This window comes from Vannielia litorea (assembly GCF_018424695.1).
GTDB classification, from domain to species: Bacteria; Pseudomonadota; Alphaproteobacteria; order Rhodobacterales; family Rhodobacteraceae; genus Vannielia; species Vannielia litorea_A.
Genome location: NZ_QTNQ01000022.1, coordinates 1 through 54,508, shown reverse-complemented (window position 1 = coordinate 54,508; position 54,508 = coordinate 1). Strand labels below are relative to the sequence as shown.

The window sequence follows — 54,508 nt, the reverse complement described above, 5'->3', positions numbered from 1 at the left end:
CGTCAGAGGTGTATAAGAGACAGGCATTCTGATCGGGGATACCGAGACAGACAGGGAGACGGCGCGGGCTGCGGGTATCCCTTGCGTGCTGGTCACTTTCGGGCCAGACGGGCGGGGCGTGGCGGCGCTGGAGCCGGATGCGCTTCTGGATCACTTCGACGAATTGCCGGAGCTGGCAGCGCGGCTGTTGGCGGATTGACCGGGGCAGGGCGGCGGCGCAGGGTGCGGGCATGACTGAGGTCTACAGCGAAAAATTCGGGGGCAATTTCACCCAGCAGGAGCCGCTGCCAGAGGCGGCGCTGGAGGCGGCGATGGCCGTGCTGCGCCACGGGCGGCTGCATCGCTACAACCTGACGCCCGGAGAGGCCGGTGAGGTGGCGCTGCTGGAGCAGGAGTTTGCCGCCTTCGTGGGGGCGAAATTCTGCCTTGCGACGTCCAGCGGCGGCTCCGCCATTGGCCTAGCGCTGCGCGCGGTGGGCGTGAAGCCGGGCGACAGGGTGCTGACCAATGCATTCACACTCGCTCCGGTGCCGGGTGCGATTGCCGCCCTGGGCGCGGAGCCGGTCTTCGTGGAAGTGACCGAAGATCTCGTGATCGACCTCGACGATCTGGCGGCCAAGGCGGGGGAGGCAGGCGTTTTGCTGCTCTCACACATGCGCGGGCATATCTGTGACATGGAACGGCTGATGCAGATCTGCGACGCGGCAAATGTGACCGTGGTCGAAGATTGCGCCCACACCATGGGCGCGCGCTGGAACGGCGTGCCGAGCGGGCGGCATGGCGCGGTGGCCTGCTACTCGACCCAGACCTACAAGCACATGAACTCCGGCGAGGGCGGCCTGCTGGTGAGCGACGATGAGGACATCGCGGCCAAGGCGGTGCTGCTCTCCGGCTCCTACATGCTCTATGAACGCCATCTGGCTGCGCCGTCGCCGGAGGTCTTTGCCCGCCACCGGATGGAGACGCCCAACATCTCGGGCCGGATGGACAACCTGCGCGCGGCGATCCTGCGGCCTCAACTTGCCGAACTGCCCCGCCAGATCGAACGGTGGAACGCGAGGTATCGCGTGGTGGAAGAGGAATTGCGGGGCACGCCCGGGCTGACCGTGGTGGAGCGCCCCGAGGCCGAGCACTTCGTGGGCTCATCGATACAATTCTTGCTGAAGGGCTGGAGTGCGGAGGCCGTGCAAGGGGTTATTGCCCGCTGCCTGCGCCGGGGCGTGGAGCTGAAGTGGTTCGGCGGGGCGGATCCGGTGGGCTTCACCTCGCGCTACCAGCATTGGCGCTATGCGAAGACTGCGCCCTTGGCGCGCAGTGACGCCATTCTGGCGGGGTTGATGGACATGCGCCTTCCTCTCACGTTCAGCCTTGAGGATTGCGGCCAGATCGCACGGATCATCCGCGCCGAGGTCGGGGCCGTCTACCAGGCGGGATAGGCTCAAGCTTTGTTACACGGTTGAAACGGGGAGCGGCGATTTTCCGCCCGTTTTCCACACGCTGGAGGCGAATTGCGCAAGCCGTTGGAACGGGCGGCGGCTGGCGGGTGTTGTCGGGCCATACCAGCCGGGCGGCGGCCCCAAGAGCCGTGGAAGACCTGGCATGCGAACGACAAGGAGCAATCCAGATGTTCAAGCGAGCAACCCTTTCCGCCGCGGCCCTCATGGTGGCTGCAACCCCGATCCTGGCCGCCCAGGCGACGGCCACGACCGACCTCAACCTGCGTGCGGGCCCCGGCCCGGAGCATGAGATCATCGGCGTGATCGCCGGGATGGACCAGGCCGAAGTCAACGGCTGCATCGAGGACGGGGCGTGGTGCGAAGTCACCTATGACGGCCAGACCGGCTGGGCGCATCGCGGCTACCTCTCCGGCTCGGCCACCGAGGCGACCGAGGTGACCACCACCCGCACCGTAACCTACATGAAGGAAGGTGGGAACAAGGAAGCCGGGGCCGCCGCAGGTGCCGTGACCGGCGGTGCGATTGCCGGTTCGTTGATCGGCGGGCCTGCCGCCATCGCCGCGGGCGTTGTGCTTGGCGCCAACGCCGGCAGCGAAGCCGTGCCGGAGCCCGAAACCCGCACGGTGACCTATGTGACCGAAAACCCGGTCGAGCCGATCTATCTCGACGGTGAAGTGGTGCTGGGCGCCGGTATCCCCGAGGATGTCGAAGTCTACTCGATCCCGGAGAGCGAGTACTCTTACCTCAACGTCAACGGGCAGGACGTGCTGGTGAAGGAAGACCGCACCATCGTTTACATCTACCGCTGATCCCGACGGCAGACTGACCTTGAGGGCGGCCCGATCTGGGCCGCCCTTTTTGCTCAAAGGCACCTGTTTGTGCGAGCCATTTGCCTGAGGGCTGCAGTGTCGCGTGCGCTGTTCCGTATTTCCGAACCTGTCGTGTGGATGGGCCAGGATAAGGGAACCTGCATGAAACAACCTGGGGCGCATCTGCCGTGTGCCGCTTGTCTGTTGGGCCTCGTTGTAGTGGCGCAAGTGGTGCCGAATGAAACGAAGACCTAGGGCAATCTTGTTCTAGATAGGATGCTGCCTTCGCCCATTCAGCAGGGCGCCTGAGCGACTGTTGCGGAAAGGGCGCGACGCTGGCTGCGCCCTGCAGCGTTGGAACCAACCGCACACCTTGGAGTTGTAGCCGCAAGATGCGCAGGCCGCAATGGTGCTTGCCGCCCCCACGAACGAGTTACGAGGACAAGTCGATGAAAGCCTTTCTGACCGGCGCGGTTGCCGCGCTGAGCCTGACCTGTGTTGCCCCCGCCATCGCCGCCGAGGCCACCGCCATGACCGACCTGAACCTGCGCGCGGGCCCCGGCATGGATTACGCCGTGGTGGGCACGCTGGCCGCCCGGCAGACCGCCGAGGTGGAAGGCTGCCTCGCCAACAGCCCGTGGTGCCGGGTGCGCGCCGGAGACGAGACCGGCTGGGCGGTCAGTCGCCACTTGAGCGGCAGCGCCGAGGTGATGCGCCCGGTCGCCGCGGCCACCATCACCCTGCGTCCGGATGAAGAGACCACCCCCGCCGAACTCGATGCTGCCGTGGTGAACGGGCGCCTGGTGGAGGCCCCCGCCGAAGTCGCCCCGCTGATCGAAATCCCCGAGGACGCCGTGGCGGTGTACATGACCGAGCGTGCAGGCCCTGACACCCCTGCGGACGGCGCTGCCGTGGAGCTTGGCCGCCCCGATGCGGGGGTGACGGTGCACACGGTGCCTGGCGCCAAGGTGACCTACCTGACCATCGATGGCGAAACCCGCATTTTGAAGCCCGACACGAAAACCACGGTTTATATCAACCGGTGATCCGGTGCGCGAACCGCTGAGTCAGTGGAAAACGACAGAGCGGCACATGCCCCGCGCCGCTCTCTGCCGCGCTGGCGCGGGGAATCGTTGACCGGAGCGGTCGGCTCTTCTACTATTTGAACGCTTGTTCAATAAACGGGAGGAGCAGGCGGATGTTTGCTGGACAGTTGAAGTTTGATCTGGGCGAGGATGTCGAGGCGCTGCGCGAGATGGTGCAGCGCTTTGCGCAGGAGCGCATTCTGCCGATCGCGGCTGAGGTTGACGCCACCAACGAATTCCCCGCCGCGCTGTGGCGCGAGCTGGGTGAGTTGGGGTTGCTGGGCGTGACGGTTGAGGAGGAGTATGGCGGGGCGGGCATGGGCTATCTCGCCCATGCCGTCGCGGTGGAGGAGATCGCGCGGGCCTCGGCCTCGGTGTCTCTCAGCTACGGCGCCCATTCCAACCTTTGCGTGAACCAGATCCGCCTGAACGGCACGGAAGAGCAGAAGCGGAAGTATCTGCCTGGGCTGGTCAGCGGGGAGCACGTGGGCGCGCTGGCGATGAGCGAAACGGGCGCGGGCTCGGACGTGGTGGGCATGAAGCTGCGGGCCGAGAAGCGGAACGATCATTACCGGCTGAACGGCACGAAATACTGGATCACCAACGGCCCCGATGCCGATACGCTGGTGGTTTATGCCAAGACCGACCCGGAAGCGGGCAGCAAGGGGATTACCGCGTTTTTGATCGAGAAGACCATGGCGGGGTTCTCGACCTCCAAGCACTTCGACAAGCTGGGGATGCGGGGCTCCAACACCGCTGAGCTGGTGTTCGAAGATGTGGAGGTGCCGTTCGAGAACGTGCTCGGGCAGGAAGGCGGGGGCGTGCGCGTGCTGATGAGCGGCCTCGATTACGAGCGCGTTGTTCTGGCGGCCATCGGGCCGGGGATCATCGCCGCCTGTCTCGATGAGGTGATGCCCTATCTTGCGGAGCGAAAGCAGTTCGGCAAGCCGATTGGCTCGTTCCAGCTGATGCAGGGCAAGGTTGCCGACATGTATGTGGCGCTGAATTCGTCCCGCGCCTACGTTTACGAGGTGGCCAAGGCCTGCGACCGGGGCGAGGTGACGCGGGCGGATGCGGCGGCCTGCTGCCTTTATGCCTCCGAGCAGGCGATGGTGCAGGCGCATCAGGCAGTGCAGGCGATGGGCGGCGCGGGCTTCATGGCGGATGCGCCGGTGGCGCGGCTGTTCCGCGATGCCAAGCTGATGGAGATCGGTGCAGGCACCAGCGAGATCCGGCGGATGCTGGTGGGGCGCGAGTTGATGGGGGCGGTGTGAGCCTTTCCTGCATCCTCTCCGGCACCCGCGTTCCCTGCTTGGGGCCGGGCAGCTTCCGCCGCTCTCAAGGCCGCGCTGGCACGAGCGCCGCGCGGAAGAACGGATCAGTTCGCGGCAGGCTGGAATTTGATTGCAGGTCCAGTCTTGCCGCCCGCGCCTTTGTAGTCGACGTTGGCGAAGTGCAGCGTAACGGAGACCATGACCTTGGCATTCTCGCCGGTCTCAGGCGGGGCGGTCATGTAGCTGCTGATGACCACGTCGCTCATCAGGTAGCTGAATTGCGGCTTCGCCCCGTTCGTGCCGTAGCTGACGAAGGTCATCAGCGGGTGGAGTTTGCCTTTCGCGCAGTCACGTGCAAGCTCGGTGGCAAGGCCTGCGACGACCAAAGAGATCGTGGTGCTGTCGGCTTTTCCGGTGCTTTTGAAGCTGAAGACGTTCGAGTTTGCCGAACCCAAGCTCCAGGACAGAACCTGCCACTTTTCGGCGGGCAGTTTGCCCTCTGCGGCGATATCGGCCTTGCCGTCCACGAGCCACATGCTGTTCTTCATGATCTCCCCCATTCTCCCCGCGCACCGACCCTGCGCAATCTCGCTCCGGGACGACGCAGACCTACTTTATACTGCAAAGGCCGTAGTTCGGGAACTGGCCCAAAAGGCCAGATCGGCGACACTGGACAGGAGCGGATGCAATGAATGCAGGACATGCCATTGGCCCTGCGCTGGCCGTGGCCATGGTGGCCGCGTCTGCCGAGGCGCAGGAGGCGCGCGTAGTGGATTGGCTGCGGGGGTGTGCGGCCTTGCCTGTTGTCGTTCCGGGCGGGGCGATGACAATGGATATCGTTTGCGTGGGCAATGCCTTTGACTACTGCGCCACGGGCCGGACGGAAACAAAGCGACCTGAATGCTACAGCGAATTGTCGGATGCGCTTGCGGGGGATCTGGTGGCCTTGCGGTCTGTGATCAGAGTGCCGGAAGGCGGCAGCCCCTTCAAGCGGCGCAGGGTCGAGCGCTTCATTGAGGGCGGGCGGATCATAGAGCCAATGGACTGTGGCGAGACATTGGAAGGTGTCGCATGCTCTGCCATGCAAGGTTTGTCGGCTTGGGTGGAACTCAGGAGTCTGGTGCGGGCTTCGGGCATCGACCCGGATGCCATTATTTCAGGAGGCGACCAATGAAGACACTCAGAACCGTGGTGAGCGCCGGGGCGGCGATGCTGCTTGTTGCCTTGGTCGATGTCGGCCCTCTTGCCGCACAGGAGTTGTCGTTCCATCCAATGATCACGGAGGAGTGTGAGGAGCAGCGGCCCGAGCTTTCCGAACGCGAGCAGTGCATCGGCTGGGCGGCGAATGCCTGCATGGAAAACACCCAGGGCGGTGGCTCGACCATGGGGATGAACGGGTGCCTCGACGCCGAGTGGCAATATTGGGACACGCGACTGAACCAGCACTACAAGGAGGCCATGGCGCGGGCGAAGGCCTTTGACGTGGATATGGCGACGCGAGAGAACGGGCTGCTTTCGGCGGCGGACAGCCTGCGTGACATGCAGCGCGCCTGGATCGCCTTTCGGGATGCCAAGTGTGACTTCGTTCGGTCGCAGTGGAGCGGCGGCACCGGGCAGGGGCCGGCGATGCTGAGCTGCCTGATGCAGGAGACCGGGCGGCAGGCGCTGTGGCTTCAGGTGCAAGCGGGGAACATGTGAGCGAGAAGGGCGATCTCCCAGACCGTGACCGCCGGTTCGAGGCGGCGCTGGCCGCTGCCCTGCGGGAACAGGAGGCCTACGAGAAGAAGCGCCACAGCCGGTTGGGGCGTGGGGCCGAGAAGGCGACGGCGCCGCTGGGCGGGCTGCTGCGGCGGATCGTGCCACCGGGCATGCTCAGGCAGGCGCTGGTGATGGCCGACCGGGGGGCGGGGCTTACGCTGCCCGCGGCGACCCATGATGCGAACGATCTTGCGGCCTGCGATGCCGCGGCGCTGCGCGTGCAGGGCTGGGCGGCGGGCACCGGCGCGGCCTCGGGCGGCGCGGCAGGCTGGTTCGGCGGGCTGGGGATGACGCTGGATATTCCGGCGACGATTTCGCTGGCGGCGCGCACCGTACGCGGCACCGGGCAGGCCTATGGCTTTGCGGGCGAGGGCGAGGAAGAGCTCGTCTTTCGGCTGATGGTGCTGGAGCTGGCCACGGTGCGCGGGCTGGAGGGGCGCAAGGAGAGCCTTGGCAAGGTGAACCAGCTCGCGAAAGAGTTGCAGGCCCCAGAGGTGCGTTATGTCCTGGAGAAGGGCGCCGATTGGGTGGTCGACAAGGTGATCGACCGGGTGGCGCGGGGCCTTGGCACCGATCTGCTGAAGCGCAAGGCGGCGCAGGTGGTGCCGCTGGCGGGCGCGGCGATTGGCGCGGGCGTGAACGCGAGTTTTCAGACAGATGTGGCGCGTGCGGCGCGTTATGGGTTCAGGCTGCGGTGGCTGATGCACCGGCGGCTGTTGCCCGCGCCTGATGTCGAGGCCGGGGAGAAGAAATGAAGTTGCAGTCAAACATTTCGGTGAAGTCCGACGAGTTTGCGGCCAATCGCGCGGCCTCTGAGGCGGCGCTGGCGCGGGCCCGGGAGGCCGCGGAAGCGGCGGCGCTGGGCGGTGGCGAGAAGGCGCGTTCGCGCCATGAGAGCCGGGGCAAGATGCTGCCGCGTGACCGGGTGGCGGGGTTGCTCGACCCCGGCTCGCCGTTTCTGGAAGTGGGCGCGACGGCGGCGCACGGCATGTATGGCGGCGCGGCCCCTGCGGCGGGGATGATAGCCGGGGTCGGCCGGGTGAAGGGCCGCGAGGTGATGGTGCTGGCCAATGACGCCACGGTGAAGGGCGGCACCTATTATCCGATGAGCGTGAAGAAGCACCTGCGGGCGCAGGAGATCGCAGAGCAATGTCGGCTTCCTTGCGTCTATCTCGTCGACAGCGGCGGGGCGAACCTGCCGAACCAGGATGAGGTCTTCCCCGACCGCGACCATTTTGGCCGGATCTTCTACAACCAGGCGCAGATGAGCGCCAAGGGGATTGCGCAGATCGCAGTAGTGATGGGCAGTTGCACCGCGGGCGGGGCCTATGTGCCTGCGATGTCGGATGTGTCGATCATCGTGAAGGAGCAGGGCACGATCTTTCTGGCGGGCCCGCCTTTGGTGAAGGCGGCGACGGGGGAGGTTGTGAGCGCCGAAGCGCTTGGGGGCGGCGATGTGCACACGCGCCTTTCCGGCGTGGCCGACATGCTGGCGGAGGACGATGCCCATGCGCTGGCGCTGGCGCGGGAGGCGGTTGGCTCTCTGGGCGGCTCGGGTGGTGGGCAGATTGCCCACCCTGTGGGAGAGGCACCGCTTTATGATCCGGAGGAGATTTTGGGGATCGTCCCGGCGGACGCGCGCCAGCCGTGGGACATTCGCGAGGTGATTGCCCGCGTGGTGGACGGCTCGCGGTTTGACGAGTTCAAGCCGCGCTTTGGCGAAACGCTGGTGTGCGGCTTTGCCCATGTGGAGGGAATGGCCTGCGGGATCATTGCCAACAACGGGGTGCTTTTCAGCGAGAGCGCTGTGAAGGGCGCGCATTTCGTGGAGCTTTGCTCGCAGCGGAAGATCCCCCTCGTTTTTCTCCAGAACATCACCGGGTTCATGGTGGGCAAGAAATATGAGAACGAGGGGATAGCGCGGCACGGGGCGAAGATGGTGACGGCGGTGGCGACGACGAGCGTGCCGAAGATTACCTTGCTGGTGGGTGGCTCCTTTGGCGCGGGCAACTATGGCATGGCGGGGCGGGCCTATTCGCCGCGGTTCCTCTGGACATGGCCGACCTCGCGGATTTCCGTCATGGGCGGGGCGCAGGCGGCGGGGGTGCTGGCGACGGTGAAGCGCGATGCCATCGAGCGCGGTGGTGGGGCGTGGAGCGCTGAGGAAGAGGCGGCCTTCAAGCAGCCGGTGCTGGACCAGTTCGAAGAGCAGTCTGACCCGCTCTATGCCAGCGCGCGGCTTTGGGATGACGGGATCATCGACCCGAGGAAGAGCCGCGATGTGCTTGCGCTCAGCCTGCGGGCGGCGTTGAACGCGCCGATTGAGGAGACGCGCTTCGGCGTGTTCCGGATGTAAGGAGCGAGCATGAAGGGAATGCCGGAAGAGGGCGCCTTCACAGAGGGCCGTGTGGACCCGGTGAGCGGGCAGCAGTGGGTGCATGTCACCCGGGCGATGGCGCTGAACCACCCGCAGGGGCGGCTGAACCTGGCGCTTTACGCCACCGTAGTCTTCTTCGTGGCGATGGCGGGCTGGCGGCTGGTGCTTTGGGCCAATGTACTGGGTGGCGCCTGGCCGGTGATCGAGGTGGTGATCTTCGCTTTGGCGGCCTTGGCGCTGTTCCTGCGGGCGGCCCCGGGCGCATGGTTGGGGGTGACGGGCTGCGGCTGCGTGGTCATCGACTTCGCCACCGGGCTGAAGACCGGCTGGAGCCTGCAGATGTTTGCGCTGGCGGAGGTGATCATGGCGGTGGTTGTCGGCTTCTACCTGCTGACGGGCGCGCGGCCCAACCTGATTTACCGCCACAGGTTTCTGCGCGAGCGCGGGGAGGGCTGAAGTGTGTTTGACAAGATCCTGATCGCCAACAGGGGCGAGATTGCCTGCCGGGTGATCGACACCTGCCGCAGGCTCGGGGTGAAGACCGTGGCCGTCTACTCGGAGGCGGACGCGGGTGCGCGCCATGTGGAGATGGCCGATGCGGCCCTGTGCATCGGGCCTCCCGCGCCCTCTGCGAGTTACCTTGATATCGGCAAGGTGGTTGCGGCGGCGGTCGAGACCGGCGCGCAGGCGGTGCATCCGGGCTACGGCTTCTTGAGTGAGAACCCCGAGTTCGTGGCCGCGCTGGACGGGGCCGGAGTGACATTCATCGGGCCAAGCGCGGAGGCGATCCGCGCGATGGGGCTGAAGGATGCGGCGAAGGCCCGGATGGAGGCGGCGGGGGTGCCGGTGGTGCCCGGCTACCATGGCGACGAGCAGGACCCCGGGCGGTTGGAGGCCGAGGCGGGGCTCATCGGCTACCCGGTGCTGATCAAGGCCGTCGCAGGCGGCGGCGGCCGGGGGATGCGGCTGGTGGAGCGCGCGGAAGACTTCGAGGATGCGCTGGAGTCGGCGCGGGTGGAGGCTTTGGGGGCGTTCGGAAATGGCGATGTGCTGATCGAGAAGTTCATCGAGCATCCGCGCCACATCGAGGTGCAGGTGTTTGGCGATGGTGAACGCGCCGTGCATCTCTTCGAGCGGGACTGTTCGCTGCAACGGCGGCATCAGAAGGTGATCGAAGAGGCTCCGGCACCGGGGATGACCGAGGAGGTGCGCGCGGCGATGGGCGAGGCCGCGGTGAAGGCGGCTGAGGCCATTCATTACAAGGGCGCAGGGACGGTGGAGTTCATCGTTGACGGTGCGGGCGGGCTGAGGCCCGACGGCTTCTGGTTCATGGAGATGAACACGCGGCTCCAGGTGGAGCATCCGGTGACCGAGGAGATCACCGGGGTGGACCTGGTGGAGTGGCAGCTGCGGGTGGCCTCGGGGGAGCCGCTGCCTTGCGCGCAGGAGGAACTGCGTATCAGGGGCCACGCGATGGAGGCGCGGCTCTATGCCGAGGATGTGCCGGCGGGCTTTCTGCCCGCGACGGGGAGACTGGAGCGGCTGCGCTTTGGCCCCGGGCGGGTGGATACGGGTGTTCGCGAGGGTGACGCCATCAGCCCACACTACGATCCGATGATTGCCAAGCTCACCTGTCACGGGGCCACCCGCGCGGAGGCCCGGGCGGCCTTGGCGCGCGGGCTTGCGGAGACGGAAGTGGCGGGGGTTGTCACCAACCTCGGTTTTCTTGGGCGGCTGATCGACCACGCGGCGTTTCGTTCGGGCGATGTGGAGACCGGGCTGATCGGGCGGGACCTGGAAGGTCTCGTCGCCCCCGCGGACGCGCCGGAACTGCTGGCGCTCGCAGCTCTGGCCACACTGGGATTGAACGAGGGCGTGCCGGGCGAAGGCTTTGCGCTTTGGGCGCCGCTCGATTGGCCTGTTGTCCTGCTCTCTGGGGAGACCCGGATGGATGGCCGCGTTTCGGCATATGGTGGCGGCGCGTTCAGCGTTGCGATCGGCGGGGCGGTGGTGGACTGCCTGCGCAGGCCCGGCGGCTGGCAAGTGAATGGCAGGATGGCGCAGGCGCGGGCCGAGGTGATCGGTGGGCAGGTGCAGGTTCTTGGCGCGGAGCCGATGGTCTTCACGCTGCCCGACCCGCTGGCCGTGGGCGCCGATGCGGCGGGCGAGGGCGCCATCGTGGCGCCGATGCCCGGCGTGGTCCGCTCGTTGCATGTCCGACAGGGAGAGGCCGTGAAGGCGGGCGACCGGCTTGCGGTGATGGAAGCGATGAAGATGGAACACGTGATGCGCGCGCCGCATGATGGCGTGGTGGCCGAACTCGGCGTGGCTGCGGGGGACCAGCTTGAGGCCGGCGCCCTGATCGTGCGGATCGAGGCGGAGGCATGAGGCCGCCGCTCATCCGCCCTTCGAGGCGTCTTCGCGCTGGGGGGCGGCGATGATCCGGCTGCATCACTGCCACCAGACCCGCTCGATGCGGGTGCTCTGGCTGTTGCATGAGTTGGGGGTGGAGTTCGAGCTTGAGATACACCCGTTCGACAAGTCGCTGCGCGCGGAGGGCTACCTTGCGCTCAACCCGGCGGGGCGGGTGCCCGCGCTTGAGATCGATGGCGAGGTCTGGTGGGAATCCGGCGCGATCATCGAGCTTTTGTGCGACCGGTTCCCGGAAGCCGGGCTGGGGCGGGCTGCGGGCGAAGCGGAGCGGGCCGACTGGCTTATCTGGCTGCATTTCGCGGAGACCATCAGCCAGCATCTGGCGGCGCTGACCCAGCAGCACCTGATGCTCTATGACGATGAGATGCGGAGCCCGGTGCTGATGAAGCTTGAGGCCGCGCGGGTGGGCAAGTGTTTCGCCGCGCTGGAGGCGCGTCTCACGGGGCGGGATTACCTGCTGGACAGCGGCTTCTCTGCCGCTGACGTGGCCGTGGGGCAGGCGGTTTACATGGCGCAGAAATTCGTGCGTCTCGCGCCCTTCCCGGCGCTTTCGGCCTGGTGGGACCGGCTTGCACGGCGGGCGGGCTTTCAGGCGTCACTGCCGCCGGAGGGGGCCGATCTGCTCTACAAGCGGGAGTTTTACGCGCCGTGGTAAACGTCGAGATCTTCGAAGTCGGCCCGCGTGACGGGCTTCAGAACGAAACGGCGGTGATCGGCGTGGCCGAGAAGGTGGCGCTGGTGAACTGCCTGAGCCGCGCCGGGTTTAATCGGATCGAGGCGGCCAGCTTCGTGAGCCCGAAATGGGTGCCGCAAATGGCCTCCTCGGGCGAGGTGATGGCGGGCATCACCCGGGCCGAGCGCGTGGGCTACTGGGCGCTGACGCCGAACATGAAGGGCTATGCGGCAGCGCGGGCGGCGGGCTGCGACGGGGTAGCGGTGTTCGCGGCAGCGAGCGAAGGCTTCAGCCGGGCCAACCTGAATTGCTCGGTGGCCGAGAGTCTCGAGCGCTTCGGCCCCGTCCTTGAGGCCGCAAAGGCAGATGGCGTGCCGGTGCGGGGCTATGTTTCTGTGGTGACCGACTGCCCCTTCGACGGTGCGGTGGCGCCGGGCGATGTGGCGCGGGTCGCCGGGGCCCTGATGGCGATGGGCTGCGTGGAGGTCTCGCTGGGCGAGACGCTGGGGCGCGGCGTGCCCGAGCGTGTGGATGCAATGCTTGCGGCGGTTCTGGCCGAAGTGCCTGCTGCGCGGCTGGCGGGACATTTCCACGATACCTCCGGGCGGGCGCTTGAGAACATCGAGGTGGCGCTGGAGCGCGGCTTGAGGGTGTTCGACGCCGCCGTGGGCGGGCTTGGTGGCTGCCCCTATGCGCCAGGTGCGGCGGGCAACGTGGCGACGGAGGCCGTGGCGGCGCGGCTGGAGGCGCTGGGATATGCGCATGGGCTCAACATGGACGTGATCGCCGAGGCCGCCGGGATGGCGCGGGCGATGCGCGCCGGTGCGGCACGCCCCGGCATGGTGCAGGGCGGTGCGTCGTGAGTGATCTCTTTCGTGGCGCCGAGCGGCTGATGGCGATGGATGATGCCACTTGGCGGCGCCACGCCAACCCGTGGTCGGGCTGGAGCCGGATGTTCACCACGCTGCCGTTGCTGGCGCTGGCGATCTGGAGCCGGGTCTGGCTGGGCTGGGGCGCGCTGGTGCCCGTCGCCCTCGCCCTGGGCTGGATCTGGGCAAATCCACGGGTCTTTCCCGAGCCGGAGCGCTTTGGTGCCTGGATGAGCCGGGGGGTGCTGGGCGAGCGGATCTTTCTTGAGCATCGGGCGGAGATCGCCTCGGAGCATCGGCGGGCAGGGTTGCTGCTGGGCGCACTCAGCCTGCCGGGCGCGGTGGTGATGGCCTGGGGTCTCTGGGCGCTTTGGGCCGACTGGGTGGTGTTCGGCGTGGTGCTCACGGCGCTGCCGAAGGTCTGGTTCGTTGACCGGATGGCCTGGGTGCACGACGATTGGTGCCGCGCCGGGCGGCGGGTGCCGGGCATGGAGAGCGCGAATGGGTGACCTTGTCAGGATAGAGACCGACGAGCGGGGCGTGGCAACGCTCTGGCTGACGCGGGCGGAGAAACACAACGCGCTTTCTGCCGAGCTGATCGACGAGATCCACGCGGGCATCGAGCGGCTCGGGGCTGATGCGGCGGTGCGCGTCGTGGTGCTGGCGGCGGAGGGCCGCAGTTTTTGTGCGGGCGGCGACCTTGGCTGGATGCAGGAGCAGATGGAAGCCGACGCCGAGACGCGTGCGGCGGAGGCCTGGCGGCTTGCGGAGATGCTGGGCGCGGTCAACGTCTGCCCGATGCCTGTGATCGGGCGTATCCATGGCAATGCCTTCGGTGGCGGCGTCGGCATGGCTTGCGTCTGCGATGTGGCGGTGGCGGCGGAGGGCGCGAAGTTTGGCTTCACCGAAACGCGGCTGGGGCTGATCCCGGCCACGATCGGCCCTTATGTGCTGGCCCGAATGGGCGAGGCGATGGCGCGGCGGGTGTTCATGAGCGCGCGGTTGTTTGACGCCGAAGAGGCGGTGCGGCTTGGCGTGGTGGCCGAGGCGGTGCCCGAGGCCGAGCTGGACGCCGCGGTTGAGCGGCAGGTGGCCCCTTATCTGCACTGCGCGCCGGGTGCGGTGGCGGCGGCCAAGGCGCTTGCGCTGCGGCTCGGTGCGGCTCCGTCGGAGGCCGAGTTCGAGGCGAGCGTGCAGGCGCTGGTGAAGACCTGGGAGGGCGACGAGGCCGGAGCGGGAATCGCGGCCTTTTTCGAAAAGCGCAAGGCGCCCTGGATGGGGTGACGCCGGGCCATGGCCCAAAGGCGGCGCGGTGTGCTGGGCAGATTGCCCACCCGACGGCGGTGTGCCGCGCGGTGCCGTTCTTGGCTCTTGGGGCCCGGCGCGCGATGGGGTAGCGTTTGGGGTAACGAAGCAGTCAACAAACGGGGAGACACCCGATGATGCGAGCAGTGATGAACAGGCGCGGATTTCTGGGATCGGTGGCGGCAACGGGGCTTTTGAGCGCCTGTGGCGGGGTGAATGGCTTTGATGCTGTTGCACCGAGCGCGCCCGATCCGGCGATGCGGCCGGTTGCCAATGCGGGGTTTGACGCATGGGTGGCGCGCTTCAAGGGCCGCGCCGTCGGCGCGGGGATATCGCAGGGGGTGATTGACCGGGCCTTCGCGCGTGCCGGGTTCATTCCCGGGGTCATCGAGCGGGACCGGAACCAGGCCGAGTTCAAGCGGTCGTTCGAGGATTACCTCTCGCTGGTGGCCAGCGAGAAGAAGGTGGAGATGGGCCGGGCCGCGTTTTCGCGCCAGCGTGGGCGGCTCAATGCAATTGAAGCGAAATACGGTGTGCCGGCGGAGATCTGCTGTGCCATTTGGGGCGTGGAAAGCACCTATGGCACGCGGCGCGGCGATATTCCGGTGATCTCGGCATGCGCCACGCTGGCCTACGAGGGACGGCGCGGCGCGTTCTTTGAAAAACAGTTGATCGCTGCGCTGCGCATCCTGCAATCGGGCGACACCACGCCGGACCGGATGGTGGGCAGCTGGGCAGGGGCGATGGGGCACACCCAGTTCATCCCGACGAGTTACCAGCTTTTTGCGGTGGATTTCACCGGTGACGGGCGGCGCGATATCTGGAGCGATGACCCGTCCGATGCGCTGGCCTCGACGGCGGCCTATCTGGCAAAGAGCGGCTGGCGGCGCGGCGAGCGCTGGGGCAGCGAGGTGTCCAGTGGCGGGTTGCAGCCCGATCCGGGCGGGCCACGCTTTGCCGTTGGGCACAACTTCAACGTCATCAAGCGCTACAACAACTCCGACAACTATGCGCTCGCCGTGGGCTACCTGAGTGACAGGATCGCCGGGCGCGGGGGGCTTCAGGCGGAGTTCGGGCCGGACCGTTACGGCCTGACCCAGAAGCAGCGGATGCTGTTGCAGGAACGGTTGACCCGGGCGGGCTTCGATGCCGGAACGCCGGATGGGGTGCTGGGCAACAAGACGGCGGCGGCAATCCGGGCCTACCAGGCGGCCAATGGGCTGCCGGTGACCGGCGAGCCATCACAGGCCTTGCTGCAACGGCTCGCCTGAGCGCCTTACCATGCGGAAAGCGTGGGGCGCTCGGCTTCGGAGGCCCGATTGGCCGAGCGGGCCTTGCGCAGGGTCTTGTCAGGGTCGCCCGGGTGCGAGAGCGCGTAGTCGAGGTCAGCACGGGTGATGCCGATGTCGCGCAGCATCCGGTCATCGAGATACTCCAGCCGACCGGCCCGGTAGCGCGCCGCGCGGCGGGCGGCGCGGGCCTGTGCGTTTTGCCGGATGGCTCGCAGGATGGCCGCGAAGGCGCGGCGGGTGCTGCTGAGGAGGGCGCCGTGCAACGGGTTGCTCCGGTCGACGGCGGGCGTGAAGCGGTGGGGGGCGGGAAAGTCGGTCATTGAGTGTGTCCTTGGGTAGCGTTTCGATTGATCCAAGGGTGGCGCTTGACTTCACATCAATCAAACGAATAGATTTGATTGCATCGTTCAATCATATTGAAGGCATGACCCATGCAGGCGCCCCACATGATCGACACTGACCTCGTTCGCACCTTTCTGGCCATTCATGAGACCGGCTCTTTCAGCGCGGCGGCCAAGCGGGTGCTGCGCACGCCGTCCGCCGTGTCGATGCAGATGAAGCGGCTGGAAGAACAACTGGGCCGGGTTCTGTTCGAGAGGTTGCCCCGGGAAGTGCGGCTGACCGGAGATGGCGAGACCTTTCTGACCTATGCCGAAGAGATCATGCGGGTGAGCGAGGCCGCCCTGGCGCGCTTCACCCAGCCGGCGCTGGCCGGGGTGGTGCGCTTCGGGGCACATGAGGACTTCGGGATTCACCGCCTCCCGACGATCCTGGCGCGTTTCGCGGCGAGCCATCCCAACGTGGACGTGCGGGTGACCCTGAAGGAATCGAAGGTGTTGCGGGAGCGGTTCGAGGCGGGCGAGCTGGATGTGGCGCTCCACACCGTCTGCGCCTTCGACGGTGGGGCCGGGCAGCTGATTCATGAGGAGCCCCTGGTCTGGGCCGGAAAGCGCGGTGGCCGGGCGTGGCAGCGCGAGCCCCTGCCTATGGCCCTGGCGGAAGACGGTTGCGCCTGGAGAAAATCGGCCCTGAAAAGCCTTGCCCGCCTCGGTCGAGAAGGGCGGATCGCCTATGTCAGCGAGAACGGCAAGGCAATGCTCGCCGCGATGGAGGCGGATCTGGCGATTACCCCGTTGCCGGTTTCGGCGCTTGGCCCCGACCATGAGCGGCTGGGCAAGCGGCACGGGTTGGAAGACCTCGGCAGCTACCAGTTGCGGCTGATGCAGCGCGAGGATGCGGGCTGCGCCGCCGAGGCGCTGGCGGAGCACGTGGTCGAGAGCTTTGGGCCGCGCATGGCGACGGCGCCTGTCGCCGCGGAATAGAACCACGCGTTACGACATCATGTCTCAATCGGATGCCAGGCCGTTTGCATGACGGTGATGTACCAGACCATTTCCGGCCGAACCGTGGAGGTGCCCGCGCGCCGCGAGCCACCTGAGTTTCCGTGGCCGGACCTCGCCGGGCCGCTTGCAGAGGTTGTCGAGGTGCTGATGCAGTACCGCGATTCCGAGGTCGATCGCCTGGAAAAGCAGCTCGGCGCTGTCAGCGCGGTCCCGGAGGGTCTGCCGGACATCGCGCAGGCCGCGCTCAGGAAGGACCGGGAGCTTGCGCGCGAGATGCTGGAAGAGGGCCGGCAGCGGGTGGCCGCGTCGGTGGCGGAGTATGGCCCATCAGGCCAGGGCTTCGTGCGGGCAATGGGCACCGAACCGGGGCCGGGGCAGTTCTGGGAGACGCTTCAGCGCTTTGCAGCCTTGCGACGTCCGATCCATCGCTACGGCGACGCGGCCTTGCGCGACGTGCAGCGCAGGTTGCTTGAGGCCCTGCCACTCTGCCACCGCCTGCCGATCCTCGCGGAAGTGGTGGCGCCAAGCCTGAAAGCGCGGAAGACCGACCCGTGCGAGGCGATGATGGCCGAATACATGGCCGGCCCCGAGGCCGACTTGAGGGTTTTAGAGCGCGGCATGGCCATCCCTGCAACCGTGGACGCGCTTGAGGTTGATGTGTTGCTGCGCCTGGCCGCGCGCTTTCGGGGGCATCTGGCCGGGCTGGGCGGCTTCAAGCGGTCCGCGAGTGACCTTTCTCAGGACAAGCCGGTCCTCGGCCACGCCGATCTGGTGCCGCGTCCCCTGCCGAAGCTTGAACGTGACGACCTGATAAGGCTGATCCAGAGCCCGACCCCCGCGCCTCGGCATGAAGACGGGCTGGTGCAGTCGGAGCTCAACCTGCTGCGGTTGTCGGCCCTTGGCGCTGCCATGAAGGAGTTGAAGCCCGGCGCGCCGCAGGGAGGCTATCTGAGGGCGAGCCTTGCGACGCAGCCCTACGGCCCGTGGGCCCTAGCCAACCTGATGCAGCTTCCGCAGGCGGCGGTGTGGCCTTATATCGCGGAGAATTTCGACATCCTCGACCGGGCGCTTGGCCTCGCGCCCGCCTCACCACTGGAACCACGCCTTGAACCGCTGAAGGCGCTCGACCACCTTGCACTGCTTCCCGCCACGCCTGCACGTTACCGCGCGCCGCTGGACGCGCTTGCAGCGGGCAAGAATAAGGCACGTGCGGCGCGGGCCAAGGCACTGCTGGCGCGGGGATGAAAACGCCGGAAATTGAAAGGCCTGCAGGTTGACCCTCTCCCGGGGCGGGAGTAAGACCGGACACAGCCACGATGCGCGCGCCCGGGGCCGTCACGGCCCGACCGTGAGGCGCGCGAGAAAGGAGCCGGCTTTGGACGCTTTGCTCAGGGAATACCTGCCCATTGTCATCTTCCTCGCAGTTGCCATCGGCCTCGGCCTGGTGCTGATCCTCGCCGCCGCAGTTCTGGCGGTGCGCAACCCCGATGCGGAGAAGGTGAGCGCCTACGAATGCGGCTTCAACGCCTTCGACGACGCCCGTATGAAGTTTGACGTGCGGTTCTACCTCGTCTCCATCCTTTTCATCATCTTCGACCTCGAAATCGCCTTCCTGTTCCCATGGGCCGTCGCGTTTCAGGACATCAGCATGCTGGGCTTCTGGTCGATGATGGTGTTTCTCGCCGTGCTGACCGTTGGCTTTGCCTATGAATGGAAGAAAGGGGCGCTGGAATGGGAGTGACGGAAAAGACCGACACGCCGCAACTTGCCGACCCGCAGGTGCAGGGCGAGCTGGCCCCCTATGGCCGCACGACGGCGGGCGCCGACAAGGATGTGGCGGTGCAGAGCCTCAACCGTGACCTTCAGGACAAGGGCTTCCTGCTCACCTCCACGGAAGACCTGATCAACTGGGCGCGCACCGGGAGCTTGCACTGGATGACCTTCGGGCTCGCCTGCTGCGCGGTGGAGATGATGCACACCTCGATGCCGCGCTACGATGCCGAGCGCTTCGGGATCGCACCGCGTGCCTCACCGCGACAGTCCGATGTGATGATCGTGGCGGGCACGCTGACCAACAAGATGGCCCCGGCGTTGCGCAAGGTTTACGACCAGATGCCCGAGCCGCGCTACGTGATCTCGATGGGCTCCTGCGCCAATGGCGGGGGCTACTATCACTACAGCTACTCGGTGGTGCGCGGCTGCGACCGGATCGTGCCGGTGGATATCTACGTGCCCGGCTGCCCGCCGACGGCGGAGGCGCTGATGTATGGCCTGCTGCAACTCCAGCGCCGCATTCGCCGCACCGGAACGCTGGTGCGCTGACCCAGGAAGGGACGACAAGATGAGCGATGCTCTGAACGAACTCGGCCAGCATCTGGAGGCGCGCCGCCCCGATTGCGTGGTGGGTTGGGATGTGGCCTTCGGCGAGCTGAACGTGGACGTGGCGCCCTCGAACTTGCGGGGCTTCGTGGAGTTCCTGAAGGTGGACGCCAATTGCCGCTTCTCGACGCTGGTGGACATCACCGCCGTCGACTACCCCGAGCGGGACAAGCGGTTTGACGTGGTTTATCACTTCCTCAGCATGTACCAGAACCAGCGCATCCGCCTGCGGGTGGCCGTGCGCGAGGATGAGATGGTGCCCTCGATCGTGGGCGAGCACCCCAGCGCCAACTGGTTCGAGCGCGAGGTGTTCGACATGTTCGGCATCATGTTCTCGGGCCATCCCGACCTGCGCCGCCTGCTGACCGACTACGGCTTCCGCGGCCATCCGCTGCGCAAGGATTTCCCGACCACGGGTTACACCGAGGTGCGCTATGACGAAGTGGAGAAGCGGGTTGTCTACGAGCCGGTGAAGCTGACGCAGGACTATCGGCAGTTCGACTTCATGAGCCCCTGGGAAGGTGCGGAATACATCCTGCCCGGCGACGAGAAGACGGAAGAGGCCAAGAAGGGCTGACGCCCGCGGAATCAGTGGCGCGGCCGGCGAGGCGGCGCAGCACGGAAAGGGTCCGACAGATGGACGGCAAGGGTTTTGAGGACGCGCTGACAGGCGAGCAGCAGATCCGCAATTTCAACATCAACTTCGGCCCGCAACACCCTGCGGCGCACGGTGTTTTGCGGCTGGTGCTTGAGCTGGACGGAGAGATCGTGGAGCGCTGCGATCCGCATATCGGCCTGCTCCATCGTGGCACCGAAAAGCTGATGGAGAGCCGCACCTACCTGCAAAATCTGCCCTATCTGGACCGGCTCGACTATGTGGCGCCGATGAACCAGGAGCACGCCTGGTGCCTCGCCATCGAGAAGCTCACGGGCACACCGGTGCCGCGCCGCGCCAGCCTGATCCGGGTGCTGTTTTCCGAGATCGGCCGCATCCTGAACCACCTGCTGAACGTGACCACCCAGGCGATGGATGTGGGCGCGCTGACCCCGCCGCTCTGGGGCTTCGAGGAGCGCGAAGACCTGATGATCTTCTACGAGCGGGCCTGCGGCGCGCGGCTCCACGCGGCCTATTTCCGGCCCGGTGGTGTGCATCAGGATCTGCCGCCGGAACTGCTCGACGATATCGAGACCTGGGCCAAGAAGTTCCCGCAACGGCTTGACGACATTGACGGGCTGCTGACCGAGAACCGGATTTTCAAGCAGCGCAACGCCGATATTGGCGTGGTTTCCCAGCAAGAGGCGCTGGATTGGGGCTACTCTGGTGTGATGGTGCGCGGCTCGGGCATGGCCTGGGATCTGCGCCGCGCCCAGCCCTATGAGTGCTACGACGAGTTCAAGTTCGAGATTCCGATCGGCAAGAACGGCGACTGTTACGACCGTTACCTGGTGCGGATGGAGGAGATGCGGCAATCGACTTCCATCATCCTGCAGGCCATCGAGAAGCTGCGGGCGCCGGAGGGGCAGGGCGACGTGATGGCGCGGGGCAAGATCACCCCGCCGAAGCGCGGCGAGATGAAGCGCTCGATGGAAGCGCTGATCCACCACTTCAAGCTTTATACCGAAGGCTTCCACGTGCCCGAGGGCGAGGTCTATGCCGCCGTCGAGGCGCCCAAGGGCGAGTTCGGCGTTTATCTGAAGGCCGATGGCACCAACCGGCCCTACCGCGCCAAGCTGCGCGCGCCGGGGTATCTGCATTTGCAGTCGATGGACCACATTTCGAAGGGCCATCAGCTCGCCGATATCGCCGCGATCATCGGCACGATGGATATCGTGTTTGGCGAGGTGGACCGCTGAGCCGATGACCGCGAGCCTCGTTGCCATCCTGATGCTCATCTCCGCGCTGTCGGTCACGATCTTCGTGGCGCGGCGGGTGCCTTCGGCGCTGGTGGCCTATCCGGTGGCCATCGTGGCGGGCGGGGCGACATTTGTGGCCCTGTTCATGCTGTTCACCTTCACGCTGTCGTTCGCCATTCTGAACGATATGCCGATGTTTCCGCATGCGGAGTGAGGCGGGGCATGCGCTGGCCGGGGGGCAACATGGTGCTGGCGGGCTCGACGCTGGTGGCAGCGATCTTCGTGGCGGTGCAGGCCTTCTATGCGCGCAACTCCTTCGTCGCGGCGCAGGAGTCGCGGCTATTGGAGAAGAAGCTGGAGCTTTGCCTGGAGAACTTCGACGCCGCCGCAGCCCTCGACCGGGCGCTCAGGCAGGCTGCGCCGGGGCCGGGCATCGAGGAGCACTGGCCGCCGAAGCTGATGGTGGAGAGCGAGGCGCGGGTTTCCGCGTTGCAGCGCACCGTCGTGCCGCGGCTTGACGATTTTCAGAGCGGGCTTGCCAAGGCCTCGATCCTCGGCCCGCTCGACAAGTATCGCGCCTATCTGGCGCAAAAGCTGGAGGGCCTTTCAAAGGGCCTTCTCGATATTCCCGCGGGCCAGGCCGGCCAGGGCGGGTTGACGGATGACAATCTCGCGGTCATTGCCGCGTTGAGTGAATTTCTGGGCGCGCAATACACGGTCTTTACCGGGTGCCGTCTGGTTGCCGAAGGAGAGATTTGATGCTGCGCCGCCTCTACCACGATCAGCCCGAGAGCTTTGCCTTCACCGAGGCCAACCAGAAGTGGGCGGAAGGGCAGATCACCAAGTATCCGGAGGGGCGGCAGGCCAGCGCCGTGATTCCGCTGCTGTGGCGGGCGCAGGAGCAGGAGGGCTGGGTGACGCGCCCGGCCATCGAGCACATCGCCAAGATGCTTGGCATGGCCGATATCCGGGTGATGGAGGTGGCCTCGTTCTACTTCATGTTCCAGCTGCAACCTGTTGGGTCTGTTGCGCATATTCAGGTTTGTGGCACCACGAGCTGCATGATCTGCGGCGCGGAAGACCTGATGGCTGTCTGCAAGGAAAAGATTGCCGCCAAGCCGCATGAGATTTCGGAAGACGGCAAGCTGAGCTGGGAAGAGGTCGAGTGCCTCGGCTCCTGCGCCAACGCGCCGATGGCCCAGATCGGCAAGGATTACTACGAGGATCTGACCGCCGAGCGGTTTGGCGAGATCATCGAAGAGCTCCGTGCGGGCAAGGTGCCGGTGCCGGGGCCGCAAAATGGCCGATATGCGGCCGAGCCGCTGAGCGGGCTGACCAGCCTGACCGAGCATGAGAGCGGCAAAACGAAGTATAATGCCAGCGTGCAGCTTGCGACCGACCTGGGCGATACCGTGAAGCGGATCGACGGCACCGAAGTGCCGTTGCTCACCCCCTGGGCGGGCAAGAATGCCACGCCGACCAGTCGCGCCCGGGCTGATGCCGCCGGTTGGGAGAACACCGAGGTTTCGGCCTCACCGGCAAAGAAGAAGGCGGCTGCGAAGGCTGCCGAGGCCGACCACGAGAAGGTGGATGGCGCAGGCGATGCAGAGCGCGCTGCCGACGCGGGCAAGTCTTCGGACGATACGAAAGGGCAGGCCACCGCACCGGCGGGCGCGGCTGGTGCTGATGCAAGCGCGCGCGATGGCGGCAAGGCCTCCGAAGCCAAGGGCGACAAGCCGGGCCCGAAGGCAGGCGGGGACGCTGACACCGCGGGCCGCGCATCGGAACAGCCTGTGGACGCCGACACGGAAGCCGCCAAGGATGGCGCCGCAGGTGCCTCTGGCCCGAAGGGCGCGAAGGATGAAGTGCCGGCCGCCGTTGGCGAGAAGCCCGGCACGCTTGCCTCACCGCGTGGCGGCAAGGCCGACAACCTCAAGGCCATCAAGGGCGTGGGCCCCAAGCTTGAAGAGCTCCTGCATTCCATGGGGTTCTATCATTTTGACCAGATTGCACGCTGGACCGAAGCCGAGGTGGACTGGGTGGATGACAACCTCGAAGGGTTCCGGGGCCGGGTGCGCCGCGACGACTGGGTCGGTCAGGCCAAAACTCTGGCCTCCGGGGGCGAAACCGAGTTTTCTGGCCGGGTAAAGAAGGGCGACGTCTACTGAGGCGGCGCGCGTGAGCCCTGAGGACGAGAAGGCCTTTGCCCGTGCCGGTCGCCGGATTGCGCTTCTGATCGCCGCCGCCGGGCTGCTCGCCATTCTGGCGCCCTGGCTGGTGGTGAAGCTGGGGCTGGCGGCGCGGTTTGAGCTGCTGATTTACCTCGTGGCCATGGCCTGCTTCGTCTTTGCCATGGTCAACCTTGCCGCAATGTGGCGGCGCCGAAAGTAAGACCTGCCCCGGGGGTGCGACGCCACGGGGCAGGGAAATGTAAATCTGCCGGTGCCACAACGCACTGGCAAAGGCGCGGGGGTTCAGCTATCTCCCGTGTTGCGAAGCCGAATTTGGAGCCAGCCCATGTTGCAGGACAGCGACCGCATTTTCACCAACATCTACGGCATGCATGAGCGCACCCTGAAGGGCGCTCAGGCGCGCGGGCATTGGGACAATACGGCAGACCTGATCAAGAAGGGGCGCGACTGGATCATCGAGGAGATGAAGGCCAGCGGGCTCAGGGGCCGGGGTGGCGCGGGCTTTCCGACCGGGTTGAAGTGGAGCTTCATGCCCAAGGAGAGCGACGGGCGGCCTGCCTACCTTGTTGTAAACGCGGACGAATCGGAGCCGGGCACCTGCAAGGACCGCGAGATCATGCGGCACGATCCGCATACGCTGATCGAAGGCTGCCTGATTGCCAGCTTCGCGATGAATGCCCACACCTGCTACATCTACATCCGCGGCGAATACATCCGCGAGCGCGAGGCGCTGCAGGCGGCGATCGACGAGGCCTATGACGCCGGTCTGGTGGGCAAGAATGCCGCCGGCTCGGGCTGGGACTTCGACATTTTCCTCGCCCACGGGGCAGGGGCCTACATCTGCGGCGAGGAAACCGCGCTGCTGGAAAGCCTTGAGGGCAAAAAGGGCATGCCGCGGATGAAGCCGCCATTCCCGGCGGGCGCGGGCCTCTATGGCTGCCCGACCACGGTGAACAACGTGGAATCGATTGCCGTGGTGCCGACGATCCTGCGCCGGGGCGGCTCCTGGTTTGCAAGCTTCGGGCGGCAGAATAACGCAGGCACCAAGCTCTTTGCCGTTTCCGGCCACGTCAACAACCCGTGTGTCGTGGAAGAGGCGATGTCGATCAGCTTCGAGGAGCTGATCGAAAAGCACTGCGGCGGCATCCGTGGCGGCTGGGACAACCTTCTGGCGGTGATCCCCGGCGGCTCTTCCGTGCCCTGCGTGCGCGGGGAGAACATGAAGGACGCCATCATGGACTTCGATTACCTGCGCGGCGAGCTGGGCTCGGGCCTTGGCACGGCGGCGGTCATCGTGATGGACAAGAGCACCGATATCATCAAGGCGATCTGGCGCTTGAGCAAGTTTTACAAGCACGAGTCCTGCGGCCAGTGCACTCCCTGCCGTGAAGGCACGGGCTGGATGATGCGGGTCATGGACCGGCTGGTGAAAGGCGAGGCCTCGGTGGAAGAGATCGATATGCTCTTCGACGTGACCAAGCAGGTCGAGGGCCATACGATCTGTGCGCTTGGCGACGCGGCAGCCTGGCCGATCCAGGGGCTTATCAGAAACTTCCGCGATGTGATCGAAGATCGGATTGCCGGCAAGCGCGGTGCGATCGCGGCAGAATGACCAACGCTGTTGTTGTCTTGGGCCAGGGCATCGGCCTGCTGTCGATGCTGATCATGGCCGGGGCGATTGCACTGATTGCGCTGCGCTCTGGGCGAGGCGTGGGGGAGGCCGTTGCTTATGGCGTCGGCTTCCTGTTTCTGGCGTGGGGCGCGCCCTACATTCTGCAGGTCTTGGGCAGCTCCGCCGGCTTGCCGCACGAGGTCATCTTCATGGCTTATCCGATCTGCTCGCTTCTGGGCGCGCTTCTCGTGCTGAGCCTCGCACTGCGACGCTGGCCGCGCCCGCAGTAGCGGGTTTTCGCCAAACTTCATGAGAATCAAGGACATGTGAGGCCGTGTCAGTGGATGACACGGGCCTTGTTATTGCATAGCCACCGTGGTGGCCCCATCTGGTTCACCGAAGCCGAGGCGCGGATTGCGCCCAAAACGGACAGAGAAGGTGAATGTGATGAAACATGCAGGCAAGGTGCTGACGGGCGCGGTGTTGGCCGTGATGGTTGCGCTTGGATTCTCCGGTGCGGCGGCGGCAAAATCGCTGGCTGACAGCAAGGCGGTGAACGGCGGCCTCATCTCGGTGGGGATCGCGCTGGAAATCTCGGAGAAGTGCCCGGACATTTCGGCGCGCACCATTCGCGGCTACACCTTTCTGAATGCGCTCAAGAAGCAGGCGCGCTCCGAGGGGTTCTCGGATGCCGAGATCGATGCCTATGTGGACGACAAGGCCCAGAAGGCGCGGCTGATCAAGCAGGCAAAGGCCTACATGGCCTCCAAGGGTGTGGACGGCAGCACCGAAAGCTACTGCAAACTGGGGCGCGACGAGATTGCCGCAAACACCCAGGCGGGCAACCTGATGCGCGCACGATAGGCCGCATCGCCGCCGCGCCGCGGCGACGTGGGTAAGGCGCGGCGAGGGTTAAGGATTTTTCGGGGGCGTGAGGGTTGAATCTCACCCCCCGAGACGCCTACAAGAGCGCAGCATCACCCGGATGCGGCGCGGCGGGGCAGGGGCCCATGGCAGGTGCCGGTTCGGGGCAGCCAAGAGGGCCCCGCATGAGCGACCTGCGCAAGATCATCATTGATGGCAAAGAAGTTGAGGTAGAGGGCGCGATGACGCTCATCCAGGCTTGTGAGCAAGCCGGGATCGAGGTGCCGCGTTTCTGCTATCACGAGCGCCTCAGCATTGCCGGCAACTGCCGGATGTGCCTGGTGGAGGTTGTGGGCGGCCCGCCCAAGCCTGCCGCTAGCTGTGCGATGCAGGTGAAAGACCTGCGCCCCGGCAAGGACGGCGAGCCGCCGGTGGTGAAGACGAACTCGCCGATGGTGAAGAAGGCCCGCGAGGGGGTGATGGAGTTTCTTCTCATCAACCACCCGCTGGACTGTCCGATCTGCGACCAGGGTGGCGAGTGCGACCTTCAGGATCAGGCGATGGCCTATGGCGTGGATTTCTCCCGCTACCGCGAACCCAAGCGCGCGGTTGACGACCTGAACCTCGGCCCGCTGGTCGAAACTCACATGACTCGCTGCATCAGCTGCACCCGCTGCGTGCGCTTCACCACCGAGGTGGCCGGGATCACTCAGATGGGCCAGACCGGACGGGGCGAGGATGCCGAGATTACCTCCTATCTGGGAGAGACGCTCGACAGCGAGTTGCAGGGCAACATCATCGACCTGTGTCCGGTCGGCGCGCTTGTCTCCAAGCCCTATGCCTTCACCGCCCGCCCGTGGGAACTGACCAAGACCGAGTCTATCGACGTGATGGATGCGCTTGGCTCCAACATCCGGGTGGATGTGAAAGGCCGCGAAGTGATGCGCATGCTGCCCCGCAACCATGACGGGGTGAACGAAGAGTGGCTTTCCGACAAGTCGCGTTTCGTCTGGGATGGCCTGCGCCGTCAGCGGCTCGACAAGCCTTACATCCGCGAGAACGGCAAGCTGCGCCCCGCAAGCTGGGTCGAGGCGCTGGCCAAGGTGGGCGAGGCGACCAAGGGCAAGAAGATTGCCGGGCTGGTCGGTGACCTGGCGCCGGTGGAAGCCGCCTTTGCGCTGAAGCAGCTGATGGAAAGCCGGGGTGGCCACGTGGAGTGCCGCACCGATGGTGCCAAGCTGCCTGCGGGCAACCGCTCTGCCTATGCGGGCACAGCGCGCATCGAGGATATCGACAGTGCCGAGTCGATTGTGCTGATCGGCACCAACCCGCGCGCCGAGGCACCGGTGCTGAACGCGCGCATCCGCAAGGCATGGCTGCGGGGTGCCGATGTGTCGCTCGTCGGCCCGGCTGCCGACCTGACCTATGACTACACTCACCTCGGCACCGACCGCGGCGCGCTTCCCAAGTTGAAAGAGGGGCGCGAGGATACGGTGGTGGTGATCGGGCAGGGTGCGCTGCGCGAAGCCGATGGCGCCGCTGTTCTGGCTGCCGTGATGAAGGCCGTGGGTGATGGCAAGTTGCTCGTGCTGCATATGGCCGCCGGTCGCGTGGGCGCGATGGATGTGGGTGCCGTGACGGATGGTGGCCTTGAGGCTGCCATTGACGGTGCGGAGGTGATCTGGAACCTCGGTGCAGACGAGGTGGATGTGGCCGAGGGGCCCTTCGTGATCTACCAGGGCAGCCATGGGGACCGGGGTGCGCACCGGGCCGATGTGATCCTGCCCGCCGCGGCATGGACCGAGGAAAACGGGTTGTTCGTGAACACCGAGGGCCGCCCCCAGCTGGCGTTCCGCGCCGGTTTCCCGCCGGGCGAGGCAAAGGAAAACTGGGCGATCCTGCGTGCCGCCTCGGCGCAGATGGAGGGCGAGGCCCAGCCGTGGGACAGCCTTGCGCAGCTGCGGCAGGCGCTGGTGGCGGAGGTGCCGCATCTGTCGGGCGTCGACGCGGTGCCTGAAAACGAGTGGACCCCGCTGGATGAGGGCACGCTCGGGGAGGCCGACTTCGTGACCGCGATCAAGGATCACTACCTGACCAACCCGATTGCACGCGCGAGCCAGGTGATGGCGGAGCTTTCCGCGAATGCCAAGGCCCGGCGCGAAGCGCCGATGGCGGCGGAGTAACCCCGGGTGCGGTTTGGCCCCTCTCTGCTGGCCCTCGGGCTTGTGGCAGGGTGCTCCACCGGGGCACCCGAGGGGCATGGCATTGCCTTCGACAACCCCGAGGGCGATGCGCTGCCCGAGGTGGTGGGCCGTCGTGCGCTGCCCTTCGAGCCGACCTATCAGGGCATCGAAACCCGCCTGCTGGATGGCGATCTGGTGGGCTTCATCGTCGAGATGCAGGGCGCACGCGACGAAGAGGACGTGGAAGACTACGCCCTCTGTGCCGCCGCCCAATACACGCTGATCCGGGGCTACGGATTCGTGCGTCACGTCCGCACGCGGGTGGCCGAAGAGGCTGGCCTTTGGCGGGCGGATGCTGTTTACACCATATCGCCAGCGCTCCCGAGCGGGCCGACCAATATCGACGCGGAAGTGACGGTTGAGGATTGCAAGGCTCGGGGCATACCCACGGTTTGAGGACGTAAGGCAGAATGGCAGATTTCTTCACGAACACCGGATTTGGCATCGTCCTCCTGACCGTCGGGCAGGTGCTTTTGCTGGTGGTCCCGCTGTTGGTGGCCCTGGCCTTCCTGATGTATGCCGACCGCAAGATCTGGGCCGCGGTCCAGATGCGCAAGGGCCCCAACATCGTGGGCGTCTTCGGGCTTCTTCAGTCCTTCGCCGACTTCGGCAAGTACATCGTGAAAGAGATCGTGGTGCCCGCAGGGGCCGACAAGGCGGTGTTCTTCCTTGCACCGATGGTCAGCCTCGTCATGGCGCTGATCGCCTGGGCGGTGATCCCCTTCAATGACGGTTGGGTGCTGGCCGATATCAACGTGGCCATCCTCTACGTCTTTGCCGTCTCCTCGCTTGAGGTCTACGGCGTGATCATGGGCGGCTGGGCCTCGAACTCGAAGTACCCGTTCCTCGGCTCGCTGCGCTCTGCGGCGCAGATGATTTCCTACGAGGTTTCCATTGGCCTCATCATCATCGGCGTGATCCTCTCGACCGGCTCGATGAACTTCGGCGCCATCGTGGCCGCGCAGGATACCGGCTGGGGCCTGCTCGGCTGGTACTGGCTGCCGCACTTCCCGATGGTGTTCCTGTTCTTCATCTCGGCGCTGGCCGAAACCAACCGCCCGCCCTTCGACCTTCCGGAAGCGGAGTCGGAGCTGGTGGCGGGCTACCAGGTTGAATATTCCTCCACCCCCTTCCTGCTCTTCATGATCGGCGAACTGGTGGCGGTGGTGCTGATGTGCGCTCTGGTCACGCTGCTCTTCTTCGGCGGCTGGCTGTCGCCCATCCCCGGCTTGCCTGACGGCATCCTCTGGATGGTGCTGAAGATGGGTTTCTTCTTCTTCATCTTCTCGATGATCAAGGCGATCACCCCGCGCTACCGCTATGACCAGCTGATGCGGATCGGCTGGAAGGTGTTTCTGCCGTTCTCGCTGGCCTGGGTGGTGCTTGTCGCTTTCCTCGCCAAGTTCGAAGTCTTCGGTGCCTTCTGGGCGCGGTTTGCGATGGGAGGGTAAACCATGAGCGAAGAAGAACAGACCCCGGCCGAGGCTGTGGCGACCTGGATGGAAGAGGCGCCGCACCAGACGATCTACAAGGAAGCCGGCGAGTTTCGTTCGGTGATGCTCTCGAGCTTCGGGGCCGACAAACCCAAGTGGGACCAGATCAATCCGGAAAGCACCGCGATGGTGGTGAACAACTGGCTCGCGCAAGACCGGCTCGGCTACGACCTGCCGCAGCTTGAAGGCGAGCAACTGGCCAAGACGGGGCAGGTGGTGAACGAATGGTTCGCCGGGCTGGCCCAGAAGGTGAAGACGCCCGCGCTGGTGACGGTGGATGACTTCACCGGCGTGCTGCACGCGCTCCATTGCTCGCTGAGGGGCATCGACCCCTTTGCCGAGATGAAGGAGCAGGAAGAAAAGATGAAGAACGCGCCCAACATGCGCAGCGATTTCAACCTCCGGGGATGACGAGAACCTGATGACCCAGATCGACTGGAACCGCGCCACCAAGTATTTCCTGCTGTCCGACTGGATTGCAGGCTTCCGGCTTGGGCTGAAATACTTCTTCGCGCCCAAGGCGACGGTAAACTACCCGCACGAGAAGGGGCCGCTCAGCCCGCGCTTCCGGGGCGAGCACGCGCTGCGGCGCTACCCGAACGGCGAGGAACGCTGCATCGCTTGCAAACTCTGCGAAGCGATCTGCCCGGCGCAGGCGATCACGATTGATGCCGAGCCGCGCGAAGATGGCTCGCGCCGGACCACGCGCTACGACATCGACATGACGAAGTGCATCTACTGCGGCTTCTGCCAGGAAGCCTGCCCGGTGGATGCCATCGTGGAAGGCCCGAACTTCGAGTTCGCCACCGAGACCCGCGAGGAGCTGTTCTACGACAAGGCCAAGCTGCTGGCGAACGGCGAGCGCTGGGAGGCAGAGATTGCCCGCAACCTCGAGCTGGACGCGCCTTACAGATGACCAACGACTTCACCAAGCTTTTCCAGCAGCTCATGGAGCAGGGCCAGGAGATGGCCAAATCGGTCAACCCTGATCTGGCGTCGTTCAAGATGCCGGGCATGGGAGATTTCATGCCCACTATGCCCAAGGACATGATGGAAATGTGGATGGGCAAGACGTTCAACCCTGAGGGGCTGGACGCACGCACCCGCCTGCTGGTGACGCTCGCGGCGCTCACGGTGCTGGGCGCGCAGGCAGAAGACCAGATCACCCTGACGGTGCGCCACGCGCTGGAGGCCGGGGCCACCCCGCAGGAGGTGGCCGAGGTGATCGCCATGATGAGCATGTTCGGCGGCGTGCCGGCCATGACCAAGGCGATGGAGCTGGCGCAGGCCGAAATTCAGAAAACCAAGGGAGAGGGCGCATGACGGTCGCCGACTTCGCCTTTTACGTGGCCGCGTTCATCGTGGTGGTGGCGGGCTTCTTCGTGGTGGTCAGCCGCAACCCGGTGCATTCGGTGCTCTGGCTGATCCTGAGCTTCCTCAGTGCCGCAGGTCTCTTCGTGCTGCTTGGGGCCGAGTTCGTGGCGATGCTGCTGGTGATCGTCTACGTGGGCGCGGTGGCGGTGCTGTTCCTCTTCGTCGTCATGATGCTCGACGTGGATTTCGCCGAGCTGCGGGGTGAGATGGCGCGCTACGTGCCGCTGGCCGCCCTGATTGGCGTGGTGCTGCTGATGGAACTGGGCATGATCTACGGGGCCTGGGCCTCGGCCGATGGCGTGGCGGTGGCCGGGAGCCTAGGCGAGATCACCCCGGTGAACAGCCCCAACACCGGGCTTCTGGGCATGGTGATCTACGATCAGTATTTCCTGCTCTTCCAGGTTGCCGGGCTGATCCTGCTGGTCGCCATGATCGGCGCCATCGTGCTGACCCTGCGCCACCGGACCGACATCAAGCGGCAAGACGTGCTGGCCCAGATGTACCGTGACCCGGCCAAGGCGATGGAAGTTGTGGACGTGAAACCGGGGCAGGGGCTTTGACCGCCAATCTGCTTCGGACCCGGGCGGCCTGACCGCACCGGACTTGTGAACGAGAAGAAACGAGGGACCAGATGGTCGGACTGGAACATTACCTGACGGTGGCCGCCGCGCTCTTCGTCATCGGCATCTTCGGGATCTTCCTGAACCGGAAGAACGTCATCATCATCCTGATGTCGATCGAGCTGATGCTGCTGGCGGTGAACATCAACCTCGTCGCCTTCTCCGCCTTTCTGGGCGATCTCACGGGGCAGGTCTTCACCCTCTTCGTGCTGACCGTCGCCGCCGCAGAGGCCGCCATCGGCCTCGCCATTCTCGTCTGCTTCTTCCGCAACCGTGGCACGATCGCGGTGGAAGACGTCAACAACATGAAGGGGTAAGGGGCCATGGAAACCATCATCCTCTTCGCGCCACTCGTCGGCGCCATCATCTGCGGCTTCGGCTGGCGGATCGTGGGCGAGAAGGCGGGCATGGTCATTGCCACGGGGCTCTTGTTCCTGTCGGCGATCCTGAGCTGGATCGTCTTCTTCAGCTTCGACGGGCAGACCGAGCAGATCACCATCATGCGCTGGATCGAGAGCGGCAGCCTGAGCACCGACTGGGCGATCCGGCTGGATCGGCTGACGGCGATCATGCTAATCGTGGTCACCACCGTTTCCAGCCTCGTGCACCTCTACAGCTTCGGCTACATGGCCCATGACGAGCACTTCCGCGAGGGCGAGAGCTACCGGCCGCGCTTCTTTGCCTACCTGTCGTTCTTCACCTTCGCGATGCTCAGCCTCGTCACCGCCGACAACCTGGTGCAGATGTTCTTTGGCTGGGAAGGCGTGGGCGTGGCCTCCTACCTGCTGATCGGCTTCTACATCCGCAAACCCTCCGCGGGCGCGGCGGCGATCAAGGCCTTCGTGGTCAACCGGGTCGGCGACTTCGGCTTCGCGCTCGGCATCTTCGGCCTGTTCTTTCTGACCGACAGCATCAACTTCGACGTGATCTTCGCCTCGGCCCCGGAGCTGGCGCAGACCAATATCCGCTTCCTGTGGACCGACTGGAACGCGGCCAACCTGCTGGGCTTCCTGCTGTTCGTCGGCGCGATGGGCAAGTCGGCGCAGCTCTTCCTGCACACCTGGCTGCCGGACGCGATGGAGGGCCCGACCCCGGTGTCGGCGCTGATCCACGCCGCGACCATGGTGACGGCGGGGGTGTTCCTGGTCTGCCGGATGTCGCCGCTCTACGAGTTTGCGCCCGATGCGGCCACCTTCATCGTTTACATCGGCGCCTTCACCGCATTCTTCGCAGCGACGGTGGGGCTGGTGCAGAACGACATCAAGCGCGTGATCGCCTATTCGACCTGCTCGCAGCTCGGCTACATGTTCGTGGCGGCAGGCGTGGGCATGTATTCGGCGGCGATGTTCCACCTCTTCACCCACGCCTTCTTCAAGGCGATGCTCTTCCTCGGTGCTGGCTCGGTGATCCACGGGATGCACCACGAGCAGGACATGCGGAACTATGGCGGTCTGAAAGACAAGCTGCCGGTCACCTTCTGGGCGATGATGATCGGCACGCTGGCCATTACCGGCGTGGGCATCCCGCTCACCTACATCGGCTTTGCCGGGTTCCTCTCCAAGGACGCGATCATCGAGAGCGCCTTTGCGGCGGGCACGCCCGCGGGCCAGCTCGGCTTCTGGCTGCTGGTGATCGCCGCCGCCATGACGAGCTTCTACTCGTGGCGGCTCATGTTCATGACCTTCTTCGGCAAGCCGCGTGGCGACAAGCACACCCACGAGCATGCCCATGAGAGCCCGATGACCATGCTGGTGCCGCTTGGCGTGCTGGCGCTTGGGGCGATTTTCGCGGGCATGATCTGGATGAGCAGCTTCTTCGGGCACACCGACCAGGTTGCGAAGTTCTACGGCATTCCGCTGGCCGGCGAGGCCCATGCGACGGAAGAGGGCCACGGCGCGGCCGATGAGCACAGCGAAGTGGCTGCCGCTGCCGAGGAGCATAGCGACGAGGCCACCGAGATGGCCACCAGCCCGGAAGATGTGGAAGTCGTCGTCACCGATGACCATGGCGCGGACGCCGAGCATCACGCGGCCTTCGGCGGCAACCCGGGCGATGGCGCGCTTTATTTCGGGCCGGAAAACACCGTGCTGGACGATGCGCATAATGTGCCCAAATGGGTGAAGCTGTCGCCCTTCCTCGCCATGCTCTTTGGCCTGGTGCTGGCCTGGGTGTTCTACATCCGCCGACCCGAGACGCCCAAGCAACTGGCCGAGAACCAGCCGATCCTTTACCAGTTCCTGCTGAACAAATGGTACTTCGACGAGATCTATGACGTGGTCTTCGTGCGGCCCGCCAAGAGCCTTGGCAACTTCCTCTGGAAGAAGGGCGACACGGGCACCATCGACGGTGGGATCAACGGGCTTGCCATGGGGATCATCCCCTTCTTCACCCGGCTCGCGGGCCGGGCGCAATCGGGCTACATCTTCGCCTATGCGGCGGCGATGGTGCTCGGGATCGTGGTGCTTGTCACCTGGATGTCGATCACCGGAGGGGCGAACTGATGGACAACCTGCTCTCTATCATCACATTCATCCCCGCCATCGCGGCGGTGATCCTCGCGCTGTTTCTGCGCGGGGAGGATGCGGCGGCCCAGAAGAACGCCAAGTGGCTGGCGCTCATCGCCACCGGCGCGACCTTCGTGGTGTCGCTCTTCCTGATTGCCCAGTTCGACCCGGCTGACACCGGCTTCCAGTTCGTGGAAGAGCGCGAATGGCTGATGGGGCTGAAGTACAAGATGGGCGTCGATGGCATTTCGGTGCTCTTCGTCATGCTCACCACCTTCCTCATGCCGCTCACCATCTGGTCGGCCTGGAACGTGAAGACCCGCGTTAAGGAATACATGATCGCCTTCCTGCTGCTGGAAACGCTGATGCTCGGCGTCTTCTGTGCGCTGGATCTGGTGCTCTTCTACCTGTTCTTCGAGGCCGGACTCATCCCGATGTTCCTGATCATCGGCATCTGGGGCGGGGCGAACCGGATTTACGCGGCGTTCAAGTTCTTCCTCTACACCTTCCTCGGCTCGGTGCTGATGCTGGTGGCGATGATCGCGATGTATGTCGATGCGGGCACCACCGATATCGCTGCGCTGCTCCAGCACAACTTCTCCACCGGCACCGTCAGCCTCTTCGGCTTCCAGGTTATCGGGGGCTTGCAGACGCTTCTCTTCCTTGCCTTCTTCGCCAGCTTCGCGGTGAAAATGCCGATGTGGCCGGTGCATACCTGGCTGCCGGACGCGCACGTGCAGGCACCCACGGCGGGGTCGGTGGTGCTGGCGGCGATCCTGCTGAAAATGGGGGGCTACGGCTTCCTGCGGTTCAGCCTGCCGATGTTCCCCGTGGGCTCGGAGGTGCTGGCGCCGCTGGTCTTCTGGATGAGCGCGATCGCCATCGTCTACACCAGCCTCGTCGCACTGGCGCAGGAGGACATGAAGAAGCTGATCGCCTATTCGTCGGTGGCGCATATGGGCTATGTGACCATGGGCATCTTCGCGGCCAACCAGCAGGGGATCGACGGCGCGATCTTCCAGATGATCAGCCACGGCTTCATCTCGGGCGCGCTCTTCCTCATCGTCGGTGTGATCTACGACCGGATGCACACCCGCGAGATCGACGCCTACGGCGGCCTCATCAACCGGATGCCGGCCTATGCGCTGATCTTCTGCTTCTTCACCATGGCCAACGTGGGCCTGCCGGGCACCTCGGGCTTCATCGGCGAATTCCTCGTGCTCATGGGCATCTTCCAGGTCAACACATGGGTCGCGCTCTTTGCGACCTCGGGCGTGATCCTCAGCGCGGCCTATGCGCTCTGGCTCTACCGCCGGGTGGTGCTGGGCGACCTGATCAAGGAAAGCCTAAAGACCATCACCGACATGTCCCGCCGCGAGCGCGCGATTTTTGCGCCGCTGGTTGTCATGACCCTGCTGCTCGGCGTCTACCCGGCGCTGGTAACAGATATCATCGGCCCTTCGGTGGAAGCGCTGGTGGGTAAATACGAGACGGCCGTGGCGGACTTCAGCCCCACGACCCAAGTGGCGGAAACGGGAGACCACTGATGATTTCGACCGATCTTGCCATCCTCCTGCCGGAGATCTTCCTGTCGCTCTTCGCGATGGTGGCGCTGATTGCCGCCGTCTACACTGAGAAGGACGGCATGGCCGGCACGCTCACATGGGCCGCAAGCGCGGTGATGATTGCCGTGGCCGTCTGGGTGCTGATGTCGGGCGGGAATGACCGCACGGCCTTCGGCGGCCTTTTCATCGACGATGGCTTTGCCCGCTATGCCAAGGTGGTGATCCTCATCAGCGCGGCCTGCGTGCTGATGATGAGCCAGGAATTCATGGCGCGTCGCGGGTTGCTCAAGTTCGAATACCCGGTGCTGGTGGTACTCGCGGTCGTCGGCATGATGCTGATGGTCTCGGCGGGCGACCTGATGGCGCTTTACATGGGGCTGGAGCTGCAATCGCTGGCGCTCTACGTGGTGGCCGCGATCCGGCGGGACGGGGTGAAATCGACCGAGGCGGGCCTGAAGTACTTCGTCCTGGGCGCGCTCTCGTCGGGCCTGCTGCTCTACGGTGCCTCGCTGACCTACGGCTATGCGGGCACCACGCAGTTTGCCGGGATCATCGGTGCGGCGGGCGAGGGTGAGATGCCGCTTGGCCTGCTCATTGGCCTTGTCTTCATCATCTCGGGCCTGGCCTTCAAGATCAGCGCCGTGCCGTTCCACATGTGGACGCCGGATGTCTATGAAGGCGCGCCGACGCCGATCACCGCCTTCTTCGCCACCGCGCCCAAGATCGCGGCGATGGGCCTGTTTGCACGGGTGCTGCACGATGCCTTCGGCAATGCCACTGGCGATTGGGGCCAGATCCTGGCTCTGCTGGCCGTGCTCTCGATGTTCCTTGGCGGGATCGCGGCCATCGGGCAGCGCGACATCAAGCGGCTGATGGCCTATTCCTCGATCGCGCATATGGGCTACGCCCTTGTCGGTCTTGCCTCGGGCACCGAGCAGGGCGTGACGGCGATGCTGATCTACATGGCGATCTATGTGACCATGAACATCGGCACCTTTGCCTTCATCCTCTCGATGGAACGGGACGGGCGGCATATCACCACCATCGACAGCATGCGCCAGCTCGGCAGCCGCGAGCCGGTGAAAGCCTTGGCGCTTCTAGTGTTGATGTTCTCCCTCGCCGGCGTGCCGCCGCTTCTGGGCTTCTTCGGCAAGTTCGCCGTGCTGATGGCGGCGGTGGACGCGGGGATGACATGGCTCGCCGTGCTGGGGGCCATCGCCTCGGTGATCGGCGCCTTCTACTACTTGCGGATCGTCTACTACATGTACTTCGGCGACGAGAGCCTGGAGCCGGTGGAGGGCCATATGAGCCCGCTGACCTTCGGCTTCCTGGTGGCGAGTGCGGCAATCATGATCCTCGGTATCGTCAACCTCTTCGGGGTCGACGGCTATGCGGCGGCAGCGGCGGCGACACTTGTCAACTGACGCGGGCCGGATCGTTCTTCCGAGCTGTCCTTCGACGATGACGGTGGCCCGCGATGGTTTTGCGGGCTACGCCGGGCCGACATGGGTGCTGGCGCTGCGCCAGACCGGCGGTCACGGGCGGCGCGGGCGGCCCTGGGCCAACCCGGCGGGGGCCTTCACGGCCACGCTGGCGTTGCCGAACCCCGGCACGGCGCAGGCGGCGGCGCAGAGGAGCTTCGTGGCCGCCCTGGCGTTGTTTGATGCCTTCGTCGCTGTCACCGGGCGGCCCGAGGGGCTTTCGCTGAAATGGCCGAACGACGTGCTGCTGAACGGTGGCAAGGTGGCGGGCATTCTGCTGGAGAGCCTCGGGCCACGGCCTGATGGCACGCTGGACGGGCTGTTGATTGGCATTGGTGTCAATTTGATAGAACCGCCCGATGTGGGCGAGGTCGAGCCCGCTGCGGTGCGCCCGGTGGCATTGGCTCAGGAAGCGGGGGTGCGGGTGGCTCCGGAGGAGTTCCTCGATGTGCTTGCGCCCGCCTACGCCCGCCATGAGGCCAGCTTTGCTACCCATGGTTTTGGCCCCATCCGCCGGGCGTGGCTCGACCGGGCGGCGCGCTTGGGCGAGGTCATCACTGCGCGGCTGCCCGGAGAGGCGCTGACCGGCACCTTCAAAACCATCGACGAGATGGGCTACCTTCAGCTTCAAACCAAGACCGGCCTGCGCGGGATTGCGGCGGGCGAGGTCTTTTTCTGAGAGGGGCGGGCATGCTGCTTTGCATCGACTGCGGCAACACCAACACGGTGTTTTCGATCTGGGACGGAACGCGTTTTGTGGCCACGCTACGCACTTCGACCGAGCACCAGCGCACAGCGGACCAATATTGGGTCTGGTTCAGCCAGCTGATGGAGCACCGCTGCGTCGATGTAGACATCGACTCGGTCATAATCTCCTCCACTGTGCCGCGCGTGGTGTTCAACCTGCGGGTCTTCTCCGACCGTTACTTCAGCTGCCGCCCGATGGTGGTGGGCAAGCCGGAGTGCGCGCTGCCGGTCGCCCCGCGCGTTGACGCGGGTGTTGCGGTGGGGCCGGACAGGCTGGTGAACACGGCGGGGGCCTTCGACCGGCACGGGGGCGACCTGATCGTGGTGGATTTCGGCACCGCCACCACGTTTGACGTGGTTGCCGAAGACGGGGCCTATGTGGGCGGGGTGATTGCGCCGGGCGTCAACCTCTCCCTCGAAGCGCTGCACATGGCCGCCGCCGCCTTGCCTCATGTGGATGTGACCAAGCCTGAAAAGGTGATTGGCACCAACACGGTCGCCTGCATGCAATCGGGCGTGTTCTGGGGCTACGTCGGCCTCGTGAACGGCATTTGCGACCAGATCAAAGGGGAATACGGGCGCGAGATGCGGGTGATCGCCACCGGCGGACTTGCGCCGCTGTTCCAGATGGGCCATGCCCGCTTTGACGCGTTTGAAGACGATCTGACAATGCATGGGCTGACGGTGATCCATGCGCATAACCAGAGGCTTACTGAATGAGCAAAGAACGGCTGATCTATCTCCCCCTCGGCGGGGCCGGGGAAGTGGGGATGAACGCCTATGTCTATGGCTACGGGGCGCCGGGCAAGGAACGGCTGATCCTTGTCGATCTCGGCGTGACCTTCCCCGACATGGACGGCACACCGGGTGTGGACCTGATCTTTCCCGACATGACCTGGCTGAAGGAAAACCGCGACCGGCTTGACGCGATCTTCATCACCCACGGCCATGAAGATCACGTGGGCGGCATCGGCCATTTCTGGGCCGATCTGCGCGCGCCGGTCTATTGCCGCCGCTTCACCGCCGCCCTTGCCGTGCGCAAGATGGATGAGCAGGGCCAGGACGTGGAGCATGTGAATGCCGTCGGCCCTTACCCGGAGACGGTGGAGGCGGGGCCGTTCAAGGTGTCTTTCCTGCCGGTCAGCCATTCGATCCCCGAAAGCTCGGGGCTGGTGATTGACAGCCCGGCGGGGCGGGTGGTGCACACCGGTGATTTCAAGCTCGACGGAAACCCTTTGGTGGGCGAGCCCTTCGACCCCGAGCTCTGGAACGAGGTGGCCAAACCGGGGGTGCAGGCGCTGACCTGCGACAGCACCAACATCATGAGCCCGCACCCGGGCCGCTCGGAGGCCACGCTGCCGCCGGCGATTACCGAGCTTGTGAAAAACTCCACAGGCATGGTGGTGTGCACCACCTTCGCCTCCAATGTGGCGCGGGTGAAGACGCTGGCTGATGCCGGCGCGAAGGCAGGCCGTTCGGTCTGCCTGCTGGGCCGGGCGATGAAGCGGATGGTGGCTGTGGCGATCGACACCGGCGTGTTGGAGAAGTTTCCGCACACCGTAACGCCGGAAGAGGCTGCCGACATTCCGCGCGAGAACCTGATGCTGATCGTGACCGGCTCTCAGGGCGAGCGGCGGGCGGCGTCGGCGCAGCTGAGCCGCGGCAAGTTTCTGGGTCTGACGATGAAGGAGGGCGACACGTTCCTCTTCTCGTCCAAGACCATCCCGGGCAACGAGCGTGGCGTGCTTCGGATCGTGAACGCCTTCTCGGAGATGGGCGTGGATGTGATCGATGACCGGAGTGACCTTTACCACGTGTCCGGCCATGCAAACCGGCCGGACCTCGAAGCGATGCATGATCTCATGCACCCCAAGATGCTTATCCCCATGCATGGCGAGCACCGGATGCTGCGGGAGCATGCCAAGGTGGGTGAGGCCAAGGGCATCCCTTCGGTTGTGGCGGTGAACGGCTCGATGGTGGATCTTTCCGGGGCAAAGCCCGAGATCGTGGAATACGTCGAAACCGGACGCACCTACCTTGACGGTTCGGTAAAGATCGGCGCGCTTGACGGTGTGGTGCGTGACCGCATTCGGGTGGCCCTGAATGGCCAGGTCTTCCTGACGCTCATCATGGATGAAAACGACGAGCCTTTGGGCGAGCCCTGGGCCGAGCTGGTCGGCCTGCCGGAAACCGGACGTTCGCGCGCTCCGCTGGTCGAGCTGATCGAGGCGGCGGCGGACGGGTTCATGGGGCGGGCCGACGACAAGGTGCTGATCGACGATGACAAGATCGAGGAAGGGCTGCGCCGGGTGGTGCGGCAGACCGCCGTCGAAGAGATCGGCAAGAAGCCCGAGGTCGTGGTGGTGATCAGCCGGTTGAGCTGAGCCGGTCGCGGGGCCGGTCTCCCGCCACCCACCCCGACCGCCCCCGCGCCCGTGGCGGTGCAGGTTGCGCGGCGCTCGGCGGTTCGGCATGTCGAGAGCGCGCGCCAGAAGCGTTTTGGGCCTCCGGCGGGGATTTTCGAGGAGCAATGAGAGAGGGGCGGGGCCGCTGGGCGCCGCCCGTGATCGTTTGCGTCAGCCGGGATCGGGCGTTTCGGCGCGGTCTTCGAAGCTGCGGGCGATGAAATCGGGCAGGTGATCGCCGAGGCCCTGCGGGGTCTTGCTGCCGCGATCGGAGGATCGGTCACTGCGCCCGCGGCCCCCGCGCGAGCGGCGGCGGGGCTCGCTGTCATCGGGTTGCTCAGATTCCTGCACAGGCGCGGCCTCGCTCACAGCCTCGGCGGCGGGGCTTTCCTCTGCCGCGTCGTCCTGCTTGCGGCGGGAGCGACTGCGGCTGCGCTTGGGCTTCTCTTCGGCCTCCGCGTCATCGGCTTTCGGTGCCGGTGTGCCTTCGGGCGCATCGAGGCGCGGGATCTCGTTTTGCACGAGGCGCTCGATGTCGGCGAGGTTCTTCTCGTCGATCGGTGCGCAGATCATCAGCGCGGCCCCGGACCGCCCGGCACGACCGGTGCGGCCGATGCGGTGCACGTAGTCTTCGGCGTGGCTAGGAACGTCGTAGTTGAAGACATGGGACACGGCCGGAATATCGAGCCCGCGCGCCGCCACGTCGGAGGCGACGAGAAACTGGAGCGTGCCCGTGCGGAACTCTTCCAGCGTCTTCATGCGCTGGGACTGGTCGAGATCCCCGTGAATGGGGGCCGCGTTGTAGCCGTTTTTCTTCAGCGATTTCGCGACGATATCGACGTCGACCTTGCGATTGCAGAAAATGATCGCGTTGGTGCAGGCCTCGCCTTCGCCGTCGATCAGCTTGCGCAGCATGCTGCGCTTCTCGGTGGCCGCGCGATCGCGTCGGGAGGGTTTGAACATCAGGACGCCCTGCTTGATGTTCTCGCCGGTGGTTGCGGCGCGGGCGACCTCGATTTTCTCGGGGTTGCTGAGGAAGGTATTGGTGATCCGCTCGATCTCCGGCGCCATGGTGGCGGAGAAGAACAGCGTTTGACGGGTGAAGGGGGTAAGCTGGAAGATACGCTCGATGTCGGGAATGAACCCCATGTCGAGCATCCGGTCGGCCTCGTCGACCACCATGATCTGCACGCCGGTCAGCAGCAGCTTGCCGCGCTCGAAATGGTCGAGCAGGCGGCCAGGTGTGGCGATGAGCACGTCCACGCCGCGGTCGATCAGCTTGTCCTGTTCGCCGAAGCTGACACCGCCGATCAGCAGCGCCTTGGTGAGCTTCGTGTGCTGGGCGTAGGTGTCGAAGTTCTCGGCCACCTGGGCGGCGAGTTCGCGCGTGGGGGCCAGCACGAGGCTGCGCGGCATCCGGGCGCGGGCGCGGCCACGCTTGAGCAGCGAGATCATCGGCAGCGTGAAGCTGGCGGTCTTGCCGGTGCCTGTCTGGGCGATGCCCAGAACGTCACGGCCTTCGAGCGCTGGCGGAATGGCGCCGGCCTGGATCGGGGTGGGGGTTTCGTAGCCGGCGTCTTCAACGGCTTTGAGGACCTTCGGGTCCAGCTTCAGATCGGAAAATTTGGTCATGTACGTCCGTGTCTTGCGGGGACGGCCCCCGCGGGATTGGGACGCAACGATCAGGCGCCCCGCGTGCGCCCGCACGCGCGTCGTGCAGGCTCCGGCGGCGTAACGCAGATTTGCGCAGAGGTCAATCAGCCGACCCCATGGCGGGACAGGAAGGCATCGACCGCTTCGGTGTAGTGGCCTTTCATCCCCAGTGTCGAATTGATGGCTGCGTGAGAGTGGTCAAGCTCGAGCACCTCCGCTTCGACCTGCCGGGCCTTGGCGGCCCGGGCGAAGTTGCGCGCCGCCGAGAGTGCCGCGCGGCGTTTGCTTGAGGCCACGAGGAGGAAGGGCGTGGCGCCCGGCCCGAGGCGGGCATAGGGCGATGCGTCTTCCCAGAAGGCGCGGCTGGTGCCGAAGGCGCGTTTGTGGATGCGGCTGGGTCTGCGGGCCATGTAGCGCTCGGTGTCATAGACCGCTGAGTCCAAAGCCACCGTGGCGCGCCAGTTCTGCGCGCCCCAGCGACGGGCAAGGCCCGGATCGGCCCCAAGCAGCGCCACGAGATGCGCGCCCGCGGAGTGGCCCATGAGTGCGAGCCGGTTCGGGTCGCCTCCCCAGCGCGGTGCATTCTGCTGGACGTGGGCCAGCGCGCGGGAGAGGTCGGCGGCCTGTTGCATCGGGTCGGCCTCGGGCAGGAGTCGGGTGTTGACCGAGATGAAGCCCAGGCCGCGTCCGTTCCAATGGGCGGCCTTGGCCTTCCAGACGGTGTCATTTGCCTTGTCGCCGAAGGCCCAGCCGCCGCCGTGCAGGAACACGACGAGCGGCGCGGCGCTGGCGCCTTCGGGCATGTAGGCATCGTAGCGTTGCAGCGCGTGGGGGCCGTAGGCGACCTCGCGCACGGCCCGGGTGGACGCACGCAGGGGCAGGGCAGGCAGGCTGGCCCATGCGGCGAAGCCGAGGAGTGTTTTGCGGCGGTTGAGCAATGTCATCTGTCTGTCTCCTCCCTGCATTCTACCCAGGACGCGGGCCATGCATACGCGCTCACGGAAAGGTTTCTTGGCCTGCGGCTTCCGCGCCGCAAATCTGGGTGCATGATTACACGTCGCACCCTGCTCGCCGTCCCCGCCCTCCTGCTCATTGCCCGTCCGAATGCTGCCCGCGCGCTGGAAGGGGCGGTGGAACGGGCCCGCGGTTTCGAACAGTTGCACAGCCTTATCGTGCAGCGCCGCGGCGCGCGGGTGGTGGAAGAGGTGGTGGCGGGGCCGGGCGTGGCGCGGCCCGCAAATGTGAAATCGGTATCGAAGACGCTGGTGGCCACCCTGCTGGGCTGCGCGGTGGACCGGGGGGAGGTGCCGGGCGTGGGGGCGACGCTGAGAGAGGTTGCGCCCGGCTTGATTCCCTCGGGCGCTGAGGAGGGCGTTGGCGCGATCACGTTGGAAGATCTGGTCACGCTTCGCGCGGGCCTTGAGCGCACATCGGGGGCCAATTACGGCGCCTGGGTTTCGAGCCGCAACTGGGTGGCCGATGCGCTGGGGCGCGAGATGGTGGCGGAGCCGGGTGGGCGGATGCTCTACTCCACGGGCACCACCCACGTGCTGGGCGCGGTATTGGCAGAGGTGGCGGGCAAGAGCCTGCTGGCGCTGATGCGCGAAAGGCTGGGGGCCGTGCTGGGCGAGGTGCCCGCCTGGACGCGCGATCCGCAGGGGCGATACCTGGGCGGCAACGAGATGGCCGTTAGCCCTGATGGTCTTACGCGCTTTGGCGAGATGATCCGGGCGGGCGGAGTATGGGAGGGCGAACGGCTCGTCAGTTCCGAATGGATCGAGGCCAGTTTCTTGCCGCGCACCCGCTCGCCCTGGTCAGGGCTGGGCTACGGCTATGGTTGGTTTCTGGGCGAGACCGAGGGGATGCGCTACGGGCTGGCGCGGGGCTACGGCGGGCAGGTGCTCGCCGTTTGCCCCGAGGCGGCGGTGGTGGTGACGATTACCTCCGACCCTTCACAGCCCGCCCGCAGCGGCGGCTATTTCGGCGAGCTCCAGGCACTGGTGGAACAGGTGATCGCTTCGGGCTAGCCCGGTGGCACAAGGACCACCGGGCCTTGCGCGTTACTTGACCACGTTCATTACAGACCACGTGCCGTATTGCGCGAAGAGACTGATCTCCAGTCCCGGCGTCACGGGGATGCCAACGCTCATGAGCGACGGCTTGTTGCCCTTGGCGGGCATGTTATTGGCGATCTCGCGCGCCTTCTTGGCCACTTCCGCGTAATCGCCCGGGTCCATCTTGGAGGCCTGCTTGATTGCGCCTGCTGTCAGCCCCTTGCTGTCGGCCAGCTTCTTGATGACCTTTGCCATCTTCTGGGACTTGCCAAGCGCCTTCACGATGCCGCCCCACTTGGCGCCGATGGCGAGGTTGAAATCCCACCCCGAGGTCGAGTGGCCATGCAGCGTCCACGGGTCGGGGACGTTGCTGATCACGTAGAAATCGAGGCCGATCCCGCCGCCGAGGCCCGGGCCCCAGCGGTTGCGGATGCTTTCGATCTCAAAGTGGGATGTGTAGCTGTCGAGCGAGTAGAAGGTGCCATACATGGCATTGCGCCCGTATATCAGTGCGTGGCCACCAAAGCTGCCGGCAAGGCCGAACCAGATTCCTGAACTCATGGGAATGTCCTTTCATTTCAAATCACTTGCGGGCCCATAAACCGAAAAAGCGGAGAACGGGCGCCTGAGTGGAACCGGGATGGGCAAATACGGGGCTATGGCAGCCGTAATGCCGCCGTGGCCCCCGCCAGTCCGGACCTCGCGATGTCACATGACATCGCGTCAACAAACTAAGCAAAATCGGCTACGGATCAACCCGTCAGACCATCATTTCCTTGGTCGCGGTGAGCGCCACGTCCGGATAATCGCGCTCAACGCGGTCGATATCCCACTGAAGGCGGGTGAGGTAGACGAGGTCGCCATCGTTGTCTTCGCCCATGTGCTGCTTGTTGGCGGCGGCGAATTTTTCTACCGCCTCCTTCGGGCCGGAGACCCAGCGGGCGGAGGTGAATTGCGAGGGCTCGAAGCGCACCGGCAGGCCGTATTCCATCTCGATCCGGCTCGCCAGAACCTCGAATTGAAGCTGGCCGACGACGCCGACGATGAAGCCCGAGCCGAAGGTGGGTTTGAACACCTTGGCCGCGCCTTCCTCGGCGAATTGCATCAGCGCCTTGTCGAGGTGCTTGGCCTTGAGCGGGTCGCCCGCGCGGCAGTTTTGCAGGAGCTCGGGCGCGAAGGAGGGGATGCCGGTGACCTTCAGCGCCTCGCCTTCGGTCAGCGTGTCGCCGATGCGCAACTGGCCGTGGTTGGGGATGCCGATGATATCGCCGGCCCAGGCCTCTTCGGCCAGCTCGCGGTCGGAGGCGAGGAACAGCACCGGGCTGCTCACGGCCATCGGCTTCTTGGTGCGCACATGGGTCAGCTTCATGCCGCGCTGGAAGTGGCCGGAGGCGAGGCGGAGAAAGGCCACCCGGTCGCGGTGCTTTGGGTCCATGTTGGCCTGGACCTTGAAGACGAAGCCGGAAACCTTTGTTTCCTCGGGCGAAATCTGGCGCGGTTCGGCGCTTTGTGGCTGCGGCTCGGGGCCGTATTCGGCGATGCCGTCCATCAGCTCTTTCACGCCGAAGGAGTTGATCGCGGAGCCGAACCAGATGGGGGTGAGCGTGCCCTCGGCCAGCGCCTGCGGGTCGAGCTTGGGGAGCAGTTCAGAGGCCATCTCGACCTCTTCGAGCAGCTTTTCCAGCAAGTCGGCAGGGATGTGCTCGGCCAGCTTGGGGTCATCCAGCCCTTCGATTTTGATGCTCTCGGCCACCTTGTTGCGGTCGGCCCTGTCCATCAGTTCCAGCCGGTTGTGGATCATGTCGTAGCAGCCGAGAAACTCGCGGCCAACGCCGATGGGCCAGGAGGCGGGCGTGACGTCAATCGCCAGCATCTCCTGGATTTCGTCGATGATCTCGAAGGTGTCGCGGCTCTCGCGGTCCATCTTGTTACAGAAGGTCAGGATCGGCAGGTCGCGCAACCGGCAGACTTCGAAGAGCTTTTGCGTCTGGCTCTCAACGCCCTTGGCGCCGTCGATCACCATGATCGCAGCATCCACCGCCGTCAGGGTGCGGTAGGTGTCTTCGGAGAAGTCGCTGTGGCCGGGCGTGTCGACAAGGTTGAAGCGGAACTTGCCGTAATCAAACGACATGGCGGAGGCGGAGACCGAGATGCCCCGATCCTTCTCCATCTGCATGAAGTCCGATCGCGTGCGCCGCGCTTCCCCCTTGGCCCGGACCTGGCCTGCCATCTGGATCGCGCCGCCATAAAGCAGGAACTTCTCGGTCAGGGTCGTCTTGCCGGCGTCGGGGTGCGAGATGATCGCAAAGGTCCGGCGGCGGGCGATTTCAGGGGGCAGGGTTGGGCGATTGTCGAGCATGGGCGCTCTCTACCACGCCCGGCGGGAACGGCAAGCGGGGCGTGCGGGTTGGGCCTGCAAAGGAGAGACGACATGGCAAAGAGAGAAGACCCAGGCCCGAGCGTGAAGGACCATGACACCTACGAGGCGCTGCGCGACAAGGGCTACTCCAAGGAGAAGTCGGCCCGCATTGCCAACGCGCAGGCCAATGACGACATGGCGCCCAGCAAGAAAGGCGGCGAGTCCCCGCCCTATGAGGAGTGGACGGCGGATGACCTTTACGAACGGGCGCAGGAGCTTGACGTGGCCGGCCGGAGCGAGATGACCAAGGACGAGTTGATCGAAGCGCTGCGGGGGTAGGGCACCCGCGCCCTTCTACATCGCCTGAATGAAGGCGTCTGCCGGGCGTTTCGTTTCCTTGCAGGCGGCGTAGAGCGCGGCGTATTTCGTGCCGAAATCCCAGACCTTGTTGGAGTAATCGTAGGTGGTGTGGGCCACCTTCGCATATTTGTAGGCCTCGGTTCCGGTGGAGGTGACGGCGCCGATGACCTTGTCGAAGCCGAACATGAGCATCGCGTCCTGGACTCCAATGGTGGCCTCGAGCGCCTGCTTGGTCATCTCCGGGATCATCAATCCGCGCAGGTTGTTTTGCACGTTGATACGGATGTCTTCCCAGGCCTGCCCGGCGGCAGGTTTTACATTGGGGTAGTGCCCGGCGACGCCCGAGGACTGGCGGGCCGAGTAGAGGTGGAGCGTGCCGGCCATGTAATCCAGAATTGATCCGATCCGCGCGACAAGCAGCGCGTTGAGGGAGCCGCACTTGGTGGCCAGCTCCCCTTTGAAAGACTTGTGGGTTTGATCGAGAATACAGAATGTCGTGATCAGGACGGGCAGAGGAGCGTGATAAGACATGGAGCGGGCCTTTGTTTCTGTGGCGGGCCGAGATGGCGCGGGCGCGCGAAGGGGAGGTGGGCGGGAATTGCCCGTCGGGAAGAATTCGCGGCGCCGCGCCCGGCTTCAATCAATGCCGTGAGGGCAGCAAAGCAGGGGGATGCTGTCAATCGTGGGGCGCCCTCATTTTCTGATCGAAAGGCCGGGCAAAGGCGTGGTCGTCAAGCGCTACTAGGGCCTTCGGGAAAACGGCAGGCCAAGATTTTCGCAATGCAAATCAACCCTTCGTTGTATGGCTCCAGATTTTCGGCCCCGACCCTGTGGCGCTGCGCAGATACGACTCGATCAGCCGATCGATTGCGCGGCGCGTCACCTGGCCGTGGCCGCCCGAAAACCCCAATGAGGCGACCATCTTCCAATGGCCGTACATCATGCAGATGAAGAGGTAAGCCAGTTCCTGCGCCCCCTGCGTTCCGATGCCCGGATACTCCAGTTCCAATTCGTGGCTCAACACCTGGCCCAGCAGCGAGTATTGGCTGCGCAGGTTGGTCCGGATACGCGGGCTGCCGGCGGAGAGTGACATCAGCGCGTCATACACCTGATCGTCGCGCGGCTTGAGGTTGCCCTCGATCATGTCGAAGTAGAAATCGAAGAAACAGCGCAGGCGCGCGGCGCCTTCCAGCTTCATCACCTCCGAGATCAGTGCGTCGCGGTAAAGCCCTGCGAGGTGATCGCAGAGGTCTATCATCAGGTCTTCGGGGTCCGGGTAGTGATAGCGGATGAGCTGGCGGGACAGTGCGCCGCGGCGGGCGATCACATCATAGGAGAGCATTGGAAGCCCGGTGTCCATCAGCGCCTCGAATGCCGCCGAAACGATCTCGTCCTTGCGGGCGGTGGGCCCCTTGTTCATCGCGTCTCCCTTCCCCAAGGTGTTCGCAAGGGCAAGGATAACAACGAGTTGGGTCTTTCTCAAAGCTGTTTAAAAGGTTAACGCCCCGCGCTGCCCTTGAAGATGCGGCGGCGCTTTTCCGGGTCTATCACCTCATCGGCCAGCTCGGTGCCGAAGGCGGGGGTATGGGCGAGGTCGCCGAACTCGGCCTCGATCCCGGCGGCAATCTCGCCCGGCAGGCTTTGCCGGGTATCGGGCGACAGCTCCAGCGACTCCACAGGGATGCATTCGGCGTAGATCACCTCGTGATGATCGAAGACGAGGGTGAAGTAATCAATGAACCCGCCCTTGCGGATGAAAACCGCATCATCGTCCACCAGCAGCGCGGCCTTCACCAGCATTTCGGCGGTCTCAGTCACCCTGTCGACCCCGCGCTGGTAGACGAAAAGCCGCTGGTGCTGGCTCAGGATCAGGTCGGCGGCGTTACCCAGCGTGCCTTCGGTGATGACCACGGGGGCATAGGCACCGACGGCGCGCACCGTCTGGGTGCCGATCCAGCGCACGGGCTGGGCGCCGTGATCGCGCGTCAGCACCCGCTCGCCGGGCACGAGATCTTCCACCGGCTTCTGCGCGCCGGAGGCCAGCGTGATGGCGGTGCCGCGCACGAAGGCGAAAGACGTGAGGTCGGAGAGCTGCACTTCGCCCGGATCTTCCGAAATCCCGATGAGCGTGTACTCCACGCGCGGCTCCATTGGCTGGAGCGGCAAAACATGGCGCGTGGGGCCGCCCTCGGCTGGGATCTCGATCACCAAGAGGTCCATCCCGCCGCCGTCGCCGCCCATGAAGGTGAGCCGCCCCGCCAGGGTCACGGCATCGCCCGGTACGCCCAGTTCGGAGCCGTTGGCGACCCGGTGCTGCCCGGCTTCGGTGACAATGGCCAGCTTTGAAACCCCGGCGTCCTCGCCCAGAGCATAGACATCGCCCTCGCAAAGCTCGTCCAAGTCACCCAGCTCGTCGCCCAGGTTGGCCCCGGAGGTCACCCGAAGATCCGCGCCTGCGAACAGGCGGCAATCATAATGCGCCCGGCCGGAGGCGCGCGCGGGCGCGCCTTTTGCCTCGTCTGCCTGGTCTGGGGTCGGCGTGGTCATCTTGTTTCGAAACCTGTTCGTCACACGGAAAACGGCTCCGCAACCGATCATGCCACCACCTGCCGAATTTCTTAACGTCGGGGTGCCCTGCGGGTCAACCGGAACACTGGCAGGTCGGCGGGATGTGGCAATTGTGCAGGCGCGCAATTAACAAGGAGACAACGTCGCGACCAAGGCTCCCCGGGCCACGCTGGCGAATCGGCGGATGCCGGGCGAGGGTGCGACGAAACGATATCAGGGAGAACTGTGATGGATCTTGGAATTTCAGGCAAGCGGGCGCTGGTTTCGGCCTCCTCCAAGGGGCTCGGCCTCGGCTGCGCACGGGCGTTGGCCGAAGCCGGATGTCGCCTTGTCATGAACGCGCGCGGTGAAGAGGCACTGGAAGCCTCGGCAGAGGCGATCCGCAAGGACTTCGGCGTAGAGGTCGACACCGTGGCCTGCGACGTGACCACCGAAGAGGGGCGGGCCAGGCTGCTTGAGGCCGCCGGAAAGGTGGAAATCCTGGTGACAAATGCAGGCGGTCCGCCGCCGGGCATGTGGCAGGACTGGGACCGGGACGACTTCATCGCCGCACTCGATGCCAACATGCTCACCCCCATCGCCCTGATGCAGGCCGCCCTTCCGGGCATGATCGAGCGGCGCTGGGGCAAGGTGGTGAACATCACCAGCCAGTCGGTGAAGAGCCCGATTGCGGTGCTCGGCCTCAGCAACTCCGCCCGCGCGGGGCTGACGGGCTTTGTCGCCGGGACGGCGCGGCAGGTGGCGGAATATGGAGTCAATATCAACAACCTGCTTCCCGGCATTCACGCGACCGACCGGGCGGATTCGCTCGACAAGGGCGTGTGCGAGAAGGAGGGGATCACGATGGAGGAGGCGCGGGCCAGGCGCGCCTCGACGATTCCGGCCAACCGCTACGGCACGCCCGAGGAGTTTGGCCAGACCTGCGCCTTCCTCTGCTCGCAGCATGCGGGCTATCTGGTCGGCCAGAACATTCTGCTCGACGGCGGCTCGCTGAATTACACGCTGGCCTGAGGCAGACCCGGCTTGCCGGGCGGTGGGGCGGCTGCTACCACCGCCCGAAACCCGATGCTTTCGCTCGGGAACGGGAAGGCCAGAGCTTGAGCGTGAGCTACCGGATCGAGGTTGAGCACCTGACGCGCCGTCTGGGCGGGCGTGAGGTGGTGCGCGACCTCTCGTTGCAGCTGGCACCGGGGCAGGTGACCTGCCTTCTGGGGCCGTCCGGTTGCGGCAAATCCACCACCCTGCGGATGATCGCGGGCGTCGACCGGCCCGACGCCGGGCGCGTTCTGGCGGACGGCGTGGTGCTTTCGGATGACAGCGGCTTCATGCCGCCGGAAGAGCGCAACATCGGGTTGATGTTTCAGGATTTCGCGCTGTTTCCACATCTGACCGTGGCAAAGAACGTGGCCTTCGGCCTCAAGGGATCGGGCGCGGCGGCACGGGTGGCCGAGATGTTGGAGCGGGTCGGGCTGAGTGGCCATGCGGCGGCCTATCCGCACGAGCTTTCGGGCGGCGAGCAGCAGCGGGTGGCCTTGGCCCGTGCGCTGGCCCCGCGCCCCCGGGTGATGCTGATGGATGAGCCTTTCTCGGGCCTCGACATGCGGCTGCGCGACGACATCCGCGACCAGACACTGAGCGTGTTGAAGGAGGAGGGCACGGCGGTGCTGCTCGTCACCCATGAGCCGGATGAGGCGATGCGGATGGCCGACGAGATCCTGCTGATGCGCGACGGCGGGATTGTGCAGAGGGGCGCGCCCTATACCGTGTATAACAACCCGGCAGACCGGAAAGCGGCGGCGTTTTTCAGCGATATCAACATTCTGCGCGGCGAAGTTCATGGCGCGCTGACGGAGACGCCCTTTGGCTCTTTTCTCGCGCCGGGCGTGCCGGACGGGCAGGAGGTGGAAATCGTCTTCCGGCCCCAGCACCTGACCATCGACTTCGACAGGGCGGGGCGCGGGCCGAACCCGACGGAAAGCCACGGCATGCCGGCCCGGGGCGTGGTGGAGCGTGCGCGCTTCATGGGGCGGGAAAGCCTGGTCGAGCTGAAGATGGACCATGACGGGCAGGTGCTGCGGGCGACGATTCCTTCTGTGTTTCTGCCCAAGCCGGGCACTGTGCTCTGGCTCACCATTCGGCGCGACAGGTGCTTTCTGTTTCCCGCACGCACCGAATGAGGGGCTGCTGCGGCTATGTGACCGCAGGTTTTGCCCAATCGTGATGTAAAGGCCCCTTTCGCCCGGGGCCGAAACTCCATAAATAGGGACGACTTCCCGGGGAGCCCAAGGTGGCCCCGTGGCAAGGCTTCAGGGACCAAAGGACGGGCAAATCATGCAAGCGATGTTCATCACCAATATCCCCCCGGTCGGCTGGCTTCTCATTGCCGTCGTGGTGCTGGTGCTCTTTGGGCGCGGCAAGATCTCTTCGCTGATGGGCGAAGTTGGCAAGGGGATCACCTCTTTCAAGAAAGGCATCTCGGACGGCAACAAGGAGCTGGACGAGGCCGATGCAGCCGCCGCGCGTGACGTGACGCCGGAAGAAGAAAAAGACAAGGCGTAATAGGCGCTTAGGGGCATTCCGAATGGGCTGGAGCGAGCTTCTGCTGATCGGCGTGGTGGCGCTGATCGTGGTGGGTCCGAAGGATCTGCCGGTGATGTTCCAGTCGCTCGGCAAGATGACGGCCAAGGTGAAGCGGATGGCGCGGGAGTTTTCGCGCGCGATGGAAGACGCCGCCGACAGCACCGGCATGAAGGATGTGGCCGGCGACCTCAACAAGGCGATGAACCCCAAGTCGATGGGTATCGACAAGCTGCGGGACGCGGCCGACCGGTTTGACAAGTGGGAGCCCAACAAGCCTGAGAAGAAGAAGGCCGCGGCAGGGTCTGAAACCCAGAAGCTCTCGGAAGAGCGGGAAGAGGCCAAGCAGAAGATCCAGGAGGCCAGCGCAAAGGCCGCCGAGGAGCGCAAGGCGCGCGAGGCGGCTGCGGCAGCCTCGGAAGCGGCAGAGCTTTCGGACGAGCCGGACCTTGATGAAGGAATGGTAAACGGGGCGGACACCCCACCCGCGCCGACGGCCCCGGACGAAAAGAGTGCATCTGAAAATAATGAAGAAAAATCAAAGACAAAGCCGGAAGCTGCCGGCGGTGCGGGCGTGAGCTGACCCTATGAGCCAGGCCGAAGAGAACCTCGACGACACCTCCGCGCCGCTCATCGAGCACCTGGCGGAGCTGCGCACCCGGCTCATCCGCTCGGCGATTGCCTTCATCATTGCGGTGTTCATCTGCTTCTATTTCGCAGGCCAGATCTTCGATTTCCTTAAGCAGCCGGTCTGCGAGGCGATGGCGGAGCGGATGCAGGCCTGTAACTTGCAGATGATCCGCCTGCAGGACGGGTTCTTCGTGCAGATCCGCATTGCCATGCTGGCCGGTTTCGCGCTGGCTTTTCCGGTGATCGGCTTCCAGCTCTGGCGGTTCGTGGCCCCCGGGCTCTATCGGAACGAGCGCTCCGCCTTCCTGCCGTTCATGATTGCCTCGCCTGCCATGTTCCTGCTGGGCGCGGCCTTTTGCTATTACATCGTGATCCCGCTGGCTTACGACTTTTTCCTTGGGTTCCAGGACTTTGGCGGAGCCGCCCCGACAGGTGTCGAAACCGCGGATGAGGGGCAGGTTGTGGCCGGGTCCGGATCGGTGGTGTTCCAAGGCTCGATCTCGGAATACCTGAGCCTCACCATCACCTTTGTCATGGCCTTTGGCGTCTGCTTTCAGCTGCCGGTGCTGCTGACCCTGCTGGGCAAGGCCGGGCTTGTCAGCGCGGCCGGGCTGGCGGCGGTGCGCAAATACGCGGTTGTGGCGATCCTGGTGCTGGCCGGCATCGTGACGCCACCGGATATCTTCACTCAAGTCATTCTTTTTGTTGCGGTTTACGGGCTCTATGAGGTGTCGATCTTCCTCGTGGCGCGGGTGGAGCGCAAGCGGACGGCGCGGCTGCGGGCCGAGGGCATTCTGGACGAGGACGAAGAGTTTTGAGCGTGGACGACCCGATGGACCGGATTGCCGCCGCGCTGGAGCGGATGGCGCCGCCGCCGCTGGAAAACCCCGACTTCACAAGCGCTTCCGCCTTCCTGTGGCATGCCGACCCGGATGCGCTGGAGCCGGTGGACCAGGTGAACAGGGTCGACATCGGCCTGCTGGTGGGCATTGACCGGTCGCGCAACACGCTGGTCGAGAACACCCGCCAGTTTGCCGCCGGGCTGCCTGCAAACAACGCGCTGCTCTGGGGTGCCCGGGGCATGGGAAAATCCAGCCTTGTCAAAGCGGTGCATGCCGCAGTTCAGGCGGACTTCCCCGAGTTGAAGTTGATTGAAGTGCAGCGCGAAGACCTGCCCTCCATCGGGCGATTGCTGGGGCATTTGCGCAAGTCTGAGGCGCGATTCCTGCTGTTTTGCGATGACCTCTCGTTCAGCCATGACGACGAGCATTACAAATCGCTTAAGGCCGTGCTCGATGGGGGAATTGCCGGGCGGCCTGAAAACGTGGTGTTTTACGCCACTTCGAACCGCCGCCACCTGATGCCGCGTGACATGATCGAGAATGAGCGCAGCACGGCAATCAGCCCGAGCGAGGCGACGGAAGAGAAGGTCTCTCTTTCCGACCGTTTTGGCCTTTGGCTGGGCTTCCACCCGTGCAGCCAGGATGAATATCTGGCCATGATTTCAGGCTATTGCGCCGAGCACGGGGTGGAGGTGGACCCCGAAACCCTGCGCGCCGAAGCCATCGAATGGCAGGCGACGCGCGGCGGGCGCTCGGGGCGGGTGGCCTGGCAGTTCTTCACCGACTTGGCGGGGCGCAAGGGCGTGAAGCTCTGAGGTTTGGAAGGTGGGCAGATTGCCCACCCTGCGGTTAACCTTTGGCGGCGTTAACCGCAAAAACACCACAGCCACAACTGATGCACATCCCATGCACAATCCATGCAGACGAAGAACATGCCGGCATGGTTAAGTTAACCGCCCGTGCGCCCCCACTCAGGGCAGGTAGGGGGCCGGGTCGATGGCTTGTGTGCCCTTCAGGACGATGAAGTTGAGGAAGGCCGGGTTGCCGGGGCTGACCTTGGCGATGGACTGGCCCTTGGAGACCTTGTCGCCCTTCTTCACCGTCACCCCGTCGACATTGGCGTAAACCGAGGTGAGCCCGCCGTCATGCTTGATGCCGACGTAGGTGACCTGATCGTCGGTCTTGGTAACGACGAAGACGGTGCCCGCGTCGGCGGCCTTCACCGGGCTCCCGGCAGAGGCGGAGAAGTTGACCGACTTGTTGCGCGACGAGAACACCCGGCTGATGCTGCCGTTCACCGGCGACACGAAACGGGCCGAGCTGGCCGAGGCCTGAGTGGCCTGCTTGCCGAGATCGGGGCTTTCGGGCGTGCCCGGGGCGGGCTTGGCCTCGGTCGTCTTGGTCTGGGCGGCGGCGGGCTCGTCCTTGGGCAGGGGCTTGGCCGCCGAGGGCGGGGT

At 65.2% G+C, this 54,508-nt stretch carries 60 protein-coding genes and 1 pseudogene; 51 read left to right on the top strand and 10 right to left on the bottom strand.

Annotated elements, in window-relative coordinates; genetic code table 11:
- Positions 1–25 precede the first annotated feature (25 nt).
- The 5 genes and pseudogenes from DYI42_RS10045 to DYI42_RS10025 all read left to right on the top strand — a co-directional run.
- Positions 26–199, top strand: a pseudogene (locus tag DYI42_RS10045) (HAD hydrolase-like protein); the annotation flags it as partial.
- 31 nt (positions 200–230) lie between these two features.
- A complete protein-coding gene (locus tag DYI42_RS10040) occupies positions 231–1,436 on the top strand; it encodes a DegT/DnrJ/EryC1/StrS family aminotransferase (RefSeq protein WP_213545796.1) in 1,206 nt (401 codons plus the stop codon).
- Positions 1,437–1,624: 188 nt separating this feature from the next.
- Positions 1,625–2,266, top strand: a complete 642-nt coding sequence (locus tag DYI42_RS10035; protein WP_213545795.1) for an SH3 domain-containing protein — start codon at positions 1,625–1,627, stop codon at positions 2,264–2,266.
- A 449-nt stretch (positions 2,267–2,715) separates the two neighbouring features.
- Complete coding sequence (locus DYI42_RS10030; RefSeq protein WP_213545794.1) at positions 2,716–3,312, top strand: SH3 domain-containing protein; 597 nt, start codon at positions 2,716–2,718, stop codon at positions 3,310–3,312.
- 152 nt (positions 3,313–3,464) lie between these two features.
- Positions 3,465–4,625, top strand: coding sequence for an isovaleryl-CoA dehydrogenase (locus tag DYI42_RS10025; RefSeq protein WP_213545793.1), 1,161 nt, complete (start codon positions 3,465–3,467; stop codon positions 4,623–4,625).
- 104 nt (positions 4,626–4,729) lie between these two features.
- Here DYI42_RS10025 and DYI42_RS10020 read toward each other — a convergent pair whose 3' ends face one another.
- Positions 4,730–5,185, bottom strand: a complete 456-nt coding sequence (locus tag DYI42_RS10020) for a hypothetical protein (protein WP_213545792.1) — start codon at positions 5,183–5,185, stop codon at positions 4,730–4,732.
- A gap of 128 nt (positions 5,186–5,313) precedes the next feature.
- On the opposite strand from DYI42_RS10020, the gene DYI42_RS10015 reads away from it, so the two are divergent.
- The 11 genes from DYI42_RS10015 to DYI42_RS09965 all read left to right on the top strand — a co-directional run bounded on the left by DYI42_RS10015 (position 5,314) and on the right by DYI42_RS09965 (position 15,311).
- Positions 5,314–5,799: a hypothetical protein gene (locus DYI42_RS10015; protein ID WP_213545791.1), complete on the top strand. Its 486-nt coding sequence runs from the start codon at positions 5,314–5,316 to the stop codon at positions 5,797–5,799.
- Positions 5,796–6,323, top strand: a complete 528-nt coding sequence (locus DYI42_RS10010) for a lysozyme inhibitor LprI family protein (protein ID WP_244867795.1) — start codon at positions 5,796–5,798, stop codon at positions 6,321–6,323. The genes DYI42_RS10015 and DYI42_RS10010 overlap by 4 nt, the downstream gene beginning before the upstream one ends.
- On the top strand, positions 6,320–7,138 hold the full coding sequence (locus tag DYI42_RS10005; protein WP_213545790.1) for an EcsC family protein: 819 nt from the start codon (positions 6,320–6,322) through the stop codon (positions 7,136–7,138). The genes DYI42_RS10010 and DYI42_RS10005 overlap by 4 nt, the downstream gene beginning before the upstream one ends.
- A complete protein-coding gene (locus tag DYI42_RS10000; protein ID WP_213545789.1) occupies positions 7,135–8,739 on the top strand; it encodes a carboxyl transferase domain-containing protein in 1,605 nt (534 codons plus the stop codon). The genes DYI42_RS10005 and DYI42_RS10000 overlap by 4 nt, the downstream gene beginning before the upstream one ends.
- 9 nt (positions 8,740–8,748) lie before the next feature.
- A complete protein-coding gene (locus DYI42_RS09995) occupies positions 8,749–9,216 on the top strand; it encodes a hypothetical protein (protein WP_213545788.1) in 468 nt (155 codons plus the stop codon).
- 3 nt (positions 9,217–9,219) lie between these two features.
- Positions 9,220–11,148, top strand: coding sequence for an acetyl-CoA carboxylase biotin carboxylase subunit (locus DYI42_RS09990; protein ID WP_213545787.1), 1,929 nt, complete (start codon positions 9,220–9,222; stop codon positions 11,146–11,148).
- Between the two features lie 49 nt (positions 11,149–11,197).
- Entirely contained in the window at positions 11,198–11,848 is a 651-nt protein-coding gene (locus DYI42_RS09985; RefSeq protein ID WP_213545786.1) for a glutathione S-transferase family protein, read from the top strand.
- Positions 11,842–12,729 (top strand): hydroxymethylglutaryl-CoA lyase, encoded by an 888-nt coding sequence (locus tag DYI42_RS09980; protein ID WP_213545785.1) that lies wholly within the window; start codon positions 11,842–11,844, stop codon positions 12,727–12,729. Before DYI42_RS09985 ends, DYI42_RS09980 begins: the two co-directional genes overlap by 7 nt.
- A complete protein-coding gene (locus tag DYI42_RS09975) occupies positions 12,726–13,244 on the top strand; it encodes a DUF6653 family protein (RefSeq protein WP_342344636.1) in 519 nt (172 codons plus the stop codon). The genes DYI42_RS09980 and DYI42_RS09975 overlap by 4 nt, the downstream gene beginning before the upstream one ends.
- A complete protein-coding gene (locus tag DYI42_RS09970) occupies positions 13,237–14,019 on the top strand; it encodes a crotonase/enoyl-CoA hydratase family protein (protein WP_213545784.1) in 783 nt (260 codons plus the stop codon). Before DYI42_RS09975 ends, DYI42_RS09970 begins: the two co-directional genes overlap by 8 nt.
- Before the next feature lie 155 nt (positions 14,020–14,174).
- The gene (locus DYI42_RS09965) at positions 14,175–15,311 is read left to right on the top strand and encodes a lytic murein transglycosylase (RefSeq protein WP_440870637.1); all 1,137 of its coding nucleotides are present in this window, start codon (positions 14,175–14,177) and stop codon (positions 15,309–15,311) included.
- Positions 15,312–15,316: 5 nt separating this feature from the next.
- On the opposite strand, the gene DYI42_RS09960 is transcribed toward DYI42_RS09965, so the two are convergent.
- Positions 15,317–15,652, bottom strand: a complete 336-nt coding sequence (locus tag DYI42_RS09960) for a hypothetical protein (RefSeq protein ID WP_213545783.1) — start codon at positions 15,650–15,652, stop codon at positions 15,317–15,319.
- Positions 15,653–15,778: 126 nt separating this feature from the next.
- Here DYI42_RS09960 and DYI42_RS09955 point away from each other — a divergent pair, with 126 nt between their 5' ends.
- The 27 genes from DYI42_RS09955 (at position 15,779) to DYI42_RS09825 (ending at position 39,987) form a co-directional block, all read left to right on the top strand.
- Complete coding sequence (locus tag DYI42_RS09955; protein ID WP_244867794.1) at positions 15,779–16,654, top strand: LysR substrate-binding domain-containing protein; 876 nt, start codon at positions 15,779–15,781, stop codon at positions 16,652–16,654.
- A 48-nt stretch (positions 16,655–16,702) separates the two neighbouring features.
- Complete coding sequence (locus DYI42_RS09950) at positions 16,703–17,920, top strand: hypothetical protein (protein WP_213545781.1); 1,218 nt, start codon at positions 16,703–16,705, stop codon at positions 17,918–17,920.
- A 130-nt stretch (positions 17,921–18,050) separates the two neighbouring features.
- Entirely contained in the window at positions 18,051–18,416 is a 366-nt protein-coding gene (locus DYI42_RS09945) for an NADH-quinone oxidoreductase subunit A (protein WP_213545780.1), read from the top strand.
- Entirely contained in the window at positions 18,407–18,997 is a 591-nt protein-coding gene (locus DYI42_RS09940) for a NuoB/complex I 20 kDa subunit family protein (protein WP_244867793.1), read from the top strand. The genes DYI42_RS09945 and DYI42_RS09940 overlap by 10 nt, the downstream gene beginning before the upstream one ends.
- A 19-nt stretch (positions 18,998–19,016) precedes the next feature.
- Positions 19,017–19,631 (top strand): NADH-quinone oxidoreductase subunit C, encoded by a 615-nt coding sequence (locus DYI42_RS09935; RefSeq protein ID WP_213545779.1) that lies wholly within the window; start codon positions 19,017–19,019, stop codon positions 19,629–19,631.
- Positions 19,632–19,690: 59 nt separating this feature from the next.
- Positions 19,691–20,908, top strand: coding sequence for an NADH-quinone oxidoreductase subunit D (locus DYI42_RS09930; protein WP_213545778.1), 1,218 nt, complete (start codon positions 19,691–19,693; stop codon positions 20,906–20,908).
- 4 nt (positions 20,909–20,912) lie between these two features.
- A complete protein-coding gene (locus DYI42_RS09925) occupies positions 20,913–21,122 on the top strand; it encodes a hypothetical protein (protein WP_213545777.1) in 210 nt (69 codons plus the stop codon).
- An 8-nt stretch (positions 21,123–21,130) separates the two neighbouring features.
- On the top strand, positions 21,131–21,667 hold the full coding sequence (locus tag DYI42_RS09920; protein ID WP_213545776.1) for a hypothetical protein: 537 nt from the start codon (positions 21,131–21,133) through the stop codon (positions 21,665–21,667).
- Positions 21,667–23,076: an NADH-quinone oxidoreductase subunit E gene (locus DYI42_RS09915; protein WP_213545775.1), complete on the top strand. Its 1,410-nt coding sequence runs from the start codon at positions 21,667–21,669 to the stop codon at positions 23,074–23,076. Before DYI42_RS09920 ends, DYI42_RS09915 begins: the two co-directional genes overlap by 1 nt.
- Before the next feature lie 10 nt (positions 23,077–23,086).
- On the top strand, positions 23,087–23,299 hold the full coding sequence (locus DYI42_RS09910; protein ID WP_213545774.1) for a DUF5337 family protein: 213 nt from the start codon (positions 23,087–23,089) through the stop codon (positions 23,297–23,299).
- Between the two features lie 126 nt (positions 23,300–23,425).
- Positions 23,426–24,712, top strand: a complete 1,287-nt coding sequence (gene nuoF / locus DYI42_RS09905; RefSeq protein WP_213545773.1) for an NADH-quinone oxidoreductase subunit NuoF — start codon at positions 23,426–23,428, stop codon at positions 24,710–24,712.
- A complete protein-coding gene (locus DYI42_RS09900) occupies positions 24,709–25,002 on the top strand; it encodes a hypothetical protein (RefSeq protein WP_213545772.1) in 294 nt (97 codons plus the stop codon). The genes nuoF and DYI42_RS09900 overlap by 4 nt, the downstream gene beginning before the upstream one ends.
- Positions 25,003–25,159: 157 nt before the next feature.
- The gene (locus DYI42_RS09895; RefSeq protein ID WP_213545771.1) at positions 25,160–25,576 is read left to right on the top strand and encodes a DUF5333 domain-containing protein; all 417 of its coding nucleotides are present in this window, start codon (positions 25,160–25,162) and stop codon (positions 25,574–25,576) included.
- A 185-nt stretch (positions 25,577–25,761) separates the two neighbouring features.
- The gene (gene nuoG, locus DYI42_RS09890; protein WP_213545770.1) at positions 25,762–27,759 is read left to right on the top strand and encodes an NADH-quinone oxidoreductase subunit NuoG; all 1,998 of its coding nucleotides are present in this window, start codon (positions 25,762–25,764) and stop codon (positions 27,757–27,759) included.
- A gap of 111 nt (positions 27,760–27,870) precedes the next feature.
- Positions 27,871–28,215: a hypothetical protein gene (locus DYI42_RS09885; RefSeq protein ID WP_213545800.1), complete on the top strand. Its 345-nt coding sequence runs from the start codon at positions 27,871–27,873 to the stop codon at positions 28,213–28,215.
- 14 nt (positions 28,216–28,229) lie between these two features.
- Entirely contained in the window at positions 28,230–29,270 is a 1,041-nt protein-coding gene (gene nuoH, locus DYI42_RS09880; RefSeq protein ID WP_213545769.1) for an NADH-quinone oxidoreductase subunit NuoH, read from the top strand.
- A 3-nt stretch (positions 29,271–29,273) separates the two neighbouring features.
- Positions 29,274–29,723, top strand: a complete 450-nt coding sequence (locus DYI42_RS09875) for a hypothetical protein (RefSeq protein ID WP_213545768.1) — start codon at positions 29,274–29,276, stop codon at positions 29,721–29,723.
- Positions 29,724–29,733: 10 nt separating this feature from the next.
- Positions 29,734–30,228, top strand: a complete 495-nt coding sequence (gene nuoI, locus DYI42_RS09870; protein WP_213545767.1) for an NADH-quinone oxidoreductase subunit NuoI — start codon at positions 29,734–29,736, stop codon at positions 30,226–30,228.
- Positions 30,225–30,635 carry a carboxymuconolactone decarboxylase family protein gene (locus tag DYI42_RS09865; RefSeq protein WP_213545766.1) on the top strand — a complete coding sequence of 137 codons (411 nt, stop codon included), beginning with the start codon at positions 30,225–30,227 and terminating at the stop codon, positions 30,633–30,635. The genes nuoI and DYI42_RS09865 overlap by 4 nt, the downstream gene beginning before the upstream one ends.
- Complete coding sequence (locus DYI42_RS09860) at positions 30,632–31,246, top strand: NADH-quinone oxidoreductase subunit J (RefSeq protein WP_213545765.1); 615 nt, start codon at positions 30,632–30,634, stop codon at positions 31,244–31,246. The genes DYI42_RS09865 and DYI42_RS09860 overlap by 4 nt, the downstream gene beginning before the upstream one ends.
- A 71-nt stretch (positions 31,247–31,317) precedes the next feature.
- Positions 31,318–31,623 carry an NADH-quinone oxidoreductase subunit NuoK gene (nuoK, locus tag DYI42_RS09855; RefSeq protein WP_074255352.1) on the top strand — a complete coding sequence of 102 codons (306 nt, stop codon included), beginning with the start codon at positions 31,318–31,320 and terminating at the stop codon, positions 31,621–31,623.
- Positions 31,624–31,629: 6 nt separating this feature from the next.
- Entirely contained in the window at positions 31,630–33,807 is a 2,178-nt protein-coding gene (nuoL, locus tag DYI42_RS09850) for an NADH-quinone oxidoreductase subunit L (protein ID WP_213545764.1), read from the top strand.
- Positions 33,807–35,357, top strand: coding sequence for an NADH-quinone oxidoreductase subunit M (locus DYI42_RS09845; protein ID WP_213545763.1), 1,551 nt, complete (start codon positions 33,807–33,809; stop codon positions 35,355–35,357). Before nuoL ends, DYI42_RS09845 begins: the two co-directional genes overlap by 1 nt.
- Complete coding sequence (gene nuoN / locus DYI42_RS09840) at positions 35,357–36,799, top strand: NADH-quinone oxidoreductase subunit NuoN (protein ID WP_213545762.1); 1,443 nt, start codon at positions 35,357–35,359, stop codon at positions 36,797–36,799. The genes DYI42_RS09845 and nuoN overlap by 1 nt, the downstream gene beginning before the upstream one ends.
- Entirely contained in the window at positions 36,765–37,535 is a 771-nt protein-coding gene (locus DYI42_RS09835) for a biotin--[acetyl-CoA-carboxylase] ligase (protein WP_213545761.1), read from the top strand. Before nuoN ends, DYI42_RS09835 begins: the two co-directional genes overlap by 35 nt.
- A gap of 11 nt (positions 37,536–37,546) precedes the next feature.
- Entirely contained in the window at positions 37,547–38,323 is a 777-nt protein-coding gene (locus DYI42_RS09830) for a type III pantothenate kinase (RefSeq protein ID WP_213545760.1), read from the top strand.
- Positions 38,320–39,987 (top strand): ribonuclease J, encoded by a 1,668-nt coding sequence (locus tag DYI42_RS09825; protein ID WP_213545759.1) that lies wholly within the window; start codon positions 38,320–38,322, stop codon positions 39,985–39,987. The genes DYI42_RS09830 and DYI42_RS09825 overlap by 4 nt, the downstream gene beginning before the upstream one ends.
- Before the next feature lie 192 nt (positions 39,988–40,179).
- Here DYI42_RS09825 and DYI42_RS09820 read toward each other — a convergent pair whose 3' ends face one another.
- Both DYI42_RS09820 and DYI42_RS09815 read right to left on the bottom strand, forming a co-directional pair.
- On the bottom strand, positions 40,180–41,640 hold the full coding sequence (locus tag DYI42_RS09820) for a DEAD/DEAH box helicase (RefSeq protein WP_213545758.1): 1,461 nt from the start codon (positions 41,638–41,640) through the stop codon (positions 40,180–40,182).
- Positions 41,641–41,765: 125 nt separating this feature from the next.
- Positions 41,766–42,605, bottom strand: coding sequence for an alpha/beta hydrolase (locus DYI42_RS09815; RefSeq protein ID WP_213545757.1), 840 nt, complete (start codon positions 42,603–42,605; stop codon positions 41,766–41,768).
- Between the two features lie 102 nt (positions 42,606–42,707).
- On the opposite strand from DYI42_RS09815, the gene DYI42_RS09810 reads away from it, so the two are divergent.
- Positions 42,708–43,688, top strand: a complete 981-nt coding sequence (locus DYI42_RS09810) for a serine hydrolase domain-containing protein (protein WP_213545756.1) — start codon at positions 42,708–42,710, stop codon at positions 43,686–43,688.
- A 33-nt stretch (positions 43,689–43,721) separates the two neighbouring features.
- Here DYI42_RS09810 and DYI42_RS09805 read toward each other — a convergent pair whose 3' ends face one another.
- Positions 43,722–44,276, bottom strand: a complete 555-nt coding sequence (locus tag DYI42_RS09805; protein WP_213545755.1) for a hypothetical protein — start codon at positions 44,274–44,276, stop codon at positions 43,722–43,724.
- A gap of 199 nt (positions 44,277–44,475) precedes the next feature.
- Positions 44,476–46,074 carry a peptide chain release factor 3 gene (locus tag DYI42_RS09800; RefSeq protein WP_213545754.1) on the bottom strand — a complete coding sequence of 533 codons (1,599 nt, stop codon included), beginning with the start codon at positions 46,072–46,074 and terminating at the stop codon, positions 44,476–44,478.
- 72 nt (positions 46,075–46,146) lie between these two features.
- On the opposite strand from DYI42_RS09800, the gene DYI42_RS09795 reads away from it, so the two are divergent.
- Entirely contained in the window at positions 46,147–46,413 is a 267-nt protein-coding gene (locus DYI42_RS09795; RefSeq protein ID WP_213545753.1) for a DUF7218 family protein, read from the top strand.
- Between the two features lie 15 nt (positions 46,414–46,428).
- Here DYI42_RS09795 and DYI42_RS09790 read toward each other — a convergent pair whose 3' ends face one another.
- The 3 genes from DYI42_RS09790 to DYI42_RS09780 form a co-directional block, all read right to left on the bottom strand.
- On the bottom strand, positions 46,429–46,965 hold the full coding sequence (locus tag DYI42_RS09790; RefSeq protein WP_213545752.1) for a hypothetical protein: 537 nt from the start codon (positions 46,963–46,965) through the stop codon (positions 46,429–46,431).
- Between the two features lie 256 nt (positions 46,966–47,221).
- A complete protein-coding gene (locus DYI42_RS09785; RefSeq protein WP_213545751.1) occupies positions 47,222–47,854 on the bottom strand; it encodes a TetR/AcrR family transcriptional regulator in 633 nt (210 codons plus the stop codon).
- 77 nt (positions 47,855–47,931) lie between these two features.
- Positions 47,932–48,981: a Hint domain-containing protein gene (locus tag DYI42_RS09780; RefSeq protein ID WP_213545750.1), complete on the bottom strand. Its 1,050-nt coding sequence runs from the start codon at positions 48,979–48,981 to the stop codon at positions 47,932–47,934.
- Positions 48,982–49,230: 249 nt separating this feature from the next.
- Here DYI42_RS09780 and DYI42_RS09775 point away from each other — a divergent pair, with 249 nt between their 5' ends.
- The 6 genes from DYI42_RS09775 (at position 49,231) to DYI42_RS09750 (ending at position 53,866) form a co-directional block, all read left to right on the top strand.
- Complete coding sequence (locus DYI42_RS09775; protein ID WP_213545749.1) at positions 49,231–50,013, top strand: SDR family oxidoreductase; 783 nt, start codon at positions 49,231–49,233, stop codon at positions 50,011–50,013.
- A gap of 86 nt (positions 50,014–50,099) precedes the next feature.
- Positions 50,100–51,179, top strand: coding sequence for an ABC transporter ATP-binding protein (locus tag DYI42_RS09770; RefSeq protein WP_244867789.1), 1,080 nt, complete (start codon positions 50,100–50,102; stop codon positions 51,177–51,179).
- 154 nt (positions 51,180–51,333) lie between these two features.
- Positions 51,334–51,561, top strand: a complete 228-nt coding sequence (locus tag DYI42_RS09765) for a twin-arginine translocase TatA/TatE family subunit (protein ID WP_440870636.1) — start codon at positions 51,334–51,336, stop codon at positions 51,559–51,561.
- Positions 51,562–51,583: 22 nt separating this feature from the next.
- Positions 51,584–52,162, top strand: a complete 579-nt coding sequence (tatB, locus tag DYI42_RS09760; RefSeq protein ID WP_213545748.1) for a Sec-independent protein translocase protein TatB — start codon at positions 51,584–51,586, stop codon at positions 52,160–52,162.
- 4 nt (positions 52,163–52,166) lie between these two features.
- Positions 52,167–53,027, top strand: coding sequence for a twin-arginine translocase subunit TatC (tatC, locus tag DYI42_RS09755; RefSeq protein ID WP_213545747.1), 861 nt, complete (start codon positions 52,167–52,169; stop codon positions 53,025–53,027).
- 14 nt (positions 53,028–53,041) lie between these two features.
- A complete protein-coding gene (locus tag DYI42_RS09750; protein WP_213545797.1) occupies positions 53,042–53,866 on the top strand; it encodes an ATP-binding protein in 825 nt (274 codons plus the stop codon).
- A 156-nt stretch (positions 53,867–54,022) separates the two neighbouring features.
- On the opposite strand, the gene DYI42_RS09745 is transcribed toward DYI42_RS09750, so the two are convergent.
- Positions 54,023–54,508 (bottom strand): peptidoglycan DD-metalloendopeptidase family protein (locus DYI42_RS09745; RefSeq protein WP_213545746.1); only part of this gene is annotated, 486 nt, incomplete at its 5' end.

What these genes read in the sequence shown, in the direction of transcription:
- DYI42_RS09985 (WP_213545786.1), top strand. Translation starts at nt 11,198, where the DNA reads ATGATCCGGCTGCATCACTGCCACCAGACCCGCTCGATGCGGGTGCTC.
- DYI42_RS09800 (WP_213545754.1), bottom strand. Translation starts at nt 46,074, where the DNA reads ATGCTCGACAATCGCCCAACCCTGCCCCCTGAAATCGCCCGCCGCCGG.
- nuoF (WP_213545773.1), top strand. Translation starts at nt 23,426, where the DNA reads ATGTTGCAGGACAGCGACCGCATTTTCACCAACATCTACGGCATGCAT.
- nuoG (WP_213545770.1), top strand. Translation starts at nt 25,762, where the DNA reads ATGAGCGACCTGCGCAAGATCATCATTGATGGCAAAGAAGTTGAGGTA.
- nuoL (WP_213545764.1), top strand. Translation starts at nt 31,630, where the DNA reads ATGGAAACCATCATCCTCTTCGCGCCACTCGTCGGCGCCATCATCTGC.
- nuoH (WP_213545769.1), top strand. Translation starts at nt 28,230, where the DNA reads ATGGCAGATTTCTTCACGAACACCGGATTTGGCATCGTCCTCCTGACC.
- DYI42_RS09780 (WP_213545750.1), bottom strand. Translation starts at nt 48,981, where the DNA reads ATGACCACGCCGACCCCAGACCAGGCAGACGAGGCAAAAGGCGCGCCC.
- DYI42_RS09775 (WP_213545749.1), top strand. Translation starts at nt 49,231, where the DNA reads ATGGATCTTGGAATTTCAGGCAAGCGGGCGCTGGTTTCGGCCTCCTCC.
- DYI42_RS09960 (WP_213545783.1), bottom strand. Translation starts at nt 15,652, where the DNA reads ATGACCGACTTTCCCGCCCCCCACCGCTTCACGCCCGCCGTCGACCGG.
- DYI42_RS09820 (WP_213545758.1), bottom strand. Translation starts at nt 41,640, where the DNA reads ATGACCAAATTTTCCGATCTGAAGCTGGACCCGAAGGTCCTCAAAGCC.
- DYI42_RS09920 (WP_213545776.1), top strand. Translation starts at nt 21,131, where the DNA reads ATGCGCTGGCCGGGGGGCAACATGGTGCTGGCGGGCTCGACGCTGGTG.
- DYI42_RS09925 (WP_213545777.1), top strand. Translation starts at nt 20,913, where the DNA reads ATGACCGCGAGCCTCGTTGCCATCCTGATGCTCATCTCCGCGCTGTCG.
- DYI42_RS09810 (WP_213545756.1), top strand. Translation starts at nt 42,708, where the DNA reads ATGATTACACGTCGCACCCTGCTCGCCGTCCCCGCCCTCCTGCTCATT.
- DYI42_RS09970 (WP_213545784.1), top strand. Translation starts at nt 13,237, where the DNA reads ATGGGTGACCTTGTCAGGATAGAGACCGACGAGCGGGGCGTGGCAACG.
- DYI42_RS09935 (WP_213545779.1), top strand. Translation starts at nt 19,017, where the DNA reads ATGAGCGATGCTCTGAACGAACTCGGCCAGCATCTGGAGGCGCGCCGC.
- DYI42_RS09785 (WP_213545751.1), bottom strand. Translation starts at nt 47,854, where the DNA reads ATGAACAAGGGGCCCACCGCCCGCAAGGACGAGATCGTTTCGGCGGCA.
- nuoN (WP_213545762.1), top strand. Translation starts at nt 35,357, where the DNA reads ATGATTTCGACCGATCTTGCCATCCTCCTGCCGGAGATCTTCCTGTCG.
- DYI42_RS09895 (WP_213545771.1), top strand. Translation starts at nt 25,160, where the DNA reads ATGAAACATGCAGGCAAGGTGCTGACGGGCGCGGTGTTGGCCGTGATG.
- tatB (WP_213545748.1), top strand. Translation starts at nt 51,584, where the DNA reads ATGGGCTGGAGCGAGCTTCTGCTGATCGGCGTGGTGGCGCTGATCGTG.
- DYI42_RS09955 (WP_244867794.1), top strand. Translation starts at nt 15,779, where the DNA reads ATGATCGACACTGACCTCGTTCGCACCTTTCTGGCCATTCATGAGACC.
- DYI42_RS09860 (WP_213545765.1), top strand. Translation starts at nt 30,632, where the DNA reads ATGACGGTCGCCGACTTCGCCTTTTACGTGGCCGCGTTCATCGTGGTG.
- DYI42_RS09915 (WP_213545775.1), top strand. Translation starts at nt 21,667, where the DNA reads ATGCTGCGCCGCCTCTACCACGATCAGCCCGAGAGCTTTGCCTTCACC.
- nuoI (WP_213545767.1), top strand. Translation starts at nt 29,734, where the DNA reads ATGACCCAGATCGACTGGAACCGCGCCACCAAGTATTTCCTGCTGTCC.
- DYI42_RS09965 (WP_440870637.1), top strand. Translation starts at nt 14,175, where the DNA reads ATGATGCGAGCAGTGATGAACAGGCGCGGATTTCTGGGATCGGTGGCG.
- DYI42_RS10035 (WP_213545795.1), top strand. Translation starts at nt 1,625, where the DNA reads ATGTTCAAGCGAGCAACCCTTTCCGCCGCGGCCCTCATGGTGGCTGCA.
- DYI42_RS09750 (WP_213545797.1), top strand. Translation starts at nt 53,042, where the DNA reads ATGGACCGGATTGCCGCCGCGCTGGAGCGGATGGCGCCGCCGCCGCTG.
- DYI42_RS10000 (WP_213545789.1), top strand. Translation starts at nt 7,135, where the DNA reads ATGAAGTTGCAGTCAAACATTTCGGTGAAGTCCGACGAGTTTGCGGCC.
- DYI42_RS10040 (WP_213545796.1), top strand. Translation starts at nt 231, where the DNA reads ATGACTGAGGTCTACAGCGAAAAATTCGGGGGCAATTTCACCCAGCAG.
- DYI42_RS09875 (WP_213545768.1), top strand. Translation starts at nt 29,274, where the DNA reads ATGAGCGAAGAAGAACAGACCCCGGCCGAGGCTGTGGCGACCTGGATG.
- DYI42_RS10030 (WP_213545794.1), top strand. Translation starts at nt 2,716, where the DNA reads ATGAAAGCCTTTCTGACCGGCGCGGTTGCCGCGCTGAGCCTGACCTGT.
- DYI42_RS09765 (WP_440870636.1), top strand. Translation starts at nt 51,334, where the DNA reads ATGCAAGCGATGTTCATCACCAATATCCCCCCGGTCGGCTGGCTTCTC.
- tatC (WP_213545747.1), top strand. Translation starts at nt 52,167, where the DNA reads ATGAGCCAGGCCGAAGAGAACCTCGACGACACCTCCGCGCCGCTCATC.
- DYI42_RS09795 (WP_213545753.1), top strand. Translation starts at nt 46,147, where the DNA reads ATGGCAAAGAGAGAAGACCCAGGCCCGAGCGTGAAGGACCATGACACC.
- DYI42_RS10020 (WP_213545792.1), bottom strand. Translation starts at nt 5,185, where the DNA reads ATGGGGGAGATCATGAAGAACAGCATGTGGCTCGTGGACGGCAAGGCC.
- DYI42_RS09815 (WP_213545757.1), bottom strand. Translation starts at nt 42,605, where the DNA reads ATGACATTGCTCAACCGCCGCAAAACACTCCTCGGCTTCGCCGCATGG.
- DYI42_RS10015 (WP_213545791.1), top strand. Translation starts at nt 5,314, where the DNA reads ATGAATGCAGGACATGCCATTGGCCCTGCGCTGGCCGTGGCCATGGTG.
- DYI42_RS09805 (WP_213545755.1), bottom strand. Translation starts at nt 44,276, where the DNA reads ATGAGTTCAGGAATCTGGTTCGGCCTTGCCGGCAGCTTTGGTGGCCAC.
- DYI42_RS09845 (WP_213545763.1), top strand. Translation starts at nt 33,807, where the DNA reads ATGGACAACCTGCTCTCTATCATCACATTCATCCCCGCCATCGCGGCG.
- DYI42_RS09940 (WP_244867793.1), top strand. Translation starts at nt 18,407, where the DNA reads ATGGGAGTGACGGAAAAGACCGACACGCCGCAACTTGCCGACCCGCAG.
- DYI42_RS09930 (WP_213545778.1), top strand. Translation starts at nt 19,691, where the DNA reads ATGGACGGCAAGGGTTTTGAGGACGCGCTGACAGGCGAGCAGCAGATC.
- DYI42_RS10010 (WP_244867795.1), top strand. Translation starts at nt 5,796, where the DNA reads ATGAAGACACTCAGAACCGTGGTGAGCGCCGGGGCGGCGATGCTGCTT.
- DYI42_RS09790 (WP_213545752.1), bottom strand. Translation starts at nt 46,965, where the DNA reads ATGTCTTATCACGCTCCTCTGCCCGTCCTGATCACGACATTCTGTATT.
- DYI42_RS09835 (WP_213545761.1), top strand. Translation starts at nt 36,765, where the DNA reads ATGCGGCGGCAGCGGCGGCGACACTTGTCAACTGACGCGGGCCGGATC.
- DYI42_RS09830 (WP_213545760.1), top strand. Translation starts at nt 37,547, where the DNA reads ATGCTGCTTTGCATCGACTGCGGCAACACCAACACGGTGTTTTCGATC.
- DYI42_RS09995 (WP_213545788.1), top strand. Translation starts at nt 8,749, where the DNA reads ATGAAGGGAATGCCGGAAGAGGGCGCCTTCACAGAGGGCCGTGTGGAC.
- DYI42_RS09950 (WP_213545781.1), top strand. Translation starts at nt 16,703, where the DNA reads ATGACGGTGATGTACCAGACCATTTCCGGCCGAACCGTGGAGGTGCCC.
- nuoK (WP_074255352.1), top strand. Translation starts at nt 31,318, where the DNA reads ATGGTCGGACTGGAACATTACCTGACGGTGGCCGCCGCGCTCTTCGTC.
- DYI42_RS09825 (WP_213545759.1), top strand. Translation starts at nt 38,320, where the DNA reads ATGAGCAAAGAACGGCTGATCTATCTCCCCCTCGGCGGGGCCGGGGAA.
- DYI42_RS10025 (WP_213545793.1), top strand. Translation starts at nt 3,465, where the DNA reads ATGTTTGCTGGACAGTTGAAGTTTGATCTGGGCGAGGATGTCGAGGCG.
- DYI42_RS09865 (WP_213545766.1), top strand. Translation starts at nt 30,225, where the DNA reads ATGACCAACGACTTCACCAAGCTTTTCCAGCAGCTCATGGAGCAGGGC.
- DYI42_RS09900 (WP_213545772.1), top strand. Translation starts at nt 24,709, where the DNA reads ATGACCAACGCTGTTGTTGTCTTGGGCCAGGGCATCGGCCTGCTGTCG.